At 73.4% G+C, this 56175-nt stretch carries 53 protein-coding genes and 1 pseudogene (2 of these 54 running past the window's edge); 26 read left to right on the top strand and 28 right to left on the bottom strand.

What is annotated here, in order from left to right:
• The 4 genes from C2142_RS18515 to C2142_RS18530 all read right to left on the bottom strand — a co-directional run.
• Positions 1-13, bottom strand: the beginning of a protein-coding gene (locus tag C2142_RS18515) for a DNA-binding protein (protein ID WP_148643680.1). 389 nt of this gene lie to the left of the window's left edge; the window shows 13 of its 402 coding nt (coding positions 1-13); the start codon lies at positions 11-13; the stop codon falls past the left edge of the window.
• Entirely contained in the window at positions 10-258 is a 249-nt protein-coding gene (locus C2142_RS18520) for a hypothetical protein (protein ID WP_148643681.1), read from the bottom strand. The genes C2142_RS18515 and C2142_RS18520 overlap by 4 nt, the downstream gene beginning before the upstream one ends.
• Positions 259-479: 221 nt before the next feature.
• Positions 480-872, bottom strand: coding sequence for a DUF4267 domain-containing protein (locus C2142_RS18525; RefSeq protein WP_148643682.1), 393 nt, complete (start codon positions 870-872; stop codon positions 480-482).
• Positions 873-936: 64 nt separating this feature from the next.
• Positions 937-1602, bottom strand: coding sequence for a hemerythrin domain-containing protein (locus C2142_RS18530; RefSeq protein ID WP_206670988.1), 666 nt, complete (start codon positions 1600-1602; stop codon positions 937-939).
• Between the two features lie 81 nt (positions 1603-1683).
• Between C2142_RS18530 and C2142_RS18535 the strand changes: the two genes are divergently transcribed.
• On the top strand, positions 1684-5022 hold the full coding sequence (locus tag C2142_RS18535) for a BTAD domain-containing putative transcriptional regulator (protein WP_148644869.1): 3339 nt from the start codon (positions 1684-1686) through the stop codon (positions 5020-5022).
• Between the two features lie 104 nt (positions 5023-5126).
• On the opposite strand, the gene C2142_RS18540 is transcribed toward C2142_RS18535, so the two are convergent.
• The 5 genes from C2142_RS18540 to C2142_RS18560 all read right to left on the bottom strand — a co-directional run bounded on the left by C2142_RS18540 (position 5127) and on the right by C2142_RS18560 (position 8330).
• Positions 5127-5519: a PIN domain-containing protein gene (locus C2142_RS18540; RefSeq protein ID WP_148643683.1), complete on the bottom strand. Its 393-nt coding sequence runs from the start codon at positions 5517-5519 to the stop codon at positions 5127-5129.
• The gene (locus tag C2142_RS18545) at positions 5516-5797 is read right to left on the bottom strand and encodes a hypothetical protein (RefSeq protein ID WP_241002650.1); all 282 of its coding nucleotides are present in this window, start codon (positions 5795-5797) and stop codon (positions 5516-5518) included. Before C2142_RS18545 ends, C2142_RS18540 begins: the two co-directional genes overlap by 4 nt.
• 370 nt (positions 5798-6167) lie before the next feature.
• Positions 6168-6833 carry a hypothetical protein gene (locus tag C2142_RS18550; RefSeq protein WP_148643684.1) on the bottom strand — a complete coding sequence of 222 codons (666 nt, stop codon included), beginning with the start codon at positions 6831-6833 and terminating at the stop codon, positions 6168-6170.
• Positions 6834-6927: 94 nt separating this feature from the next.
• Positions 6928-7788: a hypothetical protein gene (locus C2142_RS18555; RefSeq protein WP_148643685.1), complete on the bottom strand. Its 861-nt coding sequence runs from the start codon at positions 7786-7788 to the stop codon at positions 6928-6930.
• Positions 7785-8330 (bottom strand): RNA polymerase sigma factor, encoded by a 546-nt coding sequence (locus tag C2142_RS18560; RefSeq protein WP_241002651.1) that lies wholly within the window; start codon positions 8328-8330, stop codon positions 7785-7787. The genes C2142_RS18555 and C2142_RS18560 overlap by 4 nt, the downstream gene beginning before the upstream one ends.
• Before the next feature lie 87 nt (positions 8331-8417).
• Between C2142_RS18560 and C2142_RS18565 the strand changes: the two genes are divergently transcribed.
• The gene (locus C2142_RS18565; protein WP_148643687.1) at positions 8418-9341 is read left to right on the top strand and encodes a serine/threonine-protein kinase; all 924 of its coding nucleotides are present in this window, start codon (positions 8418-8420) and stop codon (positions 9339-9341) included.
• A gap of 268 nt (positions 9342-9609) precedes the next feature.
• On the opposite strand, the gene C2142_RS18570 is transcribed toward C2142_RS18565, so the two are convergent.
• Complete coding sequence (locus tag C2142_RS18570; protein WP_148643688.1) at positions 9610-10458, bottom strand: class I SAM-dependent methyltransferase; 849 nt, start codon at positions 10456-10458, stop codon at positions 9610-9612.
• 118 nt (positions 10459-10576) lie between these two features.
• On the opposite strand from C2142_RS18570, the gene C2142_RS18575 reads away from it, so the two are divergent.
• Together C2142_RS18575 and C2142_RS18580 are read left to right on the top strand one after the other, a co-directional pair.
• Entirely contained in the window at positions 10577-11179 is a 603-nt protein-coding gene (locus C2142_RS18575; protein WP_148643689.1) for a TetR/AcrR family transcriptional regulator, read from the top strand.
• 185 nt (positions 11180-11364) lie between these two features.
• Positions 11365-11565 (top strand): annotated as a pseudogene (locus tag C2142_RS18580) (LLM class flavin-dependent oxidoreductase); the annotation flags it as partial.
• Between the two features lie 441 nt (positions 11566-12006).
• Here C2142_RS18580 and C2142_RS18585 read toward each other — a convergent pair.
• Positions 12007-13260: a hypothetical protein gene (locus C2142_RS18585; RefSeq protein WP_148643691.1), complete on the bottom strand. Its 1254-nt coding sequence runs from the start codon at positions 13258-13260 to the stop codon at positions 12007-12009.
• A 47-nt stretch (positions 13261-13307) separates the two neighbouring features.
• A complete protein-coding gene (locus tag C2142_RS18590; protein ID WP_241002652.1) occupies positions 13308-13586 on the bottom strand; it encodes a calcium-binding protein in 279 nt (92 codons plus the stop codon).
• Between the two features lie 118 nt (positions 13587-13704).
• Here C2142_RS18590 and C2142_RS18595 point away from each other — a divergent pair, with 118 nt between their 5' ends.
• From C2142_RS18595 to C2142_RS18685, 19 genes are all read left to right on the top strand, one after another.
• The gene (locus C2142_RS18595) at positions 13705-14592 is read left to right on the top strand and encodes an LLM class flavin-dependent oxidoreductase (RefSeq protein ID WP_148643693.1); all 888 of its coding nucleotides are present in this window, start codon (positions 13705-13707) and stop codon (positions 14590-14592) included.
• Positions 14593-14875: 283 nt separating this feature from the next.
• Positions 14876-15844 (top strand): ABC transporter ATP-binding protein, encoded by a 969-nt coding sequence (locus tag C2142_RS18600; RefSeq protein ID WP_148643694.1) that lies wholly within the window; start codon positions 14876-14878, stop codon positions 15842-15844.
• Positions 15844-16638: an ABC transporter permease gene (locus tag C2142_RS18605; RefSeq protein WP_148643695.1), complete on the top strand. Its 795-nt coding sequence runs from the start codon at positions 15844-15846 to the stop codon at positions 16636-16638. Before C2142_RS18600 ends, C2142_RS18605 begins: the two co-directional genes overlap by 1 nt.
• 151 nt (positions 16639-16789) lie before the next feature.
• Entirely contained in the window at positions 16790-17737 is a 948-nt protein-coding gene (locus C2142_RS18610) for an ACP S-malonyltransferase (RefSeq protein ID WP_148643696.1), read from the top strand.
• The gene (locus C2142_RS18615) at positions 17724-19274 is read left to right on the top strand and encodes a class I adenylate-forming enzyme family protein (RefSeq protein WP_148643697.1); all 1551 of its coding nucleotides are present in this window, start codon (positions 17724-17726) and stop codon (positions 19272-19274) included. Before C2142_RS18610 ends, C2142_RS18615 begins: the two co-directional genes overlap by 14 nt.
• Positions 19255-19503, top strand: a complete 249-nt coding sequence (locus C2142_RS18620; RefSeq protein ID WP_148643698.1) for an acyl carrier protein — start codon at positions 19255-19257, stop codon at positions 19501-19503. The genes C2142_RS18615 and C2142_RS18620 overlap by 20 nt, the downstream gene beginning before the upstream one ends.
• Positions 19504-19523: 20 nt before the next feature.
• Positions 19524-20714 (top strand): PLP-dependent aminotransferase family protein, encoded by a 1191-nt coding sequence (locus C2142_RS18625; RefSeq protein WP_148643699.1) that lies wholly within the window; start codon positions 19524-19526, stop codon positions 20712-20714.
• Entirely contained in the window at positions 20711-23083 is a 2373-nt protein-coding gene (locus C2142_RS18630) for a lantibiotic dehydratase (RefSeq protein WP_148643700.1), read from the top strand. The genes C2142_RS18625 and C2142_RS18630 overlap by 4 nt, the downstream gene beginning before the upstream one ends.
• Positions 23080-24135: a 2,3-diaminopropionate biosynthesis protein SbnA gene (gene sbnA / locus C2142_RS18635; RefSeq protein WP_148643701.1), complete on the top strand. Its 1056-nt coding sequence runs from the start codon at positions 23080-23082 to the stop codon at positions 24133-24135. Before C2142_RS18630 ends, sbnA begins: the two co-directional genes overlap by 4 nt.
• The gene (gene sbnB, locus C2142_RS18640; RefSeq protein ID WP_148643702.1) at positions 24132-25163 is read left to right on the top strand and encodes a 2,3-diaminopropionate biosynthesis protein SbnB; all 1032 of its coding nucleotides are present in this window, start codon (positions 24132-24134) and stop codon (positions 25161-25163) included. Before sbnA ends, sbnB begins: the two co-directional genes overlap by 4 nt.
• On the top strand, positions 25160-25921 hold the full coding sequence (gene fabG / locus C2142_RS18645; protein ID WP_148643703.1) for a 3-oxoacyl-ACP reductase FabG: 762 nt from the start codon (positions 25160-25162) through the stop codon (positions 25919-25921). Before sbnB ends, fabG begins: the two co-directional genes overlap by 4 nt.
• Positions 25922-25981: 60 nt before the next feature.
• The gene (locus C2142_RS18650; RefSeq protein ID WP_148643704.1) at positions 25982-26272 is read left to right on the top strand and encodes an acyl carrier protein; all 291 of its coding nucleotides are present in this window, start codon (positions 25982-25984) and stop codon (positions 26270-26272) included.
• A 2-nt stretch (positions 26273-26274) separates the two neighbouring features.
• Complete coding sequence (gene fabZ, locus C2142_RS18655) at positions 26275-26811, top strand: 3-hydroxyacyl-ACP dehydratase FabZ (protein WP_241002653.1); 537 nt, start codon at positions 26275-26277, stop codon at positions 26809-26811.
• 44 nt (positions 26812-26855) lie between these two features.
• Positions 26856-28913: a GNAT family N-acetyltransferase gene (locus C2142_RS18660; protein ID WP_148643705.1), complete on the top strand. Its 2058-nt coding sequence runs from the start codon at positions 26856-26858 to the stop codon at positions 28911-28913.
• Positions 28914-28982: 69 nt separating this feature from the next.
• Entirely contained in the window at positions 28983-30023 is a 1041-nt protein-coding gene (locus C2142_RS18665) for an aminomethyl transferase family protein (RefSeq protein WP_148643706.1), read from the top strand.
• A complete protein-coding gene (locus C2142_RS18670; protein WP_148643707.1) occupies positions 30023-32338 on the top strand; it encodes a beta-ketoacyl-[acyl-carrier-protein] synthase family protein in 2316 nt (771 codons plus the stop codon). The genes C2142_RS18665 and C2142_RS18670 overlap by 1 nt, the downstream gene beginning before the upstream one ends.
• 14 nt (positions 32339-32352) lie before the next feature.
• On the top strand, positions 32353-32991 hold the full coding sequence (locus tag C2142_RS18675) for a hypothetical protein (RefSeq protein WP_194235789.1): 639 nt from the start codon (positions 32353-32355) through the stop codon (positions 32989-32991).
• A complete protein-coding gene (locus C2142_RS18680) occupies positions 32988-34169 on the top strand; it encodes a hypothetical protein (protein WP_148643708.1) in 1182 nt (393 codons plus the stop codon). Before C2142_RS18675 ends, C2142_RS18680 begins: the two co-directional genes overlap by 4 nt.
• A gap of 41 nt (positions 34170-34210) precedes the next feature.
• On the top strand, positions 34211-36013 hold the full coding sequence (locus C2142_RS18685) for a DHA2 family efflux MFS transporter permease subunit (RefSeq protein ID WP_148643709.1): 1803 nt from the start codon (positions 34211-34213) through the stop codon (positions 36011-36013).
• A 37-nt stretch (positions 36014-36050) separates the two neighbouring features.
• Here C2142_RS18685 and C2142_RS18690 read toward each other — a convergent pair whose 3' ends face one another.
• The 5 genes from C2142_RS18690 to C2142_RS18710 form a co-directional block, all read right to left on the bottom strand.
• Entirely contained in the window at positions 36051-37046 is a 996-nt protein-coding gene (locus C2142_RS18690; RefSeq protein WP_148643710.1) for a LuxR C-terminal-related transcriptional regulator, read from the bottom strand.
• Positions 37047-37264: 218 nt separating this feature from the next.
• Positions 37265-39172, bottom strand: a complete 1908-nt coding sequence (locus tag C2142_RS18695) for a BTAD domain-containing putative transcriptional regulator (protein WP_241002654.1) — start codon at positions 39170-39172, stop codon at positions 37265-37267.
• Between the two features lie 99 nt (positions 39173-39271).
• Complete coding sequence (locus C2142_RS18700) at positions 39272-39439, bottom strand: hypothetical protein (RefSeq protein WP_153882794.1); 168 nt, start codon at positions 39437-39439, stop codon at positions 39272-39274.
• A gap of 272 nt (positions 39440-39711) precedes the next feature.
• Entirely contained in the window at positions 39712-40014 is a 303-nt protein-coding gene (locus tag C2142_RS18705) for a hypothetical protein (RefSeq protein ID WP_148643711.1), read from the bottom strand.
• 361 nt (positions 40015-40375) lie between these two features.
• A complete protein-coding gene (locus tag C2142_RS18710; protein ID WP_148643712.1) occupies positions 40376-40564 on the bottom strand; it encodes a hypothetical protein in 189 nt (62 codons plus the stop codon).
• 148 nt (positions 40565-40712) lie between these two features.
• Between C2142_RS18710 and C2142_RS18715 the strand changes: the two genes are divergently transcribed.
• The 3 genes from C2142_RS18715 to C2142_RS18725 all read left to right on the top strand — a co-directional run bounded on the left by C2142_RS18715 (position 40713) and on the right by C2142_RS18725 (position 43114).
• Entirely contained in the window at positions 40713-41159 is a 447-nt protein-coding gene (locus tag C2142_RS18715; protein WP_148643713.1) for a hypothetical protein, read from the top strand.
• 82 nt (positions 41160-41241) lie between these two features.
• The gene (locus C2142_RS18720) at positions 41242-42198 is read left to right on the top strand and encodes a hypothetical protein (protein WP_148643714.1); all 957 of its coding nucleotides are present in this window, start codon (positions 41242-41244) and stop codon (positions 42196-42198) included.
• A 91-nt stretch (positions 42199-42289) separates the two neighbouring features.
• Entirely contained in the window at positions 42290-43114 is an 825-nt protein-coding gene (locus tag C2142_RS18725) for an HAD family hydrolase (protein WP_148643715.1), read from the top strand.
• Positions 43115-43120: 6 nt separating this feature from the next.
• Here the strand turns inward: C2142_RS18725 and C2142_RS18730 are convergent, their stop codons facing one another.
• The 11 genes from C2142_RS18730 to C2142_RS18780 form a co-directional block, all read right to left on the bottom strand.
• Positions 43121-44023: a phosphate ABC transporter ATP-binding protein gene (locus tag C2142_RS18730; RefSeq protein WP_241002655.1), complete on the bottom strand. Its 903-nt coding sequence runs from the start codon at positions 44021-44023 to the stop codon at positions 43121-43123.
• A gap of 38 nt (positions 44024-44061) precedes the next feature.
• Positions 44062-44994: a class E sortase gene (locus tag C2142_RS18735; RefSeq protein ID WP_148643716.1), complete on the bottom strand. Its 933-nt coding sequence runs from the start codon at positions 44992-44994 to the stop codon at positions 44062-44064.
• Complete coding sequence (locus tag C2142_RS41610; protein WP_148643717.1) at positions 44991-46865, bottom strand: substrate-binding domain-containing protein; 1875 nt, start codon at positions 46863-46865, stop codon at positions 44991-44993. The genes C2142_RS18735 and C2142_RS41610 overlap by 4 nt, the downstream gene beginning before the upstream one ends.
• 38 nt (positions 46866-46903) lie before the next feature.
• Entirely contained in the window at positions 46904-48142 is a 1239-nt protein-coding gene (gene pstA / locus C2142_RS18745; protein WP_148643718.1) for a phosphate ABC transporter permease PstA, read from the bottom strand.
• Between the two features lie 121 nt (positions 48143-48263).
• Positions 48264-49280 carry a phosphate ABC transporter permease subunit PstC gene (gene pstC / locus C2142_RS18750; protein WP_148643719.1) on the bottom strand — a complete coding sequence of 339 codons (1017 nt, stop codon included), beginning with the start codon at positions 49278-49280 and terminating at the stop codon, positions 48264-48266.
• Between the two features lie 195 nt (positions 49281-49475).
• Positions 49476-52184, bottom strand: coding sequence for a hypothetical protein (locus C2142_RS18755; RefSeq protein WP_153882795.1), 2709 nt, complete (start codon positions 52182-52184; stop codon positions 49476-49478).
• A gap of 240 nt (positions 52185-52424) precedes the next feature.
• The gene (locus C2142_RS18760; RefSeq protein ID WP_148643721.1) at positions 52425-53018 is read right to left on the bottom strand and encodes a hypothetical protein; all 594 of its coding nucleotides are present in this window, start codon (positions 53016-53018) and stop codon (positions 52425-52427) included.
• A gap of 116 nt (positions 53019-53134) precedes the next feature.
• Positions 53135-54190 (bottom strand): substrate-binding domain-containing protein, encoded by a 1056-nt coding sequence (locus C2142_RS18765; RefSeq protein WP_148643722.1) that lies wholly within the window; start codon positions 54188-54190, stop codon positions 53135-53137.
• 321 nt (positions 54191-54511) lie between these two features.
• Positions 54512-54919 carry a hypothetical protein gene (locus C2142_RS18770; protein WP_148643723.1) on the bottom strand — a complete coding sequence of 136 codons (408 nt, stop codon included), beginning with the start codon at positions 54917-54919 and terminating at the stop codon, positions 54512-54514.
• Complete coding sequence (locus tag C2142_RS18775) at positions 54906-55259, bottom strand: hypothetical protein (RefSeq protein ID WP_148643724.1); 354 nt, start codon at positions 55257-55259, stop codon at positions 54906-54908. Before C2142_RS18775 ends, C2142_RS18770 begins: the two co-directional genes overlap by 14 nt.
• Before the next feature lie 369 nt (positions 55260-55628).
• Positions 55629-56175 carry the 3' portion of a GAF domain-containing protein gene (locus C2142_RS18780; RefSeq protein ID WP_241003218.1) on the bottom strand. It continues 1118 nt past the right edge of the window, so only the last 547 of its 1665 coding nucleotides appear in the window; its start codon lies off the right edge, out of view; its stop codon occupies positions 55629-55631.

Consider the following 56175-nt stretch of genomic DNA (forward strand, 5'->3'; position numbering starts at 1 on the left):
CACGCTCGCTCACGCGGCGGTCGCCGCGTTCTCGGACCCGGCCGAGCCGAAGATCTTCGCATGCGCGGCGGCGAGCTCGTCGTCCGTGAACGCGCCGTGTTCCTCCTCGTAGCGGCGCAGCTCCTCACCGAGCAACTGGTGCCTGATCTGCCGGGCGACCGCTTCGGCGACATAGCCGGAGACGTTGTCCGTCAGTTTCTTCAGCTCCGCCACCTGCTCGGTGGGCAGGGTGACCGTGATCCGCGTCGTAGCCGCCATGACGCGAGCATACTGCGGTATGCCTCGGCTTCGCCGGCCTTTGCCGGCACAGGGTCGACCGCATGCGCTTGAGTACGGTGATCCTCGTCCACCGGCGGGCCGAGGGACAGAAGATCTGCCGGCGGCCCGGAAAGGCCGCCGGCCGGTGCTCGGGGCGTGAGCGGCCCCCAGCTGGTCACGGTCCTTCCCGGGCGCGTCCGCGGTGGCGTGCACGGCCCTGCTCAGGCGGCGGGCGCGGTGGAGCGTTCGCGCAGGAGGAGTGCGGCGTTCAGAGCGACCACCGCGGCGGCGAGGCCGTGGACGCCGAACGCGGTGGCGGCCGACCCGTGGTTGCCCAGGACCGTCAGCATGTCCGTGACGGGCGCGAAGGTGAACCCCAGCAGCGCCCAGCCGAGGGCCTTGCGGTGGCCGGTCAGCAGGAGCGCGAAGACGCCCAGGCACATCGAGATGTCGCGCCCGCCCTTGACGGTGAGGAAGCCCGTGCCCTCGTGCTCGGGCCAGCTCGGCAGGCCGAAGCCGGCCGCGGACGCCTGCGGGTCCAGCAGGTAGAGGAGACCGATGTACAGGAGGAACAGACCGCTCAGGGCGGAGAGGACGGTGGTGAAGCGCTTCATGGCTTTCCTGTCTTTCGGGGAGTTCGGGGAGTAGGGGCGGTCCGGGCGGAGGCGGTCGGGGCGTTCAGCCCCGGACACGGCGGGTGGCGCGGGCGTACTGCGCGCGGCCGACGGCGTACCAGAGCAGTCGGGCGGGGAGCGGCAGGCCGCCGAGGATCGCCGAGCGTTCGGCCGCGTCGGCCTCCTCAAGGACCATGCCGAGGAAGAACAGCAGCTTGGGTTTGGGCGTGTTGGCCAGGAAGTGCTCGCCCATCGCGTTCCATTCGTGCAGCCACAAGTGCTGTGCCGCGAGCGGGAGCAGTGAGGTCTCCTCCTCGTCGAGGTGCTCGACGAGGACCACGCGGTGCTCGGCGAGGGCGGCGGTGAGCGCGTCGCGTTCCGCCTCTCCGGCCCCCGACTCCCAAGCGGCAAGGGCTGCTCCGGCCGCCGCGAGGGTGGCGGCGACGCGTTCGTGCTGGGCCTCCATCCGCAGGACGAGGTCGGCTTCGAGGTCGACCCGGGCCAGCAGCGGAGGCCACAGGAACGCGTCCTCGCCGTGGTGGTGGTTGCTCAATCCGAGCCGGTAGTCACGGAAATGGTCCGCCAGAACACGGGCGCGGGCGGTGTCCCCGGGAGCCGCGGCGGCGATCAGCTCGATGAGCAGTCGTGACTCGCGGCGCATTCCGCGGTGGATGACCACCATCTCCCGGGTGTTCGGGCGGGTCTGCACGGGTGCGTTCGTGGTGTCCATGCGAGAAGCCTCGCCGGGGGCTCCTGGAGGGCGCTTGGAAGCGACTTGGAGGAGAGCGGGCCCTCTACGATGTGCCTGGTGATGGTCTCCATACACGTGCTCGGCTCCTTCACGGCCGAGTGGAACGGCGGTCCCGTCCCGCTCGGCGGCCGACGGCAGCGCGCGGTCCTGGCCCGGCTGGCGGTGGCGCGCGGCGCGGTCGTCTCGGTCGACCGAATGGTCGAGGAGATCTGGCAAGGGGCCCCGCCCGCACGGGCGGTGACGTCATTGCAGGCTTACGTGTCGAACCTGCGACGGCTGCTGGAGCCCGGCAGGGCACCACGCACTCCGGCCACCCTGCTGGTCAGCGCACCACCCGGGTACGCGCTGCGCCTGCCCGACGGCGCCGTCGACGCCTGGCGGTTCGAGCGGCTGCTGGGGGAGGCGCGCGAGGTCGCGCAGCGGCAGCCGGAGACCGCGCGGCGTCTGCTCGGCGAGGCGCTGTCGCTGTGGCAGGGCGCGGCGTACGCCGAGTTCGTCGACGAGTCCTGGGCCCGTGCCGAGGTCGCCCGTCTGGACGAGCTGCGACTGGTCGCGCGCGAGCTGAACGTGGTCGCCGGACTGAGGTCGGAACAGGCCGCCGTGACCGTTCCCGAGGCCGAACTGCTCACGCTCGACGAGCCGTTGCGGGAGGAAGGCTGGCGGCTGCACGCGCTGGCGCTGTGGGCCGCGGGCCGGCAGGCCGACGCGCTGGCGACGCTGCGCCGGGCCCGCGCGGTCCTGGCGGCCGAGGTGGGTCTCGACCCGGGGCCCGCGCTGAACGAGCTCGAAGCGGCCATCCTGGGCGGTCGCACCGCGGTGCTGCGGACCGCGACGGCGGCTCCGCAGCACCGGCCGCCGACCCCGCCCGAAGGCCGGAACATCCCGGCACCGTCTGGCCGACCCGCCACCGGCACGCGCCTGTTCGTCGGCCGCGAGGCCGAATTCGCCCGGCTGGTGGAGGCCGCCGGCCGGGCGGCCACCGCGGGGCCCGGGGTCGCGCTGGTCACCGGCGAGGCGGGCCTCGGAAAGTCGGAGCTGCTGGAGCGGCTCGGCGAGCGGCTCCGTGGTGACGGCTGGCTGGTCGCGGTCGGCCAGGCCACCGACGACGAGGGCGCGCCACCGGCGTGGCCCTGGGTGGCGGCGCTGCGGACGATCGCCGCCGCCGCGCCACCCCCGGCCGAGTCCACCGAGGTCCTGGCCCCGCTGCTGTCCGACCGCGCATCCGGCCAGGGCCCCGAGGAGGACGTGGCCGCCGGCCGGTTCCGCCTGAACCGCGCGGTGTCGCAGTGGCTCGCGGCGGTGTCCCGCGAGCGGCCGTTGGCCGTGCTGCTGGACGACCTGCACTGGGCCGACGCCGAGACGCTCGCCCTGCTGACCGGCCTGACCGACCTGCCCCCGGGGACACCGGTCCTGGTCGTGGCCGCCTACCGTCCGAACGAGATCGAGGGCCCGCTCACGGACCAGCTCGCCGTGCTCGCGGGGCGGTCGCCGCTGCGGCTGCCGCTGCCGGGGCTGCCCGCGTCGGCCGTCGCCGAGGTGATCAAGGCGGTGGGTACCGGGCCGGTGGACACCGGGACGGTCGCCGCGCTCGCCGAACGCACCGGCGGAAACCCCTTCTACGTGTGGGAGAGCGCCCGACTGCTCAGCAGCGAAGGTGCGTTGGTGGCCCTGTCCGAGGTGCCGGAGGGAGTCCGGGACGTGGTGCGCCGCAGGCTCGGGCGTCTCCCCGAGGCGGGGGTGGCGGTGCTGCGGCTGGCCGCGGTCGTCGGGCGTGAGGCGGACGTCGAGCTGCTGGTCGGCGCTGCGGACACCGACGAGGACGGAGTCCTGGGCGCGCTGGACGCCGGGCTGGTCGCCGGGCTGCTGACCGAGCCCGCCCCGGGCCGCGTCCGGTTCACGCACGCGCTGGTACGCGACACACTGCTCGCCGATCTGAGCGGCCTGCGGGCCAGGCGCATGCACGGGCGGATCGCGGCCGGCCTGGAGCGGCTCGGTTCGAGTGATGTGTCCGCGCTGGCCCACCACTTCGCGCGGGCGGCGGCATCGGCCACGGCCGCCAAGGGCGTTCACTACGGCCTGCGCGCGGCCGACCTGGCGGCCGCCCGCTACGCCCACGACGCGGCGGCCGATCTGCTCGCCGCGGCGCTGGACTGCTTCGACCGGACCCCGGTCGGCCCGTCGGGGGACCGGGCGGCAGAACGCGTCGACCTGTTGGGGAGGCTGCTGCGCGCCCAGGTGCGGGCCGGGGCGGTCATGGCCGCCCGCGCGACCCGGCAGCGGGCGATCGAGTGCGCGGTCGGCACCGGACGGAGCGAGCTGGTGGTCCGCGCGCTCACCGCGTGGTCCGAACCCACGCCGTGGCAGACCCGGCCGTACGACACGGTCGACGAGCCCGTCGTCGCGCTGCTCGGCCGGTCGCTGGACCTGCCGGATCTGGAACCCGCCGCCCGGTGCGGGCTGCTGCTCGCCTACTGCGCCGAGCTGTCCGACGAGCGGAACCCGCGGGTGCGGGCCGCGGCCGAGGAAGCCGTGGAGATCGCAACGGCCCTGGGGGATCCAGGCCTTCGCGCGAGGGCGCTCGCGGCGCTGCTCCGCGAGCTCGACATCGAGCACGAGGGACGCGAGCCGGCGGTGCGGAGCGAGGAGCTCGTCCGGCTCGCCACCGAGCACGACCTCCCTGCCTTCCGCTGGTTCGGTCTGTTCAGCCTGTCGACCGCCGCCGCCGCCGAAGGCGATGTCGCCGGTGCTTACGGCCACATCGACACGTGCGTGGAACTGGCCCGGGCCTACCGGATGCCGGGGCCCGTCGTGGTCGGTCAGACCGCGCTGGCGACGCGAGCGCTGATCGAAGGGCGCACCGAGGACGCCGAGGAGCTGTACGCCGAAGCCACCGCCGGGATGGCCAGGCAGGGCTCTCCGCACGCCGACGGCTTCCTGCAGATCGCGACGGCGACGGTCCGGGCCGCCCAGGGAAGGCTCGGCGAGTTCGTCCCGCAGGCCCGGCAGCTGACCGAGGAGTACGGCCCGCCGATGGCGGACCTGCTCGCGGCGGCCCTGTGCGCCGCCGGGCAGCAGGACGAGGCCCGCACCATCCTCGCCCGGGTCGGGCCGCTGCGCACGGACTACCTCCTCAAGGTCTTCGCGACCTTCCGTGCGATGGCCACGGTGGCGCTCGGTGAGAAGGAGCTGGCCTCCGAGCTGTACCTCACCCTGCTCCCCCACCGTGACGCGCCTCCGCCCTCCTCGGGCTTCACCCTGGCGATCCGCCCGGTCGCGTACACGCTCGGCGAACTCGCCCGTCTGCTCGGCCGCGACGCCGAGGCAGCCGGGCACTTCGCGCACGCCGCCGGCATCGCCGAACGGTGGAGCACCGCTCTGGGGCATGGCAGCAGCGGCTGACCGGGGTCGTGGAAGGCGGTTGTGGGCGCTGGTCACCTCGGTCAAGCATCGTTCACCCATCGCACGCTGAACTGCGAGAACTCAGGCGAGCAGGGGGAGACGAGTCAGATCTCCTCGACCGCGACGCGCGGATGGCACAGCCGGCGCAGGTCGTCGGCGTCACTGGTCACGACGGTCACGTCGCCGTGTTCCAGATGAGCGGTGGCCGCGAGCATCGCGTCGATGGCGTACTTGTGCCCGTGCACCCCTTCGGCCACCAGCAACTTGCTTGCGGCACGGGCGATCTCCTCCGTGATGGGCCGCACCTTGGTCAGGGAGACGGCGTGATCGAACGCCGCCTGGGGGACCTTGGGATCGCGCGCCTCCACCAGGGTGGCCGCACTCGTCACCACCAGGAGATCGAGTGTGCGGGCAACGTCCAGCCATACGGCCATGTCCCGGTGCCGGCGGGAGAGCTTGGAGAGCGCCTCGCTGTCGAGAACGAGGGTGCCGCTCACGCGGCGTCCGCCGGAGCACCGTCTCCGCGGTGAGCGGCGTGGTGCGCACGGATGCGCTCGGCCTTGGCCGCCACCTCTGCCGGGTCAACCGGCCCGTGCTCGGCCTCGGCGCCCGCAATGTACTCGTCGATGGCCTCGCGCTGGAGCTGCCTCTGCACGGCTTCCTCGATGTACGAGGAGACGCCCTGCTTCCCGGCGCGTGCGCGGATCGCTTCCAGGGTCTCCGCGCGCAGAGAGATGCTGGTGACTCGGGTCTTGCCGGGGCGGGAGGAGTCCATGGCGAAAGTGTATGACATCATGTGTGATCGCCGCGGGCTGTTCTCGCCCCGGCATTCACAAAGCGGCCGACGAGGCTCCCGTAGGGTCGAGTTCATGCGACTGAGCACGGTGATCCCCCCGGCACGTCCGCCGGGCCGCGCGGGTCGCCGTGGGTGACCCAGCCCTGCCCGTACTCGGCCGCCGGCTTCAGCCCGCGCGGGCCGGTGGCGGCTTCAGCCCGCGCGGGCCGGTGGCGGCGACGTGGAAGGAGACCCGCGGGGTCTGCACGCAGCCGGGGATGTTCCTGGCCTCGACCGCGCTGCAGTAGGTGCCGTGTCGGGTGGTTCGGGGCCCGCTCCGCCCGGCGGTGCGGGCGGAGCGGGCCGCCGTTCAGGAGGAGAGGCGGTTCAGTGCTGCGGTGGCGGTGCCTTCGACGGAGCCGGCCTGGCCGGTGACCTCGACGATGGCGACCTTGGTGCCGCTGCGCAGGACCGCGACCCCGCCGGCGACGCCGCCGTCGCCGTTGTAGGCCGGGTACCAGCGGGCGGTGCCGCCGGTGACGGTCAGGGTGTGGGCCGCGCCGTAGTGCCAGTGGCCGGCGGGCTCGTCCTGGCAGTCCTGGACGAGCGCGACGAGCTGCTTCTCCCAGGCGTCGGCCGCGGTCCCGGTGGGGGCGCTCGCGGCCGACTCCCGCAGCATGCCGTGGTTGTCGAAGGTCCAGTTCACGGACGCGTACGCGGTGGCCTGGCCCTTGGTCAGGTCGCGCATCGTCTCCTCGCCGGAGCACGCGGACAGCGCGTCGCGTCCGGTCAGCTCAATGGTCGCGCCGACCGGGGTCATGCCCTTCTGGAAGTCCTCGCTCTGGACGAGGTGGGCGGAGCCGAGTCCGGGCGCCGCGACCGCAGCCGGGCGGGCACCGTTGTGCGCGGCCCCGGCGGCGGTGGCCGACTGGGTGCCGACGACGCCGGCCATGATCAGCGCGGCGGCGAAGCAGGCCGCGGCGGCGACCCGGTTGCGGCGAACGGACTTCTGCTGGACGGTCTGGTTCTCGGTCATCTGGTCCCCCTGCTGGTCGGGACGCCTGCTGCGTCCTCGTACAACCGGGGAGATGCCGCCGGAGGAGGGAAAGTTGGAGCCCTGACCGGCTGTTTCACAGCTGTGACAGAGTGGTCCTGACGACGCGGTCCATCGCGGCCGTGCCCAGGCAGGCATGGACCTCCAGCACCCCGTAGTGGTTGCCGCTGCGCAGCACGGCGATGCCGCCGCAGGGCTCCTTGCCCTCGGGCGCTCTGCCGGTGGTGTTGAACGATCCCTGGTAGTAGCCCATCCAGCTCGCGGTGACGTCGGGGGCGAGCTGCAGCGTCGTGGTCCTTCCGTAGACCCAGTGCCCTGGCGGTTCCTCCTGGCAGGGCACCTCCTCCAGCAGCAGGCGTTCGGTGAAGTTCTGCGCCCGGGAAGGACTCGGGGCCTCGGCGGCGACCTCGCGGGCGACCTGGCCGTCGCGGTCGGCGGCCACCGTGGGGTCGTCCGGGTCGGTTCGGGGGCTGGTCATCAGCCCGCGGAAGTGGGCACCGCGCCCGCCCAGGGTCTGAGTGAGGGTCTTCTCGCCGGTGCAGGCCGCGTTGGCGTAAGCCCCGTCGCCGTACCGGTCGGTGACGTGGATCCGCCCGATGCCGAACTCCGGGCTGAACGCCGCGGGTTCCAGAAGGTTCGCGGTCGTCACCGGCCCGGTCGCACCGGTCGGCGAGGCGAAGCCGGAGCCGGAGGCCGAGGCCGAGGTCGCGGGCGTCGGGACGGGCCCGCCGGGCGTCGCGAGAGCGGACGCGCCCTGGGATGCCCCGCCGACCACGGCACCCGACCGCGCTGCCGGGTGCGCGGTAGCGCCGGGGGGCGGTGGCAGGACGAACCGGCCGGTCGCCAGCCCGAGCGCGGCGGCTGCCACCAGGGCGGCGACGGCGGACCGGGGCCGGACGACGGCGTGGCCGCCGCCCGCCGCGGGACCGCCGTTCACAGACCGGTGACCAGGCGCTCGCGCATGAAGCGGCGGGCCTGGTGGATACGGTCCTTGACCGTGCCCAACGGGGCGTCCAGCTCCTCGGCCACCTGGACGTAGGTCAGGTCGCCCAGGTCGCGCAGCACGAAGGACTCCACCAGGGTGGGGTGCTGCTGCTCCAGCGCGGCCAGCGCCTCCATCAGGTCGAGCCGGGTCCCGGCGATGACGCTGGTGGTTCGCGGGTCGACGGACTCGGGGAGGTCGGCGTGGCTGTCCTCGGCGCGCCGGCGCATCGAGCGGTAGGTCGACCGGGCGGCGTTCGAGGCGATCACCGTCACCCAGCCCAGGAAGGAGCCGTGGCCGCCGTACTCGCCCAGGTGTGTGCTGATGGACAGGAGCGCGTCCTGTGCGGCCTCCTCCGCATCGGCGTGGTGGGGCAGGAATCGCGAGCAGCGACGCAGCACCACCGGCCGCAGCTTGGCCAGCAGGTATTCCCTCGACCCCTGGTCCCCCGCCTGAGCAGCCGCCACGAGCCGTTCCAGCTCACCTTCCTCGAACACCCGGATCCCCCGTTTCGTCCCGCCTGGCATCCCACCCCGCCGAACGGGAGTTCCGCACTCCCCCCGACTCCGGCAGAATGCTGCCACATGCACAAGCTCGGCCGTTATCTTCTCCTGGAGCGGCTCGGCGCCGGCTCCTTCGCGACGGTCTGGAAGGCCTACGATCCGGAGCTCGACACCGAGGTCGCGGTGAAGGTGCTGGCCGAGAACTGGGCTGCCAACGCCGATGTGCGCGAGCGGTTCCTGGCGGAGGCGAGGCTGCTGCGCCGCATCGCCAGCCCGCGGGTGGTCCGGGTGCACGACGTCGGGGTGCAGGAGGACCGGCCCTACTTCGTCATGGACCACGTACGCGGCGGCACCCTGGCGGACCAGGTCGGGCAGTGCGACCCGCAGGAGGCACTGCGGCTGGCCGCGGAGGCGGGCTACGCGGTCCAGGTCCTGCACGAGGCGGGCGTGGTGCACCGCGACGTCAAGCCGTCCAACCTTCTGCTCGCCACCGGCCCTGCGCCCGCCGCGGTGCTGGTGGCGGATCTGGGCAGCGCGAAACAGCTGGCCGACGCATCCGGGCTGACGGTGACCACGGGCACGCCCGCGTACATGGCACCGGAACAGGCCTTCCAGACCGGCGGGATCGACGGGAGAGCCGACGTGTACGCGTTGGCCGTCGTGGCCTACGAGCTGCTGACCGGGCAGAAGCCGTTCGGCCCGGGCGGACGCGCCACAGCCCTGATGACCGACCAGCCGACCGCCTGGACGCTGCCGGCGCTCCCAGCCGGAGCGGAGCTCCCACCGAACGTCGCCCTGCTGCTACGGACCGCGATGTCCGTCGAGCCGACGGACCGACCTCCGACCGCCCGGGCCTTCGCAGACGCGCTGCTGGCTCCGGTCCCGCAGTCCCGGCCCCCGGGGCCCGTCCGGGAAGGCCCCGGGTGGCTGACCCCGCGCGCGGTCTGTCTGGCGTCGGGCGCGGTGTTCACGGCGACGACCCTGCTGAGCTGGCTGCAGCGTTGAATCCGGCAGGGAGCCGGTCCGCACCGGCGGTCGTGTCCTGGAGAGGAATCCGGCCGCGAACGCGTGAAGGATCCCGGTTCTCTTCGTCACCGGACGGGCGGACCGAAGCGCTTCACAGAACGTGCTCGATCCTCATGCGTTCCAGGGGGTCGGGCCGGTCGGCGGCGCACCGTAGTCCGAGCTGCGGCGGCACCGGCCTCGCGAGGTCCGCCGAAAGCACGGGTGGTCATGGGGCCGGCGGAGAACCGGTTCCGCCGAGGGGCGGGGTTCAGCCGCGGACGGCTGTCACCAGCCAGGCCGCAGTGCGCAGGTGGACGCCGGAGTCGCGCTCGTGGGCCCGGAACCGCCGGGTGAGGGTTGCGCGCGCCTGCTCGGCCGCGTCCTCGTCGAGCTGGTCGAAGAGGTGCTGCGCGGGGCCCGTGCTCAGGGCGAACGCGGCCGCGTCCGAGGCATCGCGACCCCAGAACCCGTCCGCGTCGACGGCCTCGACATTGACGGCGTCGAATCCGGCGGAGGCGAGGACCGTCCGGACCCGGTCGGGGTCGGCGAAGGAGAACATGCCGGGCTCGGCGTCGCGAGCGGGCGCAGGTGCAGGCGCCGGAGCGAGATCGGCCAGTACGGTGAACAGTTGGACCCAGTCGGAGCGGGCCGGCTCGGCCATGCACACGAAGGCGAGGCGGCCGCCGGGGCGCAGGGCGCCCGCGATGTTGGCGAACGCCGCGATCGGGTCCGCGAAGAACATGACGCCGAAACGGCTGAGGGCCACGTCGAAGGTGCCGGACGGCAGGGGATGCACCTGCGCGTCCCCTTGCTGGAATTCCAGGTTCGCGAGGTTCTCCTCTGCGGCCAGGGCCCGCGCCCGGGCCAGCATGGGCCCGGAGAGGTCGAGGCCCAGCACGGAGCCGCGCCGGGCCGCACGGGCGGCGAGCCTGCTGCTCTGCCCGGCGCCGCAGCCGATGTCGAGCACCCTGGCCTCCGGCCGGATGGCCGCCGCGGTCAGCAGTGGATCGTTGAAGCCCTGGTTCACCGCGTTCCAGCGGTCGGTGTGCTCGCTCCAGTGACGGCCCTCGTCGCCGTTCCAGGCCTGGGACTGCTCGGTGTTGACGATCGCTTCCATCAGCTCGACTCCCGGTGCGTGCGTCGTTGGCGTGGCGTGCCGCGGTCTAGTATGGGCGCCCGCCCATAAAAGTATGGGCACTTGCCCATACTGGCAAGTGCCTTTCAGGAGGCAACCGTTGTCACCCCGAGGTGTGGCCGTACCGAACGTCCGGGAGCGGCTCTTCGAGGCCGCCGAACGCGTGCTGGAGCGCGACGGCCCGGCCGCGCTGACGAACCGGGCCATCACCGAGGAGGCAGGCTGCGCCAAGGGCCTGCTGTACAACCACTTCACCGACCTGGACGACTTCGTCGCACAGCTCGTGCTGAACCGGTTCCAGCGGGTGGTGGACGGGCTGGCCCCCCTGCCCGCCCGAGCGGGCACGGGCGACGTGCTCGACAACCTGGTCCAGGCGGCCCGGACGCTCCTCGGATCAAACGGCCCGGCACTCGCCGCGGCAGCCATGTCCCGATCACGGGCGACCATCCACGTCAGGCAGGAGTGGGCCGGCGGAGCGGCCGGACCGGCCTCGGCGGAGGAACTGCTCACCGGCTACCTGGAAGCGGAGCAAAAGCTCGGCCGGGTCTCCGGAACGGCCGACTGCGCCATGCTCGGGCTGGCGATCGCGGGCACCGTCCACCACCTGGTGATGACCGGCGCCGCAGTCGGCGAGGAGGGAGGCCGGCTTGTCGCACGGCTGGTCACCGCCGTCGCCGCCGGTGCGGTGGCTCCTCCTCCGTGATCCCGGTCCGCCCGGCCCCGGACTGCACGGAGCAGGTCGCCGGGAGAGAGGAGGTGACGACCGCAGGTGCCGCGCGCGTCAGGGCCACCCTGCACTCCGCCACGGCGGGCGGGCGGCCTGCGCCAACCGCTGCCCGAGTGGCGCGCATCGGCGCACAGCCGGCGCGTCCGGCCAGGGTCGGTGGCATGCGTCTGAGCACGGTGATCCTCCCCATCCACCGATGGGCCGAAGGACAGAAGATCTGACGGCGGGCCGAGGACCTCGGCTTCCACGCCGCGTACACCTACGACCACCTGTCCTGGCAGTCCTTCCGGGACGAGCCGTGGTTCGGCTCCGTCCCGACCCTGACGGCGGCCGCGACGGCCACCGAGCGGATCCGCCTCGGCCCCTCGTGACCTCGGTCAATCCTTTTCACCCATCGCAGCCTGACCTGCGATGTTTCGCCGGTTCAGCCCCTGATGCCACTATCCCTGCGAGTCGGCGGGCCAGAACTTGGGCGGGGCGCTGGCAGGATCCACGATCCGCAGCGGCTTTGCTGGGACGGGTCGACCGCATTCAGCGAGATCAGACGCTGGCCGTCCGCCTGCTACATGCTCGACGACGTGGTGCTTCAGGAGCAGCCGCACGATCCGTGCCATGGGAAGCGGCACATTCTCGTCGAGCAGCAGCTTCAAGACGCTGCCTGCCGGATTTCCGCGTCCTCGTAACTGTCGACATAGTCGGCGGCAGCCAGTTTGGGCTCGTACGACATGCGGCACCTCCTTGGCTCCGGACGACGATCCGACGCTACTTCATCGTCCCGTACCGGCATCAGGCTCGCCAGCATTTCACGCGGATGAGGTCGCCGAGACGCGCCCCGCTCTCGTGAGCTTCCGCCGTCGGCCGCCGGCGGCGAGCTCGCTGAGGCGCTCGCCGATCACGGAAACTCCGGGGCGGGGCTCCTGGGCGTAGTACCAGGGCTTGCGTCGCCGCAGCAGTTCCTCGCCGTGCTCGATCCAGGTGAATTCGGGTTTCCTCAGCAGCTTCCGGAACACCGCATCGGCGGCTTCCGGGTAGGCGGCGACCAGTCGGCGGATCGGGAGCGGCGCGATCGACTCTTCGCGCAGGTACGTGCGCAGGCGGTCCTGGTACTGCCTGCGGCCCGCGAGGGCCGGGTCGGCGAAGAGGTCCTGCAGGAGCCCGTAGTCCGCGTAGAAGTTGAGTCCGTCGACCTCGTCGTAGATGACACCGACGGTGTCCGAGTCCGCGAGGTCCTGCGGCAGTTCGAAGGCCGGGAAGTCGAGGCCCGGAAGCTGCCTGCCTCGCGCACGGTCAGGGTGCTCGGCGATGGCGATCTCCTGCCGGTGCCGGTAGTAGGCGTTGAGGTGCTTCTCGGCTTCGGCTGGGGGAAGGACCAGTTCGTCGGCGCCGGAGAACTCGACGAACGCGGCCCGGTCCTCCCGCATCCGCTCCCATCCCTGCTCGATCTTCTCGGGGTTGCGGAAGACCAGTTCGGGTTGGCTGGTGGCCAGTTGGAGCGCGGCCCGGGCGATCTCGGTGGCGCTGGACTTCGGGTAGGACGACATTATCCCGGAGATCAGCCACACACCGTCGGCCGAGTGGACGGGCACCAGGCAGGTGAGGAGGAAGCCTCCCTTGGAGACTCCACGGAAGGCCCTCGACCCGACGTTCGAGTACACGCGGTACTCCAAGTCATCGACCAGGTTCAGCAGGATGACCGCATCCCCGTCCTTGCGCCGGATCTCGAAGATGCCCTCGACCGGGTCACGCCAGCCGAGCAGCATTTCCCGATCGACCTCACTCAAGTCCCGCCGTGACGCGACGAATCGGTCCACCACGGTCGCACCGTCCGGCAGGCGGTACCGCAGGATGAAGTGGTCGATGATCTGGACCGCTTCACCCTCGTCCAGCAGCCGCTCCGGGCCCGCGGCCTCAAGCAGGAGCGGAGTCAGCCACCGGTCGAAGCGCGCGCTCTGCCCGAAGCTGACCAGATCCCCCTTCAACTCGGCGCTGCGCTCGATGAGATCGCTGAGCGAGCGCTCATCGATGCCGTGATTTGCGTCCCGTACGGCGATCGCCACGTTGTGCCTTCCCCTGCAAGCCGGTTCCGAAGAGATGTGCGAGCCGCTCAGCCGGCCCAGTACCGGTAGGCCTCGATCCACTCGGCGCCGCCCGGGGCAGGGGTCGGCATCGGCAGGTCCAGGATCCCGATGCTCTGTCGATCGGGCCCGCGAGAGCACAGTGCGACGATCCGGCCGTCCTGGCCGAGGTCGACTCTGCGCACGGTCATCTCGACCCCGAGAACCGTCGCGTTGAACGGCACCGCGAGGTTCTCCTCGATCATGGTGAACAGGCCGGTCAGCTGCTCGTCCTCGGTGTAGGCGTCGACGGTAGCCTCATCGACCATGGCCTCAAGCTCGGCTTCACCCAGAACATCCATGGCGCCACGTTAGCGGCCACGCAGGTGACGTCACCGCGGGTTGCCCGAACCTCACCCGCCGGAGCGAACGCGTAGGGTCACCGGTATGCGTCTGAGCACAGTGATCCTCCCCATCCACCGGTGGAACGAGGGCCAGAAGATCTGGCGGCGGGCCGAGGACCTCGGGTTCCACGCCGCGTACACCTACGACCACCTGTCCTGGCGGTCCTTCCGGGACGAGCCGTGGTTCGGCTCCGTCCCGACCCTGACGGCGGCCGCGACGGCCACCGAGCGGATCCGCCTCGGCACCCTCGTGACCTCGCCGAACTTCCGCCACCCCGTGACCCTGGCGAAGGAGCTGATCACGCTGGACGACGTGTCCGGCGGGCGGGTGACGCTGGGGATCGGGGCCGGCGGGACGGGGTTCGACGCGACGGCGACGGGCCAGGAGGCGTGGTCGCCGAAGGAGCGGGCGGACCGGTTCGGGGAGTTCCTGCCGCTGCTGGACGAGCTGCTGCGCACCGACGCCACGACCCGCGAGGGCACGTACTACTCGGCGGTCGAGGCGCGGAACATCCCCGGCTGCGTGCAGACGCCGCGGGTGCCGTTCTACGTGGCGGCGACCGGCCCGCGCGGGCTGAGGCTCGCGGCCGAGTACGGCCAGGGCTGGGTGACGTACGGCGACCCGCGCGGGCCGGCGGACGTGCCGGTGGAGCAGGCGCCCGAGGTGATCGCGAAGCAGATCGAGAAGCTGACGGTGGCCTGCGAGGCGACCGGGCGGGACGTGGCGACGCTGGAGAAGGTGCTGCTCCAGGGCTCGACGGCGGAGAAGCCGCTGCAGTCGGTGGGCGCGTTCGTGGACTGGGCCGGCCGCTACCGGGAGCTGGGCATCACCGAGTTGGTGATCCACTGGCCGGTCCCCGACTCGATCTTCGAGAACGACCTCGCCGTCTTCGAGGAGATCGCCACCGAGGGCCTGGCCCAGCTGGGCTGACCGGCCCGGGCCGACCGACCGGACGGAGCGCTCACCCCCCCCGGGGTGGGCGCTCCGTCCGCGTTTCCGGTCCGGGAGGACGCCTCCGCGCGGCGCCCCGGACCGCGCCCCGGCCCGCCGACAGGGGTCCGACAGGGGTCCGACGGGGTGGACCCGATGGGGTGGGTGCGATGGATAGGGCGTGGATAGGCGGGTGGTAGCGGCGCCGGTTCGGGCGGATAGCAGGGGCCGGGAGAGTGGTGCTCACCAAGGCGACCTCCGCCGAATCGTGAGGACACTCAAGATGATCGAATACCAGACCCGCCCGGCGTCGAGGGGGGCGACGTCCCCTGATGCCGCCGTCGATGCCGCCGTGCTCAGCACGGTCGTCAAGCGCTTCACCAGCGCCAAGGGCGAGGAGTTCACCGCCGTGAACGGGCTGGATCTGCGGATCCGGCGCGGCGAGGTGGTGGCGTTCCTCGGGCCGAACGGCGCCGGCAAGACGACCACCATCGACATGCTGCTGGGGCTGACCCGCCCGGACTCGGGGCAGGTGCAGCTCTTCGGGCAGGCGCCGCAGCAGGCGGTGCGGGCCGGGAAGGTGGCGGCCGTCCTGCAGTCGGGCGGACTGCTGCCCGACCTCACCATCGGGGCCACGGTGCACATGCTGGCCTCGCTCCACCCGGGTGCCGACCCGGAGCGCTGCATGGCCCGGGCCGGCATCGGAGAGCTGCGCAACCGCCGGGCGTCGGCGTGTTCGGGCGGTGAGCAGCAGCGGCTGCGGTTCGCGGTCGCCCTGCTGTCGAACCCCGAGTTCCTGGTGCTGGACGAGCCGACGGCCGGGATGGACGTCGCGGCCCGCCGGGACTTCTGGGCCGCCGTCCGCGAGGACGCGGCGCGCGGGATGACCGTCATGTTCGCCACGCACTACATGGAGGAGGCGGACCAGTTCGCCGACCGGGTGGTGATGATCAACAAGGGGTCGGTGGTGGCCGACGGTTCGGCCTCGTCGATCCGGGCCGCGATCAGCGGACGCACGGTTTCCGCCCTGATCAGCCCGTACGAGGCGGAGCTGGTGGCGAGGTCCGCCGGTGTCCGGTCCGCCACCACGCGCGGTGACCGGTCCTTCTTCAACTGCACCGACTCGGACGCCCTGTTGCGGGTGCTGGTCAACGAGACGTCGGCGACCGAGATCGAGGTCGCCCCGCGCAGTCTCGAAGAGGCCTTCATGGCCATCACCAACAACGGCCGCTCCGTCCAGAAGGGGATCTGATGGCCGCCCTCTCGGCGCCGGGCACCCGCCCGAGCTCCTCGCCGTTCGCCGGCGTGAACCCGACCTTCGTCCGCTACGAGCTGCGGCGGCGGTTCAACCGCCAGACCACGATCTTCACGGTGCTGCTGCCGGCCGTCCTCTACCTCGCCCTCTTCCGGACGAGCCCGAACAACGCGACGCTGCCGCACGGCAACTTCGCCGCCTGGATGATGATCGGCCTGGCCGTGTACGGCGCCGCGACGGCGGCCGTCAGCTCGGCGGCCACCATCTCGGTGGAGAAGTCGGTGGGCTGGATGCGCACGATCGCGCTGAGCCCGCTCACGCCGCCCGGGTACCTGCTGGTCAAGGTGGCCTGCTCGGTCCTGATGGCGGGCGTGCCGGTGGCCATCGTCGGGGTGCTGGGGGTCGCCACCGGCGCGCACGCCGACGCCGGCGTCTGGGTGACGTCGCTGCTGGTCGCCTGGTTCGGTGCGGCGGTGTTCGCCGCACTGGGCATCGGGATGGGGCTGGCCCTGAAGCCCGACGTGGTGATGCACATGCCCGGCCTGACCATGACCGCGCTCGCCTTCCTCGGCAACCTGTTCATCCCGCTCAGCGGGACCATGCTGGAGGTCTCGCGGTTCACCCCGATGTACGGGGTGGCGACCCTGGCCCGCTACCCGCTCACCGACGGGTACTCGTTCAGCGGGGAGCACTCCAGCGTGGCGGGTGCCGTCTTCAACCTCGTCGCCTGGTTCGCCGGCTTCTCGTTCATGGCGATCCGCCGCTTCAGCAGGAGCACCGGCCGGCAGTAGCCGCCGCCCCACGGTCACCGCACCACCCGCTCCGACAGCGCGCCACCACCACCCGCTTCGGCGGCGCACCACCACCCGCACCACCACCGACACCGCACCGGACGCAGAGCGCCGTGCGAAGGGCACCAAACACGAAAGGGGGATAGAACAAATGTTCGCATTCATTGCGCCGGGCCAGGGCTCCCAGACCCCTGGGATGCTGGCCGGCTGGCTGCGGGACCCGGTCCACGCGGAACGCGTACGGGCCTGGTCCGAGGCCGCCGACTGCGACCTGGTCCACCTGGGCACCAAGGCCTCGGCCGCCGAGATCGCCCGGACCGAGAACACCCAGCCCTTGCTGGTCGCCCAGGGCCTGCTGGCGCACGCGGCGCTGGACCGGGCGACGCCCGAGGGCAGTGCGGTGGCGGCCGGCCACTCGGTCGGCGAACTCACCGCGGCCGTGTTCGCCGGGGTGCTGACCGCCGCCGACGCCGTCCGGCTGGCCGCCGTCCGCGGCCGGGCCATGGCGGCGGCCTGCGCCGAAGCACCCACCTCGATGGCCGCGGTGGTCGGCGGGGAGCAGCCGGACGTACTCGCCCGGCTCGACGAACTCGGCCTCACCGCCGCCACGTTCAACGGCCCCGGCCAGATCGTGGCCGCGGGGCCGACCGAGCGTCTGGAGCAGCTGGCCGCCGCACCGCCGTCCTCGGCGACGGTCAAGCCGCTGCCGGTCGCGGGGGCCTTCCACACCCCGTACATGGAGTCGGCGCGGCAGGCCTTCGCGGCCGCGGCCGGGGCGGTGCACTTCGCCCGGCCGTCCCAGCTCCTGCTCTCGAACGCCGACGGCACCGTGGTCACCTCGCCCGAGGACGTCCGCCGGCGGCTCGTCGACCAGGTGGTGCGGCCGGTCCGCTGGGACCTGTGCCTGCGGACCCTCGCCGAGCTGGCGCCCGAGCTGACGGTCTCGCTGCCGCCGGCCCGCACGCTCGCCAACATCCTCAAGCGTCAGCACCCGGACTTCGAGGTCCTGTCCGTCAACGCGCCCCGGGACCTCACCCGGGCCTACGAGCGGCTCGCCGCCGCCGCCGGAAAGGAGGAGCCCGCTCATGCTGGTGCCTGATCTCCTCGACCACCCACTCGCCGAGCGCGGCGACCACCCCGCGGTGACCGACACCGAGGGCACCCTCGACTACCGCGGGCTCGGCAGCGCCGTGGACCGCGCGGCCGGCTGGCTGCGGGGCCAGGGCGTCACCACCGGCGAGCGGGTCGTCTACGCCGGCGGCAACGACCGTGCCTTCCTCGCCCTCTTCTACGCCACCCTCCGGATCGGCGCGGTCTTCGTGCCGGTGCACCCCGAGCTGACGGACGGCCAGATCGGCCACATCGTCGACGACTGCTCCGCCGCCCTGGCGCTCTGCCCGCCCGCCGCGGGCCGCCTCGCCGGCCGCACCGTGGAGGTGGACCGCGCCTGGGAGGAGATCCTGCGCGGCCCGGAGGACGACTTCCGCGCCGAGCTCCCGGACGACGCCGTCGCGATGCTGATCTACACCTCGGGCACCACCGGCCGGCCGAAGGGCGTGGTCTGCCCGCACCGCCAGATGATCACGGCGGTCGAGGCGGTCAACGCCTGCCTGGGCTACACCGCCGACGACGTCGTCCTGTGCCGGCTGCCGCTCTCCTTCGACTACGGGCTCTACCAGGCCCTGCTCTGCGCGCTGACCGGCGGCACCCTCGTGCTGGCCAAGCGCAGCCACGACGTCGCCCTGCTGCGGACCATCGAGCGGGAGGGCGTGACGGTCGTCCCGCTGGTCCCCTCGCTGGCGCAGATGCTGACCCTGCTCCAGGGCAAGCTCCGCCGTCCGACCAGGGTGCGCCTGTTCACCAACACCGGCGCCCGCCCGGGCCGGGCGGTGATGGCCGAACTGCTGGACGTCTTCCCCGGATCGTCGTTCGCCTCGATGTACGGCATGACCGAGTGCAAGCGCATCTCGATCCTGGACCCGGCCGAGTACACGACCCACCCCGACTCGGTCGGGCGGCCGATCCCCGGCGACCACGTGCGGATCGTGGACGCCGACGGACGGACGGCCGGCCCGCGGACGGTCGGTGAGATCGTCGTCTGGGGCCCGACGGTGATGGCCGGCTACTGGCGCATCCCGATGGACGAGCAGAACCGCTTCGTCCCCCGCGCCGACGGCTCCCTGGAGCTGCACACCGGCGACCGCGGCTACCTCGACGAGGACGGCCGGCTCTACTTCGTCGGCCGCGACGACGACGTGATCAAGCGGCGCGGCATCCGGGTGGCCCTCACCGAGATCGAGGACGCCGCCGAGCGCATCCCCGGGGTGACCGCCGCCGTCGCGCTGCGGCCCGACGCCGAGGGAGCGCCGCTGGCCCTCGCCGTGCAGAGCACCCTGTCGCCGGACGAGATCCGCGCGCTGCTCAAGGGCCGGCTCGACCACGCCCGGATGCCCGACCTCATCGTCCCGATCACCGCGGTGCCGCTGACCGCGAACGGCAAGCCGGACCGCGCGGCCGCCAAGCGCCTGGTCGGCGAGCCGGCCGACGAGCACGGAGCAACGGCCCCCGCGGCCACGACAGTCACACAGCCTCCCTTCGCACAGACGAGGACCATCCATGAACCAGTCGCAGTTTGACCAGCTCGTCGAGCGGATCTGCTCGGTCAAGGTCACCGACCCGCAGACCCCGCTCGTGGACCTGGGCGTGGACTCGCTCCACACCATCGCCCTGGTGATGGCCGTCGAGGAGGAGTTCGGGATCGAGGTCGACCCCGACGCCCTCGCGGACCCCGCACTCGCCTCCCCCGCCGGCCTCCTGCAGTACGTGCAGACGCGGGCCGCCGCCCCGGCCCCGGCCGGGATCTAGGAACCGGGAAACCGATACCCATGTGGACCGACACCAGACCCGCGGCCGAGATGCCCCGGCTCTTCGAGCGGGGCGGGGACCTCATCTCCTTCGCGGGCGGCCTGCCCGACCTGGACGTCCTCCCGCTGGAGGCGATCTCCGGTCAACTCTCCCGCCTCGTCCGGCTCGGCGGGAAGCTCGCCTTCCAGTACACCACCCCGCACGTCGCCAAGGCCCTCGTCCCGGCGATCAAGGACCTGATGGCCCGTGAGGGCGCCCACGCGGAGGCCGCGAACCTCGTCCCCACCAGCGGCTCCCAGATGGGGCTGATGGCGGTGGCCCTCGGGCTCGGCGCCCCGGGCGAGACCGTCCTGGTCCAGACGCCCGCCTACCCGGGCGCCACCGCGGCCTTCCGGACCGCCGGCCTCGACCTGCACTCCGTGGCCGACGACCGGGACGGGATGGACCCCGCCGAGCTGCGGCGGACGGTCCTGCGCCTGCGCGCCGACGGCCGCACCGCGCGGCTGCTCTACTGCAACCCGACCAACCAGAACCCGACCGGCCGCACCCTCTCCGTCGAGCGCCGCAAGGAACTGCTGGCGGTCTGCCGGGAGCTGGACCTCCTGCTGATCGAGGACAACCCGTACGGACTGCTCTCCTTCGACGGCGGGACGACCACCGCGTTCCAGGCGCTCGACCCGGACCGGGTGGTGTACCTGGGCACCTTCTCCAAGATCTTCGCCCCCGGCCTGCGGTCCGGCTGGATCGCCGCCCCGGACCACGTGCTGCCGGCCCTCAGCCGCACCGCCGAGGTGATCGCCCTCTCCCCGTCCGCCCTCGCCCAGGCCGCACTGGCCGCCTTCCACACCCGGGCCGGCTGGACCGACCTGATCGACGGCTACCGCGCGAGCTACCGGGAGCGCTGCGGCCTGATGGCCGACGCCCTGGAGCAGGAGCTCGGCACCTCCGGCCCCTGGACGTGGGAGCGCCCGAACGGCGGCTTCTACATCTGGCTGCGCCACCGCGACGGCGTGGACACCGCCCGGTACGCCGCGGCGGCGGCCGAGCACGGGGTCTCCTTCGTGCCCGGCGGCCACTTCAGCGTCGACGGTGAGCACGCCGACGGCCTGCGGCTCTGCTTCAGCCACGTACCGAGGAAGAAGATCGCCGAGGGCGTCGCCCGGCTGGCCGCCGCGCTCGCCGGGCCGGCCCCGGAAGGCGGGGACCGATGACCGGCACCCTCCAGGCGGCCGGCCCCCTCGAAGCGGCCGCCACCGGCGGGACGCCCCGCGCCCTCGACTGGTCCGCCCTCGCCCCGTCCCACCGGCTGGGCACCACCGACTGGCAGGTCTGGGGGGTCGGACTGCTCCGCAACGCGGGCTTCCCGGTCTCCGGGCTGCAGCTCCTCGGCGGCGGGCACGCCCCCCGCGCGGCGGCACGGCTGGAGAACGGCGAGGACGGCCACGAGGCCTTCCTGGCCGCCTACCAGGCCGACTGCGATGCCGAGACGGCGCAGCTGGCCGGGCTCGCCCGGGACGAGAAGGTCCGCCTGGCCATCGCCTGGCAGAACCGCACCGTCTACCAGATCCTCGACTCCCTCGCCTCCGGCAGGGGCAAGGAGACCAAGCGCCGCCAGCGCGAGCGCACCCTGGCCATGTACTGGCTGCGGTACTGCGCCAAGGCCGAGACGATCGGCTTCTTCGGCCCGGGCGCGTGGATCTCCGTCGGGCGGACCGAGCGGGCCGTCGAGTTCGAGCACGGCCCGTCGCTCACCTCGGCGAGCCGCACGTCCTTCGAACGCTGGACGGTGGCCGCGCTGGCCGACTGGATGGCCGGGCAGCCCGGCGCCCGCTGGTGGTTCCCGCCGGTGCTGCGGCCCGACGTCCACCTCGACGGCGACCGGCTGGTCCTGTCGAACCGCAAGGTGCTGCGGCTGCGCGAGGACGACGTCCTGGTGCTGCGCCTGGCCGACGGCGACCGCAACGGCGAGGCCGTCGCCGACGCGCTGGTCGCCGGGCACGGGTGGGACGCGGCGACGGCGCGGGAGCGGGTGGACAAGGTCCTGAACCGGCTGCTCCGGCAGCGGGTGCTGGCCTGGGACGCCAACATCCCGGTCGACGTGCGGGCCGAGGAGGTCCTGCGCAGGCGGGTGTCGGCCGTCGGCGACCCGGAACTGTTCGTCCGGTTCGACGCGGTGCTGACCGAACTGGGCCGGCTGCGCGACGGCATCGACCGCGCGGCCACCGCCGAGGAGCTGGTGGGGGCGCTCGACGAGCTCGACGCGTTCTTCACGGCCACCACCGGGCAGGCCGCCTCCCGTGAGGAGGGCAAGGCGTACGCCGGCCGCACGCTCTGCTACCAGGACGCCCTCCGGGACTGCCGGATGGACCTGGGGCGGGACTTCCTGGACGGCATCGCCCGCCCGCTGGCCCTGGTCGCCGACGCGGCGGACTGGTTCGGCAACCGGCTGGCCGAGCTGGTCGAGGCGGAGGTCGCGGCCCTCGTCCGGGCCGCCGCACAGCGCCACGGCACGGTGAACCTGGCCGACGTCTGGCCGCAGGTGCTGGCCCTGTTCTGGGGCGAGCACAACACCCCGGTGCAGGCCGCGACCCGCGAGCTGGCGCAGAAGTGGCGCGAGGTCATCGCGCTGGACCCGCAGGCCTCCCCGGCCGAGCCGGTCCGGCTCTCGGTCTCCGGGATCGAGGACCGCGCCCGCGCCGTCTTCGCCACCGGCCCGGTCCGCTCGCCGCACCTGGCGGTGCACAGCCCGGACCTCCAGGTGGTCGCCCCGTCCGTGGAGGCGGTGAACGCCGGCGAGCACACCGTGGTCCTCGGCGAGCTGCACGCCTGCCTGGCCACCCTCGACCTGCCGTTCCTCGACTGGACCACCGACCGGGGGTCGCTGCGGGACAAGGTCAACGAGGCGATCGGCGCGCCGCGGCTGGTGCCGCTGCTGCCGGTCGGCTGGAAGCGCAACAGCGGCCGGATGGTGCCGGCGCCGATCGGCGCGGGGGACCGGCTGATCGGCTTCACCCGGGCGCCGTTCGACGAGCGCGACCGGATCGAGCCGGCGGTCTCCATCACCCTGGCCGAGGAGGGCGGCACCGTCACCGCCACCACCGCGGACGGGCGCACCTGGACCGTTCCGGAGCTGCTCGCGGTGCTGATCTCGATCATCGCCTGCGACGCCTTCAAGATCGGCCTGGACCGCAGCCACGCCCCGCGGATCACCCTCGACAACCTGGTGCTCTTCCGCGAGACCTGGCGGCTGCCGGCCGAGGGCGTCGCCCTCGCCCCGAAGGCCGACCGGCACCGCGACTACCTGGCGGTGCGCCGCTGGGTCACCGGGAACTCCCTGCCCGACCGGGCCTTCGTCAAGTTCCCCGAGGAGACCAAGCCCTCCCTGGTCGACTTCACCAGCCCGACGCTGGTGCTCTCCTTCGCCAACCTCGTCCGCCGGGCCCGGCAGCTCGACCCCGACGCCGTGGTGACCGTCAGCGAGCCGCTGCCGGCCCCCGAAGAGTCCTGGCTGCCGGACGCCGACGGCGAGCGCTACGTCAGCGAGCTTCGGCTCCAGATCAGCAGGAAGGTGCCGGAATGACCGTCCTCGTCCCCGACAACGCGGCACCGCGGGTCCGCCCGCGCCCCCCGACGAAGCCCGACATCGTGGCCACGATCGGCGGGACCCCGCTGGTCGCCCTCGACCGGCTGTTCCCGCCCACGCGCTTCCAGGTGTACGCCAAGTGCGAGCGGTTCAACCCCGGCGGGTCCATCAAGGACCGCGCCGCCAAGTCGATGATCGAGCAGGCCATCCAGACCGGCCGGCTCGTCCCCGGGGTCTCCACCGTCGTGGAGTCCTCCTCGGGCAACCTCGGCATCGCCCTCGCCCAGCTCTGCAACTTCTACCGGCTCAACCTGATCTGCGTGGTCGATCCCCGGACCACCGCGCAGAACCTCGCGATCATGCGGGCGTACGGTGCGCGGGTCGAGGTCGTCGAGCACCGCGACCCGGAGACCGGCGAGTACCTGCCGGCCCGGATCGGCCGGGTCCGGGCGCTGCTGGAGAGCGTCCCCGACGCGTGGTGGCCCAACCAGTACGCCAACGAGTACAACGCCCGGGCGCACCGCACCACGATGCGCGAGATCTGCGAGGCGATCCCGGGCGGCCCCGACTACCTCTTCCTGGCGGCCGGCACCTGCGGCACGCTGCGCGGCTGCGCCGAGTACATCCGGGACAACGGCCTGGAGACCAAGGTCGTCGCGGTGGACGCGGTCGGCAGCGTCATCTTCGGCCCGCCGGAGCCGTGGGAGAGCTCGCACAAGCGCACCATCCCCGGGCACGGGGCGGCGGTCGTCCCGCCGCTGCTGCTGCCGGGGCTCGCGGACCGGGTGGTCAAGGTGACCGACTCCGAGTGCATCCGCGGCTGCCACCAGCTGCTGGCGAAGGAGTCGATCCTGGCCGGCGGGTCCTCGGGCGCCGTCATCGCCGCCCTCCGGCAGGCCCCGGCCTGGATCGAGCCGGGCGCCACCTGCGTCGCGGTGCTGCCCGACGGCGGCGACCGCTACCTCGACACCATCTACTCCGACCAGTGGGTGGAGTCCTACCTCCGGCAGTACCTGCCGGACCACGACCACGAAAGGAGTGAGTCATGAGGATCCTCGGCCGCGACGACGTCCGTGCGGCGCTGCAGGGCCTGGACTCCACCGTCCTCGACTCGGTGCGGACCGCCTACGTCCTGCACGGCCAGGGCCAGTCGGACCTCCCGTTCTCCACCTTCCTGCGCCCGCTGGGGCGCCCGGACTCCCGGATCATCGCGCTGCCCGCCTACCTGGGCGGACCGGCCCCGGTGATGGGCCTCAAGTGGATCTCGTCCTTCCCGGAGAACCTGAACCGGGGCATGCAGCGGGCCTCCTCGCTCTGCATCCTCAACGACCTGGAGTCCGGCTACCCGGTGGCCCTGATGGAGGGCAGCCAGATCTCCTCGGTGCGGACCGCGGCCAGTGCCGCGCTCGCCAGCGCTCTGCTGAGCGGCGGCCGCCCGGTGCGCACGGTCGGGCTGATCGGCTGCGGCACCATCAACCACCGCGTCGTCTCCTACCTGACGCAGGTCCACCCGGACATCGAGACGGTGTTCCTCCAGGACGCCTTCCCGGAGCGGGCCAAGGTGTTCGCCGGGGAGCTGGCCGCGGAGTACCCGGGGATCGACTTCCAGGCCGTCGACGTGGCCCGGGCGCTGAGCGCCGAGACCGTCTCCATCGCCACCACCGACTCCAGCTACTGGCTCGACCTGGCCGACCACCCGGACCGGCCGCACGGCCAGGTGATCCTGCACCTGTCGCTGCGCGACCTGAGCGCCTCCTCGGTGCTCGCCGCCTACAACGTGGTCGACGACGCCCAGCACGCCGTCCGCGAGCAGACCTCCCTGCACCGCGCCGAACAGCAGGTCGGGCACCGGGAGTTCGTCCACGCCGAGATCGGCGCCGTGCTCGACGGGCGGACCGCCTTGAGCGACCTGGCCCGCACGGTCGTCTTCTCGCCCTTCGGCCTGGGCGTCCTGGACCTCGCGGTCGCGGAGGCCGTCCTCACCGCCGCCACCAAGGCCGGCCTGGGCACCGAGGTCGAGGGCTTCGACCCGGGCAGCCACAAGGTCACCTCGACCCTCGTGGGAGGTACGGCATGAGCGCCCCCGGACGGCTCTTCGCCGAGGGCACCAAGGCCCTGGTCACCGGCGCCTCGCGCGGCATCGGCGCGGCGATCGCGATCGCGCTGGCCGAGCACGGCTGCGACGTCGCCCTCAACTACCGCTCCAGCGCCGGGAAGGCGGAGGAGGTCGCCGAGCGGATCCGGGCCCTGGGCCGGGGCGCCCTGCTGGTCGGGGCGGACGTCTCCGACGAGGCCCAGGTGGCCGCGATGTACAAGGAGATCCGCTCCGCCTGGGGCTCGCTCGACGTCGCCGTCCTCAACTCCGGGGTGACCGCCGACGGCCACATGGCCGCGATGAGCTCCGCGAAGTGGCAGGAGGTCATCGGCACCAACCTGACCGGCGCCTTCCTCACCGCCCGCGAGGCGACCAAGCAGATGTACGCGAGCGGCGGTTCGATCGTCCTGATCGCCTCCACCAGCGGCATCGCCGGCCGGGTCGGCCAGGCCAACTACGCCGCCAGCAAGGGCGGTGTGATCTCGATGGCCAAGACCCTGGCGTACGAGACCGCCGGCCGCGGCATCCGGGTCAACGTGGTGGCCCCCGGGTTCATCGACACCGACATGGTGAAGAAGGTGCCCCCGAAGCAGCTCAAGGAGGCTGCCCAGGCGATCCCGCTCGGACGCATGGGGACGCCGGAGGAGGTGGCCCAGGCCGCCGTCTTCCTGGCCAGCCCGGCCGCGTCCTACATCACCGCCAAGGTCCTCACGGTCGACGGCGGAATGCTCTACAGCTGACCAATTGCACCACCGTGCAAGTGAACTGACCAATCGTCAATCCCGAGAAAGGGAACCCCCATGTCCGTCGCCACCTTCGAGGACGTCCGCGCCCAGGCCGAGCAGCGCCTGGAGAAGAACATGAAGATCAAGTCGATGATCATCGACCGCCTCGGCCTGGACGCCGAGCCGGAGGTCGTCTCCGACAACCAGCCGCTGTTCGGCCGCGGCCTGGAGATGGACTCGCTGGACACCCTGGAGATCGTCGTCATGATCAACAACGAGTACGACGTGCTGATCAGCGACGACGACTTCGAGGCCTTCGGCTCGATCAACGCCCTGGTCGACTTCATCGAAGCCCGCGAGGTCTGATCATGACGATCGCGCCGGAGACCGCGCCCGCGCGCCGGGCCATGGCGGTCAAGGAGCCCAAGGCTCCCAAGGAGACCTTCAGTTACTCCTCGGACGACATCAAGCGGATGCTGCCGCACCGCTGGCCGATGCTGATGATCGACCGTGCGTACGACGTCGTGCCCGGGGTGTCCGGGCGCGGGATCAAGAGCGTCTCGGTGAACGAGCCGTTCTTCGCCGGCCACTACCCGGACCACTCGATCATGCCCGGCGTGATGATCGTCGAGGCGATGGCCCAGCTGGTCGCCGTGGTCTACGTGGCCGAGCTGCTGGAGGCGGAGAACGCCGGGACCGGCGACCCGTCGGCCAGCGTCGGCTACCTCGGCTCGATCAGCTCCATGAAGTTCTCCCGGCTGGTCGTCCCCGGCGACCAGCTCCAGCTGGAGGCCAAGCTCGGCCAGAAGCTGGGCGGGCTCCGCTCGGTCTCCGTCCGGGCCACCGTCGGCACCGAACTGGCCGCCGCCGGCTCGCTGATCGTCACCACGGAACGCAAGGGCTAGACCCCGCCCCCACCCAGCGGAACCAGAAGACAAGGAGGTGTGGAATGTCCATCACGATCCGCCCGTACCAGGAGGGCGACGCGCACGACATCGCCGAGCTCTACGGCCGTCACCGCGACAACCCCAACCCGGTGGCCGGCGGGATCAGCGGCGACGAACTGGAGCGCGAGCTGGCCGAGCGGGACACCGCGACGTTCCTGGTGGCCGTCGACGACGGGCGTGTGGTGGGCACATTCGGGCTGTTCCACAGCACCGGCCGGCGGTCCGCCCGCGCCGGTGAGCTCATCGCCGACATGTTCTTCGTCGCCCCGGCCTACCGCAACGGTGTGATCACCGGGCGGCTGTTCACCGAGGCGGTCGAGTGGATGATGAAGTGCGGCTGCCTCGTACTGCGACTGACCGTCAATCCGGCCAACACCGTGGCGTTCAAGCTGTACCGCCGGGTCGGCTGCGTCTCCGTCGGCGAGACCGTGCCCGGCGAGGACGGCAACGTCGAGCTGCACAACTACATCCCGCTGATCCTGCGGAGCGTCTTCGCCGACCTCGACCCCGAGGCCGTCGCCGCCCTGGGCGGGCTGAGCAGCTTCGGCAGCGTCGCCGGCGGCCGCGACGACGAACTCCGTTCCGACGTCCGCCTGCTGGACGGCGTCCGCACGGTGGCCTACGCTCTGGCCCTCGGCGAGTACCGGATCGACGCGGTCATCGACGTGGACCGCGGCCTGATGCTCGGCGCGGAGCTCACCGCCCCCGACGGGACCACCCGGCCGCTGCGGATCGCCGAACCGCCCTACCGGGTCCGCACTGCGCGGCAGGCCGAGCCGCACCGCTTCGAGTCCGACGGCCTGGTCTGCGAGGTCGACGGCGGCGACGGGACGGTGAGCGTCCTGACGCCCGGCCACCACGGGCCGCTGTTCGTCTCCACCTGGCCCAGCTGCGAGGCGGACCGGTCGGCGGGCTGGCGCGAGGGCCAGCCGCGCGACCTCGACGTCGTCCCGGTCGAGAACGGGGTCCGGGTCGCCGAGCGGTCCGGGGAGGACGAGGTCGTCGGCACCATCACCCTCACCGACGGGGTGCTGAGCCAGGACTTCACCTTCACCACCCGGCCCGGCCGGATCTTCCAGACCATCGGGCTGCGGCAGGGCGCCTTCGCCCTGTCCGACCCGGCGGACGGCACCACCGGGCGGCACCTGCTCGGCACCGGGATCGGCGTCCGCGACGCCTCCGAGGTGGTGGCGGCCTCCCAGGTCGCCCCGGCCGGCAGCGAACTGGCCTGGAACGACGGCACGACCCGGATCGAGGTGCCGGCCGGCCGGCCGATCCGGCTGATCCACAGCGGCCTGATCGAGCGCCACCTGGAGCAGGACGCGGACGGCGTGGCCCGGCTGCGCACCGTGTTCCGCACCGACGCCGGCACCGACGCCGGCACCGGGGCCGCCGCCCGCGGCACCGCGACGGCCCGACCGGCCGCCGAGACCCGCAGGCTCCAGGTGCGGGCCGCCGCCGCGGGGGTCACCTCCTGGACCGAGGGCACCGTCAAGGTCCTGCGCAGCCCGCACCCGCGCACCCGCGCCTTCGGCTGCAACCCGCGCTGGACGGCCGGGATGTGGGTCACCCGCGAGCACAGCCGGTTCAGCCTCGCCACCGGCCTCGGCTGGGGCGTGCCGGCCGGCACGGAATGGGAGGAGAAGCACCCGCTCGGCCTGGCCGCCCCGCAGGAGCGGATCGACTGGGAGGTCACCGCGCCGGAGTCCACCGCCGAACCCGTCCGGGTCGACGTCCGGGCCCCCGGCGCCGAGGAGGAGATCGTCCTCTGGATCACCCCGAACACCCCGTCCCGCACCGGCGTGGTGCTCGACTCGGCCGGCACCCGGTGGGAGCTCGACTCCTCGGAGTTCCGGCAGGTCTGGGCCACCGCCGCCGCCGTCCGGCTCGCCGACGGCAGCTGGCTCGACGTCCGGCCGGCCCACCCGGGCGCCGGCGAGCCGGAGATCGTCCTGCGCACCACCGCCTCCGGCCTGCTCATCGGCTGCGTCTCGGCCGCCGGCCCGCACGGAGCCGAAGCCGCCTGGCAGTTGGCCGTGCACCGCGAACCCGTCATCTGATCCACCGCTCCACCCCACGCACCACCGCGCACCACCACACACCGAACCCGTGAGAGGAAACCGCCCATCATGACCACGACCGTTGCCGTGCCCCGCACCGCACAGGACGACTACACCACCGTTCGCACCGCCATCGGCGTCTACCGGATCAGCTCCCCGCTGGTGCGCGTCTCGGGCGGCGACCGCTACACCCTGCTCGACCAGTTCCTCGCCAAGTCGAGCGAGTACGTCGAGCCGGACTCCGTCCGCGAGGCCCTCGCGCTGAACGCCGACGGCACCCCGTTCGCGATCGTGCTGCACTTCGAGATCGGCGACGACTCCTGGCTGCTGCCGCGCACCCCGATCACCACCGAGGCGCTGCGCAGCTACCTCGACGAGCTGGACACCACCGGGGACGTCACCGTCGAGATCGACCCCGAGGGCTGGGGCGCCACCGCGTTCGAGGGCCCGCGGGCCTGGGCGGCGGCCGCGAAGTTCGTCGAGTTCGACGTCTCCGGCCTGACCCTGCACGGCGTCACCGAGTCCTCGGTGCCGTCCGACCCGACCGCCCTGGCCCACCTGGCCCGCGTCGGCACCACCGGCGAGTACGGCTACCTGCTCATCTCCAACGCCCCGGAGGCCGCCCACGAGGCCGCGGTCGCCGCGGTCCTGGCCGAGGGCGGCGCCGAGGTCGGCCCGGAGGGCCTGGCCCGCGTCCAGGCCGAGGCCGGCATGGCCGTCTACGCGGCCGGCTTCGCCGGTCTGCCGGTCCACGAGGCCGACCTCGCCTGGATGATCGACTGGAACCGGATCGGCGAGTTCACCGGCTCGGACGACCTGGTCAAGCCGACCACCGAGCTGGCCAGGCTGACCGCCCTGGCCGCCCCGGCCGGCACCGCGTTCGCCGCCGGCACCGAGGTGACCGCCGGCGGCCAGGGCGTCGGCACCGTCCTCTGGCAGGCCCCGTCCGCCAACCCGGACGAGGAGCTGGTCTTCGCCCTCCTGAACGCCCCGTTCTGGGTCCCCGGCCTGGAGCTGGCCGCGCAGAACGAGGACGGCGCCGAGAGCCCGCTGCGCACCGTCACCCTGCCCCGCGTCATCGCCCGCTCGCTCACCACGAGGATCTCCTGATGACCACCGAGCGCATCGCCCTCACCGGCCTGGGGCTGATCACCGGGGCCGGGGACGACGTCGAGAAGAGCTGGTCGTCCATCTCCCAGGGGATCTCGGGCATCAAGACCAACACCCTCTTCGACACCGCCGAACTGCTGACCGACTGGGCCGGCATGGTCACCAGCGAGCAGCCGGCCGACCTCGACCGCTGCTACGCGCTGGCCGCCACCGCGATCCGGGAGGCCCTGCGCACCAGCGGCCTCGACCTGGACACGGTCGACCGGGACCGGGTCGCCGTGGTGGTCGGCTCCAGCCTCGGCGCGATGCCGACGCTGGAAAGCGTCCACCGGGGCCTGGTGCTGGGCGGCGAGCTGGACGCCCCGCAGGCCGCCGCCTCCCAACTGCCCTGCGTGGGCGACTACATCGCGGCCGAGTTCGACCTCCGCGGCCCGCGCGTGGTGCTCTCCAACGCCTGCGCCGCCAGCGCGGTGGCGCTGGGCTACGCGGCGGAGCTGCTCTGGAAGGGCGACGTCGACCACGTGATCTGTGGTGGCGTCGACCCGCTGGCCGAGCTCTCGGCCTACGGGTTCAGCGCCCTGGGCGCCCTCGACCCGGAGCCCTGCGCCCCGATGTCGGCCTCCACCGGCCTGACCCTCGGCGAAGGGGCCGGCTTCATGGTCCTGGAGTCCGCGGACCGGGCCGCCGAACGCGGGGCCCGCGCCCTGGCCGAGCTCGGCGGGTACGGCCTCTCCTGCGACGGCTACCACCAGACCGCGCCGGACCCGAGCGGCAAGGGCGCCGCCGCCGCCATGGCGCAGGCCCTGGAGACGGCCGGCCTCGGCCCCGAGGACGTCGACTACGTCAACCTGCACGGCACCGGGACGCCCGCCAACGACGTCTCCGAGCCCAAGGCGGTCAAGCTGCTGTTCGGCTCCGAACTGCCGCCGGCCAGCTCCACCAAGTCGATGCTCGGCCACACCCTCGGCGCCGCCGGGGCGGTCGAGGCGATCGTCAGCACGATGGCGATCGACCGCGGCGTCGTCCCGCCGACCGTCAACACCCGGGGCGTGCCCTCCCCGTTCGGGCTGGACATCGTCCCCGACACCGGCCGCCCGGCGGCGCTGGAGGTCGTCGCCTCCAACTCCTTCGCCTTCGGCGGCAACAACGCCACCGTGGTCCTGAACAAGCCCGGCCGCCAGACCAGGTCGCCGCGCCGGACCGCCCCGGTGCACGGGGTCGTGGTGACCGGGGTCGCCGGCCTGGCCGGTACGGCCGGCTCCACCGCCGAGCTCACCGCCGCCCTGGCGGAGGGCCGGGCGAGCTTCGCCGGCCTCCAGCACGTCGAGGGCGTCGGCGAGCGGCCGATCGGCCGGGTGGACGTCAAGGCCGTCTCGCGCAAGCTCAACCCGAGCAAGGCCCGCCGGATGGACCCGCTGGGCCTGCTCGCCGCCGGCGCCGTCGCCGACCTGTACGAGCGGCACGGCAAGCCCTCGCGGGCCGAGGCCGAGGGCACCGGCATCGTCTTCGCCACCGGCTACGGCCCGGTGACCTCGGTGCTCCAGTTCCACCGGGGCGTGCTGGAGCAGGGCATCACCGGGGCCAACCCGGCGATGTTCGCCAACACCGTGGTGAACGCGGCGGCCGGCCACGTCGCGATGCTGCACCGCTACCGCGGCTACACCGCCACCATCGCCAACGGCGGCACCAGCTCGGTCCTGGCCCTCCAGCTCGCGGCCCGGGTCATCGCCCGCGGCGCCGCGGACCGGATCATGGTCGTGGTCGCCGACGAGTTCCCCGAGCAGGCCCTGGCCACCCAGGCCCGGCTGCCCGGGTACGCGCGGACCGCCGAGATCGTCCCCGGCGGCCGCACCGGGACGGTGCTCAGCGAGGGCGCCGCCGCGATCCTGCTGGAGAGCGAGGCCTCGGCCGCCGGCCGCGGCGCGGACGTCCTCGCCTCGGTGAAGGGCTTCGGCGCCTCCGGCGAGTCGGTGGGCATCGGCCGGCTCGGCCGGGACGGCGAGGCCTGGGCCCGCGCCCTGCGCGCCGCGATGGCCGAGGCCGGGTCCTCGCCCGAGGAGATCGACACCGTGGTGTCGGCCGCCTCCGGCTACAGCCTGGTCGACCTCGCGCAGTCCCGGGCCCTGGGCCTGGCCGGGCTGGCCGACCGCCCCACCGTGGCGCCGAAGGCGCTGCTCGGGGAGACCTACGGCAGCGCCGGTGCGCTCGGCCTGGTGGCCGCGCTCGGCGGCGGGGAGCCGCAGGGACGGCTGCTGCTGTCCAGCTTCGCCTACGGCGGCAGCTACGCCGCGGCAGTGTTCGACGCGAGGTCCTGATGGACACGGCGCCGATGGACGCAGCGTCGGGGGAGGGCCGGGCGGACGGGGCGGTGATCGACTGCCTCGTCACCCGCCACCCCCACCTGCCGCGGGACCGGATGGGCCACCGCCTGAACGACGCCGGCCGCTGGCTGATCACCGGGGCGGTCGCCCGCCTGTACGGGCTCGCCGTCACCGGGCGGGACCTCGCACGGGACGAGCACCGGCGCTGGAGCCTTCCGGCGTACGGCCTGACCGCCTCGGTGGCGCACTGCGCCGAGTACAGCACCGTCGCCCTCTCCACCGGCCCGCAGGTGGGGGTGGACCTCCAGGACCACCGGGACCGCCCGTACGCCATGCAGTGGCTCGGCGACCTGCTCGGCAGACCGGCCGGGGAACCGGCCACGATGCGGGACTTCGCCGAGTGCGAGGCGCTGATCAAGGCCTCGCACATCCGCAAGGAGACCTTCGCCGGGGTCCGGCTGCCGGCCTGGCAGCCGGGCTGGCGCCCGACCAACACCGGGTACCTCGTCCGGTCGGCCGGCCTCGGCCGGGGCCTGCACCTGGCCCTCGCCACCGATGCGGCCGCCCCGGTGCGGTGGTGGTGGCAGGACCGCCCCGCCGCGCCCGCCACCCGCACCGACGCCCTGACCTTGGAGCCAGCAGCATGACCGCCACAGCGACGACGACCGCGACGGCCGCCCGCCCGGCCGCCCGCCCGTACACCCGCCGGATCTCGCAGATCGAGCGCGGCTACCTGAACGCCGCGGCGACCGGGACGCCCCAGCTGATCCAGATGGTGATCGAGGGCGAGGGACGGATCGACCCGCAGGAGCTCCGGGAGGCGGTCCGGGCGGCCACCCTCGCCGGCCCCGGCCTCGCGGTCCGGCGGCGGGGGGCGTCCTGGCGCGCCGACGACACCGCCCCGCCGGTCGTCGAACTGCCCGCCCCGACCGGGTTCGACCACCCGTTCTTCCACCGCGACCTGGACGTCGTGGCCGGTCCGGTCTGCGAGGTCGGCCTCGCCGACGGGCCGGTGACCCGGCTGGTCGTGCGGGCCAGTCACATCGTCACGGACGGCCGGGGGCTGCGGCACTGGATCGAGGACGTGTTCCGGGTGCTGCGCGGCGAGGAGCCGCTCGGTGCCGCCGCCACCGTCGACGACACCCACTTCCGGACCGCGGCCGGCACCGTGCGCCCCGCACCGGCCCCCGCCCGGGTCGAGGGCTTCCCCGCGATCCTCGGCAACGGCCCGGCCGACGGCACCCCGCTCTGGCTCCGGCGGAGCGTGCGGGCCTGCCCGTCCGCCGTCACCGCCCGGGTGGCCGCCGCCGTCTCCCGCCGGCTGGCCACCGACACCGGCCGGCTGATCGTCCCGGTGGACCTCCGCCGGCACGACCGCTCGGTGCGCTCCACCGCCAACCTGACCTCCCAGCTGGTCCTCGACCTCCACCGGGACGACAGCTGGAACCGGGTGCACAGCCAGCTCCTCGCCGCGATGCTGCGCAAGCGCGAAGTGGCCGTGCTGGACCGGGACTTCCTGCGCAGCAACCCGTTCGCCAACTCGCTGCGCGAGGCCCAGGAGCTGGACGGCAACACGTTCCCCTGCACGGCGATCCTGACCGACCACGGCCGGATCGACACCGGGCTCTACCGCACCGACCGGTTCCGGCCCACCGAGTACTTCACGCTGCCGATGCTCGTGCCCTACGCCGAGATGTTCCTCAGCACCTGCCAGATCGACGACCGGACCGAAGTGACCCTCTCCTGCCGGAACCGCCCCGGCGCGCGCGAGGCGGCCGAGGCGGTCCTCGACGAGGTCCAGCGCGGCCTCGCCGACGCGGACTGACGTGGCTCAACCACCCTGCTGACGATGAAGGACGTTCGAAGATGCCGACGACCAAGCTGAGCACCAAGGAAGCCCCGAGCCCTCCCGGACCGGTGGAACTCCCGGCGGACCCCGCCCCGGTGAAGGAGCCGGCCGCCCAGGCCGAGGCCGTCTCCGAGCCCGCCGCGCGGAAGGCCCCCGCCCAGCGGACCACCGCCCGCAAGGCCGCCGCCAAGAGGAGCCGGAAGCCCGCCACCGCGAAGACCGGCGCCGAGAAGGCCGCCACCGGGAAGCCCACGCCCGCGAAGGCCGCCGCCGAGGAGCCCGCCACCGGGAAGACCTCCGCAACGGCCCCCGAAGCAGCCACCGAAACCACCCCTGACGCCACGTCGGAGACCGCGCCGGAGACCGGGCCCGGACCCGAACCCAAGGCCGAACCCAAGACCGAGGTCGCCCCCGACTCCTCCGGGCCCTCCGCCTCCGCCCTCCTGACCATGGCCGCGGCCATCACCGGCGGCTTCCTCGCCCTGCTCGACACCACCATCGTGAACGTGTCCATCGAGGACACCACCGCCCGGTTCGGCGGCATCAACCAGGTGCAGTGGGTGGTCACCGCCTACCTGATCGCCCTCGCCGCCGTCATGCCGGCCACCGGCTGGCTGGCCACCCGCTTCGGCGCCAAGCGCGTGTTCGCCACCGCGACCGCCCTCTTCGCCCTGGGATCGGCCGGCTGTGCGGCCAGCCAGACGCTCCCCGAGCTGATCGCCGCCCGCGGCCTCTCCGGCGCGGCCGCCGGCGTGCTCACGCCCGTGTCGACCATCCTGCTCACCCGCGGCGTCCCGCGCGAACACCTGGGCCGCGTCCAGGCGTTGAACGGCAGCGTGATGCTGATCAGTCCGCTGCTGGGGCCGACCATCGGCGGCCTGCTGGTCGCGGCCGGCGGCTGGTCCGCCGTCTACCTGATCAACATCCCGCTCTGCATCGCCCTGTTCGCGGTCACCCTGCGCTGGGTGCGCAAGGACGCCCCGGACGGCCCGGGCGCCCGGCCGCTGGACGTGGTGGGCCTGCTCTCCTCGGCGACCTGCACGGTCTGCACGGTGCTGGCCATCCACGAGTTCGCCGACAAGGGCGTGACCGCCTCCCCCGTCCTGCTGGCCCCGCTGGCCCTGGCCGTGGTGAGCGGCACGGTGTTCGTCGTCCGCCAGCTGCGCGCCCGGTTCCCGCTGCTCGATCTGCGCCTGTTCCGCAACCGCGTCTACGCGACCGCCGTGATCAACGTGTTCTGCCTGGGCTTCGTGCTCTACTCGCCGATGATGCTCATCCCGCTGTACTTCGAGAGTGCGCGCGGCGAGAGCTCCGTGACGACCGGCCTGCTGATGTCCACCGGCGGACTCGGCGTGGTGACCGCCGCCTGGCTGTCCCGCGTCCTGCTCAGGAAGCTGGGCGGCGGCGCCACCGTCGTCATCGGCATCACGCTCACGATGCTCGCCACCGCCCCGCTGACCACGCTCACCTCGGACACGTCCTACCTGCTGATCTGCGCCAGCCTGGTGGTCCGCGGCCTCGGCACCGGGCTGACCATCGTGCCGACGATGACCCGGGCGTTCCAGTCGATCCGTCAGGAGTCCATTCCGGACGCCTCCTCTCAGCTCAACCTGACCCAGCGGATCGGCGGCGCGCTGGCCATCGCGGTGGTCACGGTGGTCCTCACCCAGGCCGCCGAGGAGCGGCACGGACTGGTGCCGGCCGCCTTCGCGCACTCCTTCGGCTGGCTGTTGGGCGTCTACGCGCTCACGCTGGTCCCCGCCCTGGCGCTGCTCGCGGCGGACCGCCGGGAGGCGCGCCTGAGCGGGGCGAACGCCTGACGCCTGCTGCCCGAAGACGTCATCGGGACGTCCGGAGTCAGCGAGTGGCGGGGAGCCAGCCGTCCTGTACGGCGTGCACCCCGGCCTCGAACCGGCTCCGGGCGTCCAGGCGTTCCATCAGGTTGGCGGCGAACCGCCGGGCGGTCCGTGGCGAGACGCCCATCCGCTTGGCGATCGCCTCGTCGGTGTAGCCCTGGGCGAGCATCTTGAGGACGGCGTGCTCCTGCGGCGGCATCCCGTTGGCGTCGCACTTGGGGGTGTCCCCCACCGGGATGGCCATGGTCCACACGCTCTCGAACAGCGCGCACAGGGCGGCGACCGTCCCGGCGCCGCGCAGCACCACCGCACCGGCCCGGGTGTTGTCGGTGTCGATCGGCAGCACCGCCTGGCGCTGGTCGAAGATGATCATCCTGATCGGCAGGTCAGGCACGGTACGCACCTGCCCGCCGTGGGAGTTGAGCCAGGTCACGTGGTCGAGCGTGGGCCGGTGGTTGCGGACGCTGTCCAGGTAGACCGTCCGCATCTGCACCCCGCGTTCGAGTAAGGCGGAGTTGGGCTGCCGGCTGGCCCGGAGGTCCTCCTCCGTGTGCGCGCCGCCCGGCGCGAAGGTGGCGACCTCCTGCCGGGCCGATCCGGCCAGCTCCGCCAGCCGTTCGCGGATCGCCTCCGGCCCGACCAACTGCTCGGACGCCTCGTCGGTGGCGGCCGGGCGCAGCGCCGAACACTCGGCGATCAACTGGGCCGCGGCGGCACGGGACGCCTCGACCCGCATCTGCTGGGCCGCCAACTCCGCCTGCTGCCTGGCCAGCAGGACCTCCATCGCGGTTTCCGGGCCGACCGCCCGGAAACCTATCCCCTCCCGGGCCGAGGGCTGGATCAGCGCGAGTTCACTGAGCCGGTCCAGGCCGGTGCGAACCCGCTCCTCGGTCATCCCCAGTCCGACTGCGAGCGCCGCGACACCACCCCGGGGATTGCTGAGCATTCCCCGGTAAATGGCCTCCGCCTCGGCGTCCAGTCCCAAGACATCCAGCATTGATGCGAACCCCCTCGATCAGCGCCAGCGATTCATCTGGGGGGGAGCTTACTGACCTTGAGTAGCCGTGTGCTGACTCCGGCGTTCCCGGAAGATGTCGGCCTCGTGGGCCGGACGGACGGCGGGCCGAACACGGAGGTGGAGGGCGGTGCACGCGCGACGGGTACGGACGGCCGGCACCCCGGCCGGCTCCGCCGACGGCCGGCAATCCCCCCCTGCTAGACCGCGTCCAGCAGGGCCGGCCGCCCCACCGGGAGTACTTCCGGGGCGAATTCGGCGACCGCCCCCTCGACGAGCAACTCGCGGGTGCAGTCCCGGACCAGACGGTGGAACGAGAAGAGGGCCGGCGCCTCCTGCCGGATGAGGTTGTTCTCCAGGAGCACGTCGACGTGACACTCGACCTCGTCGGCCGTCAGACCGGTGATGGCCGCCGCCCGGTCGAGGTCGAAGGAGGCGGCCGGGTGCAGACTGACCAACCGGCTGAAGCGCTGCTGGGCGCCGTCGAGGTGCTGGTAGGACGCCCGCAGCAGGGACATCACGTCGCGGTCGGCGGTCTGCAGGCAGCGGGCGCGGCGCGCCGAGCTCGCCAGCCGGTCCACCAGGTCGGCGACGGCCCAGGCCGGACGGTCGCGCAGGCGGGTCGCGGCGATCCGGACGGCCAGCGGCAGGTGGCCGCAGAGCTCGACCGCCTCCGCCACCCGGGCCGGTTCGCGGGCCACCCGGTGCTCGCCGGCGATCCGGCCGAACAGCGTCACCGCGTCCTCGGGCGGCAGGACGTCGAGGGGGAGGGTCAGCGCGCCGTCGAGCGCGGTGAGCTTGCGCCGGCTGGTCACCAGCACCAGCGAGCCGCCGGTGCCCGGGAGCAGCGGCCTGACCTGGGCGGTGTCGGCCGCGTCGTCGAGGACGACCAGGCAGCGGCGGCCGGCCAGCCGGGAGCGCCAGAGGTCGCTGCGCTCCTCCAGGCCGTTCGGGATCTCGTCCGGGCCGAGGCCGTCGGCGCGGAGCAGCGTGGCGAGCGCCTGCTCGGGCGGCAGCGGCCGCCGGGTCGCGCTGAAGCCGTGCAGCCCGACGAAGTACTGCCCGTCCGGGTACTGCGGGGTGACCCGGTGCGCGACGTGCACCGCCAGGGTCGTCTTGCCGACCCCGCCCATGCCGTCGATCGCGAGCATCAGGGGTGTTCCGGCGGGGCCGAGGCCGACCGCGCCCAGCAGGGTGTCCTGTTCGGCGGCGCGGCCGGTGAAGTCCGTGAGGTCGTGCGGGAGGCAGTTCCGGTGGTTGCGCGGCGCCGGCGGCGCGGCCTCGGCGGGAGCCGGGCGGCCGTCGGGTCCGGGCGAGGGGGCCGCCGCGGCGCGGTCGATCGTGCTTCCGGGGCCTGCCGGTCCGTGGACGCCGGGGGCGTCGGCGAGGATCTCCGAGTGGAGCGCGCGTAGTTGGGGGCTCGGTTCGAGGCCGAGTTCCTCCGCCAGGAACCGCCGGCCCTCGTCGTAGACGGCGAGCGCGTCGGCCTGCCGGCCGCTGCGGTAGAGCGCGATCATCAGGCTGCCGCGCAGCGAGTCCCGGAGCGGGTACTCCGCCAGGAGCGCGTGCAACTCGCCGACCAGGGAGCTGGATTCACCGACGTGCAGGCGCAGCGCCATGAGGTCCTCGACGGCGGTCAGCCGCTGCTCGTTGAGCTTCACCGCGGCGCCGGTGACGGCGGGGCAGTGGATGCCGGCGAAGGCGTCGCCCCGCCAGAGGTCGACGGCGGACTGGAGCAGTCGGATCGTCTCGGCCGGCCGGCCCTCGCGCTCCGCCGCCCTGGCCTCGCGGACCCGGCTGGTGAAGCGGTGCGCGTCGACGGCGTCCTCGGGGACGACGAGCCGGTATCCGACGTCCACGGTGACCAGCCGGCACTCGCTGGAGGAGGACAGGACGCGGCGCAGGTCGCGGATCGCGTTGTGCACCTGCGGCCGGGCCGACAGCGGCGGGTCCTCCCAGAGCTCGTCGACCAGCACGTCCATCGGAACGACCCGGTTGGCGTTGAGGAGGAGCAGTGCCAGAAGCCGCTGCTGCCGCATGCCCCGGACGTCCACCAGTTCGCCCGCCTGGCGCGTCTCCAGCGCACCCAGGACCAGGAATTCCATCATCTTCGCCCCCGTTTTGCTTCGCCCGAATGCAGCGCCCTCTCCCGGGAGCTGTCGGTCATCTTCGTGACATCCGGCCGGTGTTCGTCATTGCCGGGACCTTCAGCCCCAGGTGACGTCGTCGTCGCGGTCGTTGTTCGTGGTGATCTGGACGGCGGCGATCTCGTGCGAGGCGTTCTTGGAGAAGTCCGCGGAAGCCGCCTGCGCGGTGACCGCGCCGAAAGCGACGAGCGCGAGGGCGACGAACTTGGAGACACGGGTGGCCAGCATGGATTTCTCCTCAATTGGTTTTCCGCATTCTTCCCGGGTGGGATTTCCCGGGGCCTTCGCCGGCGCTCGCTCCCTGCCGACATCTCTACTGTGCTGGACGGCCGGGCCGGTGGGAACAGGCGTCGCCTGGACGGAACATGCACTGTCCTAAGCCGTCCACCCCGGCCCTTCGGCGGCCGGCGCCGGGCTTCCGGGAGCAGTACGGAAACACCTGCTCTGACCTGCGGTGACGCACCCGGGAGCGGCCGTCGGTGACGGCCGGCCCGAACCGGTCAGCAGGCGTCCCACCACGGGCCCGGGACGAGGGCCGCGCCGACGGACAGGACGGCGAAACCGGCCAGGCCGGGGTGGTCGGCCACGGCGCGGGCCGACAGCCGTGCCGCGCCGGCCTCGGCCTCGGCCAGGGCGGGCGCAAGGCTGAAGATCCCCAGTGTCACGCCGCCGGACCCGTCCGGATGGACCGCGACGTGCTCCAGGCCGTCGCGCTCCTCCGCATAGGAGCTGATGATTCCCGCCAGGCCGGGCGGGGCGGTCGCGCCGCCCGAGGCCCGCAGGCGCACATGGATGAGGTACATATCTCCATCTTCAGCGCCGGAATTCGGTACTCGGGCCGGTCGGGGTAGACGCTTTATGCCATGGCATAAAGCGTCTACCCCCAGCACTAGTACGACAAATTGGACCGTCGCCCGCCGCGATCATTCGAACACGGGTGATGTCTGCGCAGGTCAGACCGGGATGGACGAAAGGGGACAAGCCGGCGGCGCCGAGCTGCCCGGGAGGTGAAACGCCGGAGCCCCCCGGCCGGAACCGTCCGCGCGGGCACGACGGCACCCCGCGGAACGCACCGGAAGGACTACGACGACGGCGCGCCACCTGTGGACGCGCGACGTAGCCGCCACCGCCGGGGCGCCCCGGCCGGGGCACTGCGGGTGGGTGCTACGGGTGGGGGCGGGTGCGCTGGGCGGGGAAGGGCGGCGGCTCGGTGACGCGGCGCCGGGCGATCTCGGCGAGGGTGTCGAAGATGATGTCGCCGAGCAGGACGGGATCGCGCAGGGTGTCCGGCGTCCGGTGCGTGACCGGGCCGGCGGTCGGTGGGCGCTCGTCTTCGAGGTGGCGAGGTGGCATGGCTCTTCCTGCCGACGGGGTGGCCTTGGGCGGTCATGCCCGCCCGCCCCCGGAGCGACACCCCCGGAGCGGCCGAAACGGCCGGAAACCTCGCCCGGGGGCCGAAACCTACGCGGACGGGATACAGGGTGGGGGTATTGTCGGCCGGGTGACGGCGGTGGGCGGACGACGGAGTTCCGGGCAGAACGGCGGGCGGGCGGCCGCCCGGCTGCTGCTGCTCTGCGCGCTGCTCGCCGGGCTCTTCCTGATGCACGGCTCGCCGACCTCGGCGGGCGGCTGCCACCGCCCGGAGCCGGCCGCGGCGCCCGTGATGGCCGCGGCGCACGCGGTGGCGCAGCACCACGGCGGCCCGGACACCGCTGCGGGCCTCACCGCACCGCGGACGCACGGCGACGGCCGGCCGGCCGTCTCCTGCGTATCGGCCCGGGACCGCGACGGCGCCGCGCTGCCCGCCCCGGGGCCGTACGCCCTCGCCGCGACCGCCCTGCTGCCCGCCGCCCTCGCCGGACCGCGCCGTCGGCCGGCCGACGGCCCGCGGGCGCCACCCGCCGCCGGGCGGGGACTGCTGCTCCGCAAGTGCGTCGCACGGACGTGACCGGGCCCGCGCCGGACCTCCCCCGGAAGGAGGCCCGGGCGCGCCGCGTCCTGCCCGTACACACCGGAAGAGAACCCACCGCATGTCCCTCCGTACCCGTACCCGCCGTACCCCGGCCCGCGCCCTGGCGCTCACCGCCGGGACCGCCGCCCTCTCCCTCGCCCTGGCCGCCTGTGGCTCCGACGCGATGAGCGGGATGGACCACGGCGCGAGCCCGGCGGCCACCTCGGCCGCCGCCACGGCGGGCGGTGGCCACCAGGGCCACCAGATGCCCGGCGCAGACGCCGCCTCCCCGGCCACGGCCGACGCCGCCGACGCCCCCGGCCTCGCCGCCGAGCGGAACGGCTACCGCCTCACCTCCACCGCCGGGACGCTCACCGCCGGCGCCCCCGCCGAGTACCGGTTCACCGTCACCGGGCCCGACGGCAGGCCGGTCACCGCGTTCCGGACCGACCAGACCAAGCGGATGCACTTCTACGCCGTCCGCTCCGACCTGACCGGCTTCCAGCACCTGCACCCCGAGATGGCCGGCGACGGCACCTGGACCGCCCCGCTGGCCGCGCTCACCGCCGGCACCTGGCGCGTCTACGCCTCGTTCATCCCGGACAGCGGCGCCGGCCGGGGCACCGGCCTGGTGCTCAGCCGGACGGTGACCGTCCCCGGCGAGGGCGCGGCGGCCGCCGCCGAGCTGCCCGCCGCGACCGGCACCGCGACCGTGGACGGGTACACCGTCACGGTCGAGGGCACCCCGGTCGCCGGGAAGGCGGGCGAGCTGAAGGTCACCGTGAGCAGGGACGGCAAGCCGGTCACCGACCTCCAGCCGTACCTGGAGACCTTCGCCCACCTGACCGCCTTCCACGCCGGCGACCAGGCCTTCGCCCACCTCCACCCGGAGACGAAGGCCGAGGCCGGCGGCACCGGCGGCCCGTCCCTGCCGTTCCACGCCGAGCTGCCGGCGGCCGGGGACTGGCGGCTGTTCCTGCAGTTCCAGACCGGCGGGCAGCTGCACACCGCCGGGCTGACCCTCAAGGTCGGTTAGGGTCCGCCGAGGACCGGCCCCGGGCAACCCGCCGCCGGGAGGCCGCCGCCACGGCGGTGACCTCCCGGCGGCGGTAGGCGAAGATGGACCGGTGACCACACCCCGCACCGCCCCCCGCCTGATCGCCACCGACCTGGACGGCACCCTGCTCTGCTCCGGCGGGACCGTCAGCGCGCGCACCGCCGCGACCCTCGCCGCGGCCGAGGCGGCCGGCGTCCAGGTGGTGTTCGTCACCGGCCGGCCGCCGCGCTGGATGCAGCAGGTCAGCGCGCACATCGGCGGCCACGGGGTGGCGATCTGCTCGAACGGCGGCGCGGTGGTGGACGTGCGGCGCGGCGAGCTGCTGGAGTCGTTCCCGCTCGACGCCGGCACCGCGCTCGACGTGGTGGCGGCGCTGCGGGCCAAGCTGCCCGGCACCGCGTTCGCCTTCGAGTACCCGGCCGGGTTCGCCCGCGAGCCCGGGTACGCGGTGCCGATGTGGGGCCAGGACGAGGACCATCCGGTCGGCCCGGCGGAGGAGCTGCTCGGCACCGGCGGCCCGGTCCACGGCCTGTTCAAGCTGCTGGCCAAGCACCCGGACCTCGACCCGGACAAGCTGCTCTCCGAGGCGCGCGAGGCGGCCGGCCACCTGGCCGAGATCACCCGCTCCGCGCCGATACCGCTGCTGGAGATCAGCGCGCCCGGCGTCACCAAGGCCAGCACGCTGGCCCGCTGGTGCGCCGGGCGCGGGATCGACCGGAGCGAGGTGGTGGCCTTCGGCGACATGCCGAACGACCTGGAGATGCTGGCCTGGGCCGGCACCGCCTACGCCGTCGCCAACGCGCACCCGCAGGTACTGGCGGCGGTGCCGCTGCACACCGTGAGCAACGAGCAGGACGGCGTGGCGGCGGTGCTGGAACGGCTGCTCGCCCCGTGAACGCCGTTACCCGAAGCGGCCGTTGACGTAGTCCGAGGTCCGCTGGTCGCGCGGGTTGCCGAACAGCTGCCCGGTCGGGCCGGCCTCGACGATCCGGCCCGGGGTGTCGTGGGTGGCCAGGAAGAACGCGCAGGACTGCGAAACCCGCTGCGCCTGCTGCATGTTGTGGGTGACGATCACGATGGTGAGCCGCCCGCGCAGCTCGGCGATGGTCTCCTCGACCCGCCGGGTGGAGGTCGGGTCGAGCGCCGAACACGGCTCGTCCATCAGCAGGATGTCCGGCGAGACCGCCAACGACCGTGCGATGCACAGGCGTTGCTGCTGGCCTCCGGAGAGGGAGCCGCCCGGGGTGTGCAGCCGGGTGGCGACCTCGTCCCAGAGCCCGGCCCGGCGCAGGCTGGTCTCCACCAGGTGCTCGCGCTCCTCCTTGGAGACCTTGATGCCGGCCAGCTTCAGCCCGCTGGCGACGTTGTCCTTGATGGACATCGCCGGGAACGGGTTGGGCCGCTGGAACACCATCCCGATCCGGCGCCGCACCTCGGCGGGCCGCCGCCCGGGCCGGTACACGTCGTCGCCGTCGAGCAGCACCTCACCGGCGAGCGCGGCGCCGCGCACCATCTCGTGCATCCGGTTGAGGATCCGCAGGTAGGTGGACTTGCCGCAGCCGGACGGGCCGATCAGGGCGGTCACCTCCCCCGCGGGCATGGCGAGCGAGACCCGCTCCAGCACCTTGTGCGAGCCGAACCAGGCGGAGACGTCGCGGGTCTCCAGGCCGGCCAGCGGCCCGCCGTCCGCGGCGGCCGAGGCGGCCGCCGGGACGGGCGGCAGCGTGAGGGTGGTCTCGGCCGCCGGGCCGGCCTGGTCGTACGCGTCGAACTGCGGGGCGTCGGTCATCGGTACGTCGGTCATCGGTGCATCCGTCATCGGTACGGTCCTCCGGGCGCGCTTCAGTAGAGGTTGGGCAGCAGGGCGGCGGCGTTCTCGTACACCGCCCAGAGCAGCGCGCCGACCACCGGCGCGAGGCTCAGGTAGGCGGCCGAGCGGTGCCAGACCCGGGCCAGCACGGTGGCGGACACCACCGCGGCCAGCAGCCCGAGCATCCACAGCTGCAGCGTGGCCAGCGCGCCCTTGTCGGCGGCCAGCGCCTTGTCGTACGGGACGGTCGCGGGCCGCCCGCCCGGGTTGGTCTCCGGGTCCCCGTCCAGCCGGGCGCCGACCAGCACCGTGGAGCCGGGGATCCAGTCGGAGTCCCCGGTGACCAGCACCAGCCGGTTGCGGACCGGGTCACTGATCGGGTGGTCTCCGTCCCCGTACACGTTGACGGTGTAGGTGAACCTCCCCTGGCCGGTGGTCGCCTCGATCTTGTCGCCGACCCGGAGCCTGGACAGCTCGGCGAACGGCGCCCCGAAGCTCGCCCCGCGGCCGAACACCACCGCCACGCCGGCCTGCCCGGGCAGCGCGGTGTCCCGGCGGTGGCCGGGCCCGCGCATGAGGTCCCGGCCGGTGGTGCCCTCCACCACGACGGCCTGGTGCAGGCCGATCGCCGGGATGTCGAGCAGCGCGACCGGGTCGCCGTCGGCCGCGGCCCCGGTCGGGGCGACCGCCCGGGCCAGCTGGTCCCGGAAGGTCTTGTGGGCGGTGGACTGGTAGTGCCGCTCCTGGACGTGCGAGAGCGTGAAGAGGTAGCCGACGAAGCCCGTGATCAGCACCGCCAGCAGGCTCACCGCCCACGCCCCCTGGAGGAAGCGCCGCCGCGCGGGCGAGGCCGAGGACGCCCTGCCGGCCGGCTCCGGCGACGCCGGGGCGGTGGTCCGGGCGGGGGCGGGGTCCGCCGACGGCTGCGCGGGAAGGGGCGGCTTCTCCAGCGCCGGGGCCGTCACGACCGGCCCCGGACGGAGTTGCGGCGCCGCAGCAGCCGTCGGCCGAGCAGCGGCGGGACGAGCACGACCGCCAGCAGTTCCAGCGCGGTGAGGGAGGAGAGCATCCAGTCCTCGGGCCGCCCGTCGACGGCGACCACGTTGGCCGCGACCTCCCCGCCGCCGCCCCGGCCGCGCGCGACGACCTGGCCGGTCTGCGGGTCGATGACGTCGTCCCCGGCCGCGGCCTCGCCCCCGCCGGCCGTCCCGGCGGCCGGGTCACCCGCGGCGCCGCCGGCGCCGGCATCCCCACCGGCACCACCGGCACCACCGGTGCCGCCCGCGCCGCCCGAGCCACCGCCCGAGCCGCCCGCGCCCCCGGACCCGCCGGTGCCGCCCGCGCCGCCGGCCGTGCCGGCCGCGCCGGGCGTCTTCCCGGTGCCCGCCTTGCCGCCGGTGCCGCCCGAACCCGCGGCGCCGCCCGCGGCGGAGCCCCCGGAGGTCCCGGAGGTCCCGGAGCCCGAACCGCTCTTCACCGCCTTGCCCTCCTGCACCGTGCAGTCCAGCGGCGCGCCCTTGGCATCGCACGGGCTGGGCTGCGGGGCGTCCTTGAGGACGGTCAGCTCGCCGGCCCCGTTGAAGGTCGGGTTGGCGCAGTTGGAGAGGGAGTTGGGGTCGACCGGGCTGGCGTTGCCGGGGATGTGCTGGGTCTGCAGCAGACCGCCGCGCACCAGGTTGCGCGGGATCGGCGAGTAGCCGAGGCCGTCCGCCTCGCCCTGGCCCTCGCAGAGCACGTAGGCCAGGAAGCGGCTGAGCGCGGAGCCCTTCTCGTTGGTGAACTTCGGCAGCGGCTTGAGGCTGTTGGCCCGCGGCACGATCAGGTAGCTGTAGCTGGAGATCGGGTACGACCGCGGGTCGTTCATCGAGTAGACGCCGTCGAGGTTCTGCTGGAGGTAGTTCGGGTCGTCCGGCGAGGTGGAGTCGTCGACCCCGCGGATCCTGGCGGCGGTGAGCGCCACGGCGACGTTCGACGCGGTCGGCAGGGAGTAGTAGCCCGCCGGGTTGAGCACCTTCACGACCGGCCAGTTGCTGCGCTTGGCGAAGGCGTACTCGTCGTAGCCGATGGTGCCGACGCCGGCCGGGGCCTTGATGTAGCCGGCGACGACGTCGGAGCCGTTCTGGGCGACCATCCGGCCGGACTTCGGGAAGAACTCGGTGTAGTCGCCGCACGCGACGCCGTTGACGCTCTTGCAGTAGTCGTCCCACTGACCCTGGTGGGTGTGCTCCATCCACCGGGTGAACTGGGCGGTCGCACCCGAGCCGTCGGAGCGGACGACGGGGGTGATCGGCGTGCTGGGCAGCGCCTTCCCGTAGTCCGCGGTGATCTTCGGGTCGCTCCAGTTGGTGATCTTGTTGGTGAAGATGTCCACGACGGTCTGCGGCGAGAGGCGCAGGTCCCGGACCTGCTTGCCGCCCACGACCAGGTTGTACATGAAGGTGGTGCCGCCCGCCGTGACCGGCACGTAGGAGTAGCCGTAGACCGGGTTCTCCGGGTTGCCGGAGCCGCTGCTGTGACCGCCGGACCCCAGCCCGTCGTCCGGCTTGGTGCGGAACGGCACGTCCGAGGCGGTGAAGTCGTCCTGGCCGATGCTCCACTGGGTCCGGCCGGCGGCCGACCCGACCGGGTTGAAGTTGATCTGGATGCCCTGCGGCGCGACGTCCTGGCGCCACTGGTCGATGGCCGGTCCGGCCCAGCTGGAGCCGTCCGCGTTGAGGGCGACCGCCGCGTACGCGGGGGTGCTCTGCCCCAGCAGCAGGGAGGCCGCGGCGAGCAGCAGGGACAGCAGCACCGCGAGGGTGCGGGCCACGGGGCGGCTTGCGGCCTCCCACGACATGGGAACTCCTCTGGTACGGAGGGTGGTTGGGCGTGACATCAGTACTCCCCGACGGGTCGGGCGGCGACGGTGCGGCCCGGGGCGGGCGCGGGGGCCCCGGCCCGGGCGGCGGCCTCGGCACGGCGGGCGTCGCGGTCGATGCGCCGCTTCTGACGCCGCGACAACTGCCCGGGCCGGCGGCCGCCGAGCACCCGCGCGGTGACGAAGAGGATCAGCACCACGGCCATCAGGGTGAGCGCGGCGGCGAACGCCCGGGCCACCATCTCGGGGTAGGGCTGCTTGACGTAGTTCCAGATGTAGAGCGGCAGCGACACCTGGTGCTCGCTGAACGGGTCGCCGTTGAACTGCGAGGTGAAGCCGGAGGTCAGCAGCACCGGCGAGGTCTCGCCGACCCCGCGCGCCATGCCGAGCACCACCGCGGTGACCAGGCCCGGACGGGCCGTGGGCAGCACCACGTTCCACACCGTGCGCCACTGGCTGCCGCCGAGCGCGTAGGAGGCCTCCCGCAGCGTGCCCGGCACCAGCCGGATCACCACCTCGGCGGCCCGGGTGACGATCGGCATCATCATCACGGTGAGCGCCAGCGAGGCCGCGAACCCGCTCTTCTCGAAGCCGAAGGTGATGATCACGATGCCGAGGATGAAGAGCCCGGCGACGATCGACGGCAGCGCCGTCATCGCCTCCACCAGCGTGCGCACCGGCCGGGCCATCCGGCCGCCGACCTCGGACATGAAGACGGCCGCCGCGATGCCCAGCGGCACGGCGAACAGCGTGGCCAGGCCCAGTTGTTCGAGCGAGCCGACCACGGCGTTGAGCGCCCCGCCCGAGGTGATCGGGGAGAGCGCGGCGGTGTGGTCCATCGACTCGGTGAAGAAGTTCAGGTGCCTGGCGGCCTCCAGGCCGCGCGACAGGACGTAGCCGATCTGGTCGACGATCAGGGCCACCACCAGCAGCCCCGAACTCCAGGCGACCGCCGCGACCAGCCGCTCGCGGACCAGCAACGGCCCCCACTGGAGCCTGCCGAGCGCGAAGTAGCCGGCCAGGAAGAGCAGGTACCAGCAGACCAGGAAGCCGAGCACGCCGCTGAACGGCAGGATGCGCTCGTACAGCATCCAGTCCAGGGCGAGCGAGCCGGCCAGCGCGCCGACCGGGGTCAGCACGTCCTCCCGGGTGAAGCCGCCGAGCCGCACCTTCTTCTCGGGGCGGTCGGGCGCGGGCGCCTCCGGCGGCGCGCCCGGGGCGGGTGGCGCGACGGGCGGAAGATCGAGGGTGGTCATCGGGTGGTCCCTTCACGGCCGATCGCCGGCGGTTGGTACGGGTCCGGGCGGTGCGGGGCCGGACGGTGCGGGGCCGGACGGTGCGGGGCCGGACGGTGCGGCCCCGGGCAGTGCGCGGCCATCAGTCGGCCGTCGAGGCCCCGGAGCGGGACCGGTTGATGACGAAGCCGGCCGCCAGGTTGACCAGCAGCGTCAGCGAGAAGAGCACCAGGCCGGCCGCCATCAGCGCGGAGAGCGAGAGGTCGTCGGACTCGCCGAAGCGCAGCGCGATCAGCGCCGAGATCGAGTTGGCGCCGTTCTCCAGGATGTGCGTGATGGCCTCGAAGTTCGGCGAGATGATCAGCGCGACGGCGATGGTCTCGCCCATCGCCCGCCCGAAGCCGAGCATCACCGCGCCGATCACGCCGCCGCGGCCGAACGGCAGCACCACCGTGCGGATCATCCCCCAGCGCGTGGAGCCGAGCGCGAAGGCGCCCTCCCGCTCGCCCTGGGGCGCCTGCGAGAACACCTCCCGGCTGAGCGAGGTGACGATCGGGATGATCATCAGCGAGACGACCACCCCGGCGATGAAGGTGGAGGAGGTGTACGAGGTGCCGATGTCACCGGTGCGCACCTTGAGGAACGGGATCGCATCGCCGAGGTGGTTGGCCAGCCAGCGGACGAATCCGATGATCCGTGGCTGGAGGAAGAAGAGCCCCCACAGCCCGTAGACGATGCTCGGGATCGCCGCCATCAGGTCGACCAGCGAGACCAGCGTCGCCCGGAGCCGCTGCGGTGCGTACTCGGAGATGAAGACGGCGGTGCCGAGCGCCACCGGCACCGCGATGACCAGGGCGATCACGGCGATCAGCAGGCCGTTCGGGAGCACCGCGGCGATGCCGAAGTTGTGTGCCTGGGTCTGCCACTTCTGCTCGGTGAGGAAGGACCTGCCCACCTCGCGCAGCGCGGCCGCGCCGCGCAGCAGCAGGAAGAACGCGATCAGCCCCATGACGGCGAAGACCGAGAGGCCCGCGGCCCGGAGCAGACCACGGAACACCCGGTCGCCCGGCGGCGCGGGGGCGGTGATGGTGCGGGGTACGTCGGGATCAGGCTGTGGAGCCCCGGCATGGGGTGCCGCGGGCTCGGCGGCGGCTGTCATGGTCTGCTCTCCGGGACGCTCGATGCGGACGTGCTCGGTACGGGAGTGCTCGGTCGGTACGGGGCCCGGACTCCGGACAGGGCCCGGACTCCGGACGGGGCCCGGACTCCGGACGGGGGCCGGAGTCCGGGGCGGGCTCGGCGGGGCCGGGACGGCGGCCCCGCCGAGCCGGTGCGGCCGGCTGCTGCCGGCCGGTCAGGGCCTGCGGCGCAGCCGCGTCCAGCCTCCGCGCAGCGCGGCCGTCGCCCTCGCCCCGGCGGGCGTGCCGCCGAGGAGGAGGGCCGCCGGGCCGCCGATCAGCAGGACGAGGCCGGTGACCAGGGCGATGGGCAGCAGCAGGCGCGCGCCGCCGGCCCGGTCGGGGGCCGGGGTGCCGGCCGCCACGGGGGCGGCGGCGAGCGGACCGCCGGACGGGCCGGCACTGGGCTTGGCACCGGCCGCCGGGCCGCCCGCCGCGGGGGCGGCGCCGCCGGCCGCACCGGAGGTTCCGGCCGCGGCACCGAGGTCGCCGGAGGTACCGGACCCGCCGGTCCCGGAACCGGAGCCCGTGCCGGAACCGAAGCCGGAGCCGGAGCCGGAGCCGGAGCCGGAGCCGGAACCGGAGCCCGATCCGCCGGTGGCGGCTCCGGACGTACCGCCGCCGTCGACGGGAGTCGTCCCGCCGGCCGCGCCGCCGGAGTCGACGGGCGTGGCCGCGCCCCCCGAGGTGCCGCCGCCGGTGGTCCCGCCCTCACCGCCGGCCGGGGGTGCGGGCGGCGGCACCTGGTTCCCGGGCAGCCTGCCGTCCTGGGCCTCGGCGTGCGTCGCGGCGTCCTGGGCCTGCTGGCGCTGGGCGCTGGTCAGGCTGAGGAAGCCCGGTGCGAGCCTGCCGGGGGAGGTGCCGTAGACCTGGCCGCCGTCGGTGACCGTCCGCAGGAAGCGCGCGATCGCGGCGGCCTTCCCGGTGGCGACGCCCGAGGTGGGCACCATCGCGTACTGGACGGTGGTGAGGGGGTAGGCCTGCCGGTCGCGGGAGAACTCGGTGCCGGAGGCGCCGTACGGGAGCTCCTGGGTCCCGGTGACGGCGTCGACCGGCATGTCGGCCAGCGCCGACTGGAAGCCGGCGGCGGTCGGCGGCACGTACTCGCCGGCCGGGTTCAGCAGTGCCGCCTCGGGCAGCGAGTACGCCTTGGCCTGGCCGGAGTCCATGATCGCGAACAGCGTGCGGACGCCGCGCTCCATCGGCGGGCAGGCGTCGTGGCCGCCGACCCCGTTGATGTCGGTGTTGACGCAGGTCGGCTGGTTCTGGAGGGTCTTGCGGGAGACCCCGACCAGGCCGTCGGCGCCGATCGGGTTCCACTCGAACTGCTTCCAGTGCTGGAGCACCTCGCCGGCCTTCGGGTCGGTCACCCCGGAGTCGTCCTGGCGCTGGAGCGAGTCGACCGGGTAGCCGCCGAACTTCGGCCGCTGGTAGACGGTGTTGACGTGCATGCCCCACGGGTCCGCCTCGCCGTCCAGGAACCGTGCGGCGTCCGGGTCGGCGGCGATCCAGGAGGTCAGCTGGTAGGTGAGGTCGGTGGTGCTGCCGACGACGACCGGCAGGAACCGGGAGCAGGTCTCCGGCCAGTGGATGCCGTTCTCCGGCGTCTCCGGGTTCAGCTTCAGGAACTCCGGGTCCCGGAGGAAGCAGGTCGGGTTGCCCTCCACCGTGGGGATCGCCAGACCGGGGGACGCGTAGGACTGGGTCAGCAGTTTGGCGACCAGCCGGGCGTTGAGCCTGAGGTCCCGGATCTGCCGGCCGGTCTTCTGGTCGTCTACGACGTAGACGACGGAGATGCCCGAGGTGGCCAGCGGGGAGTAGACGTACCGCCGGGCCGGGGGCGACCGGTCCGGCCTCGCCGTGAGTGCGACGTCGGGCCCGCTGCCGGAGAGGAAGGAGGCCCGGGCCTGCGGCTCGCCGCCGCCCAGGGTGTACTGCACGGTCATCGGGTCCTCGCCCAGGCAGAGGCCCGAACGCCACTGCTGCATGGCCCGGTTGGCCATCTCCAGGCCGGCCAGCTTGAACGCCGCGGCCTGGGCCTTGCAGTCGCCCGGGGTGGGCGCGAAGGAGAGCGGGACGACGACGTGGTTGCCCCAGGCGCACTGCTCGCCCACGAGGTGCTTGAAGGAGGGGCCCGGGTTGTCGTTGGTCTGGAAGGTGACGGTGTAGTCCGTCGCCGTGTTGGTGAAGTAGTCGACGTCGGTGGTGTGGTCGCTGCAGTCGGCCGCGCCGTTGCGGATGCTGTACACGTCCGCCGGGTCGCCGCCGTAGTTCGGCTCGATGACCAGCGAGCAGGCGTGGGTCGCGTCGCAGCCGAGCGACGGGCTCTGCTGGGCCGTCCAGACCTCGATGTTGGCGACGCCGGAGCCGTCCGGGCCGGTCGGCGCGAGGGCCATGTTCGACTGGAAGTCCGGCTGGGTGGTTCCGGCCGGCGGGGCCGTCTGCTCGAAGCCGGCGGCCGGATCGGCGTTGTAGAGCGTGGTGCCGTAGCAGTCGGTGATCTTCGGCTGGGTGCCCCGGCACTGGTAGACCCGCACCGCGTAGGCGATGGACGCGCTCCCCTTCGGGACCACAGTGGCGGGGGTGCCGGTGACGAAGTTGACCGTCGGGGTGAAGCCGCTCCACGAGACCTGGAGCACCTGGTTGACGAGGTCGGCCGTCTGGGAGACCGTGACGCTGCCCTCGGGGCCGTACGTCCCCGTGCCGGGCTGCCAGACCTTGGGGCCCGGGACCGTCGTGGGGGCCGCCGCCTTCGCCTCGGGCAGCGCGCCGATCGCGACCGGAACGGTGCCGACTGCCGTCACCACGGCCCAGACGATGGCCAGCGCCGGTAGTCGACGGCGCCACCACCCCGGTGTTCGGGGTTCGGGCGGGCGGATTCTCATCGGGCACCTCCGTACGTCCCGCGCCGGGCACTGCGCGGCGCGGAGGATGGATCAGGCTGCGAGCGGCCGGCGATTCCGGTGCGCATCCATTCGGCCAGCCGGAGGTGGCCGGATCCGGTCGGCCTGATGTACGAGGGCCCAACGCGACAACTCTGTACCGGAGTTGGGAACTCCGAAACGAACGACGTGGGCCCGCGCTGTGGCGCGGGCCCACGGAAACACCCCGGAACCGTCAGGAGGTCAGCTACCGGCGGTGAAGGTCAGCGAGAACGAGCCGACCGACTGGCCGGCCTTGAAGAAGGAGGTGTTCAGCTTGGCGTCCACGTACTGCGCGCCCTCGGCGTCCACCTGGAGGTCGGCGGCGGACAGGGTCTGGGTGGTCCCCGCCCTGTTCACCGTGGTGGCGCCGGCCGGGTCCAGCAGCGCCACCGGGGCGGTGCCGTCCACCGGCACGCCGGTGAGCTGCCAGGTGTCGGCACTGAAGGCGAGCTGCTTGAAGACGGCGCTCTTGCCGGTGAAGACGTTGATGAAGAGCAGGCCGCCGCCGAGCTGCACGTTCCCGTAGTACGCCGGGAGGTTGACCGAGCCGCCGGCCACCGGGAAGGTCGCCGAGAAGCCGGCGGTTCCGTCGTAGGACGGGGTCGCCGACGGGAGCGGGATGACCACCAGGCCGTTCACGGCGGAGTCCTTCAGGAAGGTGGTGTTCTCGTGCACCACCGCGCTGCCGGTCGGGGCCGCCGGAGCGGTGTCGGCGACGGCGACACCGCTCGCACCGGTCACGGCGAGGGCCACGGCGGCACCTGCGGCGGCGAGGCGGGCGCGGTTACGGGACATGCTGAACTCCTTGGGAGAGGTGAGGGGTTGTGCGTGGTGGAACACCGGCCTGCGGGCCGGACCGGGCCCGGCGGCCGGGGGTTCGGCGCCCCCGGCCGCCGGTCGCCGACGGGAGGTCAGCTGTTGTTCTGGATGGTGCTGCCGCAGGCGGCACCCGGGAGGGGCAGGAAGCCGTAGCTCTTGATGTCGTTGGTGCCGTTCTTGCAGATCCAGCCGTTGGTGCTGGCCGGGCCGAAGATGTTGCGGAGCGCGGCGCCGTGGGCGTCGGTCGCGGTCCACTCGGCCTGGCGGACCACGTTGTAGACCACGCGGCCGTACGCGGTGGCCGCGAAGGCCGGCGAGAGGGTGTTGGTGGCGGTGAGCGGCGAGACGCCGTCCACGCTGCGGATGGTCAGGGTGCCGGCCGCGTCACTGCCGCTGCTGTGGCCGTTGAAGACCTGGCCGATGTAGTGCGCGACCGAGTACGGGAAGACGGAGGCCGCGTTGGTGAACACCGGGTCGGTGCCCTCGTTCTCCTGCGGGCCAGTCACGACGCAGCCGCCGAGGGCCGGGTTGCCGATCGCGGACAGGAAGAAGGACCGGGTGCCGGAGTTGGCCTGCGGCAGGTACGGCTTGATGGTGGTGCCGGCCGGGACGGCCGGGACCAGCGTGTGCCAGTCGGTGGTGGTGCACTCGTAGATGGCCTTGAGCTGCGCGGTGGTGAGGTTCGCCGGGGCGTAGCCGCCGGACGGGGCGGACCAGGAGACGGCGTCCTTGGCGAAGGCCACGAAGACGTCGGTGGTCGGGTCGCCGCCCGGGTTCGGCTTCGGGCCGCGCGAGGAGCGGGCCACGTCGACCTGGCTGCCGATCGCGTTCAGCGTGCTGATGCCGGCGCCGGAGCCGTTCGGACGGGGGATGGAGGTGGCGCCGGACTTCGGGGTGATGGTGGCGGAGCCGGTCGCGTCCCAGCTGTAGTAGCGCGGCGAGGTGGTGTCGCCGATGCTGGTCAGGTACGCGTTGTAGTCGGTCGAGAACTGGTTCGACACGGCCTGGGTCGTGTCGGAGCCGACGCTCACGATGTCCTGGGCGGCCGGGGTGACGGTCGGGTCGGCGAGCGCGGTACCGCTCGCGACGGTCGCGACCGAGGTGGCGATGGCGGCAACGGCGAGCAGCTTGGCAGCGGTCTTGCGCATGTTCCTGTTCCTCCGGTGGGAGAGACGTACATCGCTGTACCCGGGCCCTGGTCGGGGCTCCGGGGCCGGTGACCGCGTCCGCGGCGGCCGCTCCGGCAGAGCTGATCCTGTCGGGCGCGGCGGCTGTGCCGGAAGGGCCGTCGGTGGCGGCCGGCGATTGTCGACTCATCGGTTCGGACAGGTTTAGCAACTGGTCAGCACGGCCGTGGCGGGCTGGAAAGCCGCAGGTCGGAGGCCGGTGACGTTCTTCTCCAGGTGGCGGCCCGGGGGGTTGCCGGAAACCTGCGCTTCACCGGGGAGGGGGGTTTCGGGGTGCGCGGGTCACCAGGGCCGGCGGTCGCCCTGGCCGCCGCGGCGCAGCTCCCGGCCGATCCACTGCAGCCCGGCGAGGAAGCCCTCCACGCCGGCCTGGCACTGGTCGCGCCGGAGGTAGCCGCGGGCGCTGCGGGCGACCGGGCCGTCCTCGCCGGCGCCCGGCCGGGTGCTGAGCAGCGGCAGGTGCGCGGTCCAGACCCAGAGCCGGGCCTCGGACTGGCCGACGGTGCACCGCAGGGCGGCCCGCTCGATGATCAGTTCGCGGACGGCGTCGACGAGTTCGTCCTCGTCGCGGTAGGTCCGGACGCCGACGCCGAGCCGGCGGCCGTTGGCCGCGCGCAGGGCCCAGCCGACGCGTCGGTCGGGGGCGGGGACGATCAGCAGGCGCGGGCCGCGGCGCTCAGCGGGCGGCATCGGGCGCTCTCGACGGCCCGGGGGCTCTGGACGCACCGGAGGCCCTGGAGATCTCAGATACTCGCAACGGGACTGCGGGATCGGGGAGTTCGAGTGCGGGATGCTTGGCCAGCAGCACCACGAACCTCCGGAAGGCGTTCTGGCAGGTCGCGTACCGCTCGTACGCGCGGCTGGAGCGCACCTCGGGGAGGCCGCGCGAACCGGGCACGACCCAGATCCAGCCGATGCCGTCCCGGACGTGGGTGATCCGGGCGACCAGGCCGTCGGCGCCGGCGCGTAAGCCGTCGAAGCCGCGCTCGGCCTCGCCGGCCGTCCGGTACGCGGCCGGTGTGATCGCCACGACCCGGCCGTTGGGCGCCTTGAGTTGCCAGCGGTACCGGCCGTCCGGCGCCCGTTCGGCCCGGAAGCCCCCTCGACTTGCCCCTGCTGCGGTGTGACCGCGGCCTGACGCGTCCACTGTTCCCCCAGTCCGGTACCCCTCCGAGACGGGAGTAAAGCTATGTGTGCACACGAGCGGGCCGGAAGGGCAGGAAATGCACAACTTGCTCCGTTGGCCGGGAAGTTCTCCCTCGTTAAACTTTCACCGACTGCACACCAACCGCCCGTCTCGCCTCCCTCTCGCGCACAGCCCGTTCGAAGGCGAGCCACCCCCGGGACGCCCCCACGGCAGGCCCCCACGGCCCGCCCCACGGCCCGCGGGCGACGGTCCCTAGAGCCGGGCCGTCCAGCGGACCATCGTCCCCCTCCCGTACGGTCCGGGCTCGTGCCAGGCGTCCCCGCCGAGCACCTCGGCCCGCCGGGTGAGGTTGCGCAGGCCGCTGCGCCGGCCCCCGGCCGGGATGCCGACGCCGTCGTCGGTGACGGTGAGCAGCACCCCGGGCCGCCCGCCGCGGTCCAGCGACTCCGGATCGCCGCTCACCGGGTGCCCCTCGTCGTCCAGGTGCACGGTCGCGTCGACCTCCACGCCGACCCGCGAGGCGCGGGCGTGCCGGGCCGTGTTGGAGAGCATCTCCCGCAGGGCGGCCAGCAGTTGACGGCCGGTCTTCTCGCCGACCAGGCTCTCCACCGGGCCGGTGAAGGTCACCGACGGCTTGAACCCGAGCGCCGCCGCGGCCTGGCTGCCCTCGCGCAGCACCCTGGTCCGCAGGGTGTCCGGCGCGTCGCCGTGGTTGTCGTGCTGGAGCGCGTAGATGGTGGTGCGGACCTCCTGGATGGTGGCGTCCAGTTCGTCCACCGCTTTGCCGATGCCGGTCCTG

This window comes from Streptomyces sp. CB01881 (assembly GCF_002953255.1).
Lineage (GTDB): Bacteria > Actinomycetota > Actinomycetes > Streptomycetales > Streptomycetaceae > Kitasatospora.

What these genes read in the sequence shown, in the direction of transcription:
- pstA (WP_148643718.1), bottom strand. Translation starts at nt 48,142, where the DNA reads ATGACCACCCTCGATCTTCCGCCCGTCGCGCCACCCGCCCCGGGCGCG.
- C2142_RS18695 (WP_241002654.1), bottom strand. Translation starts at nt 39,172, where the DNA reads ATGATGGAATTCCTGGTCCTGGGTGCGCTGGAGACGCGCCAGGCGGGC.
- C2142_RS18615 (WP_148643697.1), top strand. Translation starts at nt 17,724, where the DNA reads ATGCTGGTGCCTGATCTCCTCGACCACCCACTCGCCGAGCGCGGCGAC.
- C2142_RS18620 (WP_148643698.1), top strand. Translation starts at nt 19,255, where the DNA reads ATGAACCAGTCGCAGTTTGACCAGCTCGTCGAGCGGATCTGCTCGGTC.
- C2142_RS18660 (WP_148643705.1), top strand. Translation starts at nt 26,856, where the DNA reads ATGTCCATCACGATCCGCCCGTACCAGGAGGGCGACGCGCACGACATC.
- C2142_RS18550 (WP_148643684.1), bottom strand. Translation starts at nt 6,833, where the DNA reads ATGACCGAGAACCAGACCGTCCAGCAGAAGTCCGTTCGCCGCAACCGG.
- C2142_RS18700 (WP_153882794.1), bottom strand. Translation starts at nt 39,439, where the DNA reads ATGCTGGCCACCCGTGTCTCCAAGTTCGTCGCCCTCGCGCTCGTCGCT.
- C2142_RS18595 (WP_148643693.1), top strand. Translation starts at nt 13,705, where the DNA reads ATGCGTCTGAGCACAGTGATCCTCCCCATCCACCGGTGGAACGAGGGC.
- C2142_RS18630 (WP_148643700.1), top strand. Translation starts at nt 20,711, where the DNA reads ATGACCGGCACCCTCCAGGCGGCCGGCCCCCTCGAAGCGGCCGCCACC.
- C2142_RS18670 (WP_148643707.1), top strand. Translation starts at nt 30,023, where the DNA reads ATGACCACCGAGCGCATCGCCCTCACCGGCCTGGGGCTGATCACCGGG.
- C2142_RS18690 (WP_148643710.1), bottom strand. Translation starts at nt 37,046, where the DNA reads ATGCTGGATGTCTTGGGACTGGACGCCGAGGCGGAGGCCATTTACCGG.
- C2142_RS18665 (WP_148643706.1), top strand. Translation starts at nt 28,983, where the DNA reads ATGACCACGACCGTTGCCGTGCCCCGCACCGCACAGGACGACTACACC.
- C2142_RS18520 (WP_148643681.1), bottom strand. Translation starts at nt 258, where the DNA reads ATGGCGGCTACGACGCGGATCACGGTCACCCTGCCCACCGAGCAGGTG.
- C2142_RS18770 (WP_148643723.1), bottom strand. Translation starts at nt 54,919, where the DNA reads ATGCCGCCCGCTGAGCGCCGCGGCCCGCGCCTGCTGATCGTCCCCGCC.
- C2142_RS18650 (WP_148643704.1), top strand. Translation starts at nt 25,982, where the DNA reads ATGTCCGTCGCCACCTTCGAGGACGTCCGCGCCCAGGCCGAGCAGCGC.
- fabZ (WP_241002653.1), top strand. Translation starts at nt 26,275, where the DNA reads ATGACGATCGCGCCGGAGACCGCGCCCGCGCGCCGGGCCATGGCGGTC.
- C2142_RS18680 (WP_148643708.1), top strand. Translation starts at nt 32,988, where the DNA reads ATGACCGCCACAGCGACGACGACCGCGACGGCCGCCCGCCCGGCCGCC.
- C2142_RS18535 (WP_148644869.1), top strand. Translation starts at nt 1,684, where the DNA reads ATGGTCTCCATACACGTGCTCGGCTCCTTCACGGCCGAGTGGAACGGC.
- fabG (WP_148643703.1), top strand. Translation starts at nt 25,160, where the DNA reads ATGAGCGCCCCCGGACGGCTCTTCGCCGAGGGCACCAAGGCCCTGGTC.
- C2142_RS18610 (WP_148643696.1), top strand. Translation starts at nt 16,790, where the DNA reads ATGTTCGCATTCATTGCGCCGGGCCAGGGCTCCCAGACCCCTGGGATG.
- C2142_RS18530 (WP_206670988.1), bottom strand. Translation starts at nt 1,602, where the DNA reads ATGGACACCACGAACGCACCCGTGCAGACCCGCCCGAACACCCGGGAG.
- C2142_RS18525 (WP_148643682.1), bottom strand. Translation starts at nt 872, where the DNA reads ATGAAGCGCTTCACCACCGTCCTCTCCGCCCTGAGCGGTCTGTTCCTC.
- C2142_RS18755 (WP_153882795.1), bottom strand. Translation starts at nt 52,184, where the DNA reads ATGAGAATCCGCCCGCCCGAACCCCGAACACCGGGGTGGTGGCGCCGT.
- C2142_RS18545 (WP_241002650.1), bottom strand. Translation starts at nt 5,797, where the DNA reads ATGGACTCCTCCCGCCCCGGCAAGACCCGAGTCACCAGCATCTCTCTG.
- sbnB (WP_148643702.1), top strand. Translation starts at nt 24,132, where the DNA reads ATGAGGATCCTCGGCCGCGACGACGTCCGTGCGGCGCTGCAGGGCCTG.
- C2142_RS41610 (WP_148643717.1), bottom strand. Translation starts at nt 46,865, where the DNA reads ATGTCGTGGGAGGCCGCAAGCCGCCCCGTGGCCCGCACCCTCGCGGTG.
- C2142_RS18675 (WP_194235789.1), top strand. Translation starts at nt 32,353, where the DNA reads ATGGACGCAGCGTCGGGGGAGGGCCGGGCGGACGGGGCGGTGATCGAC.
- C2142_RS18600 (WP_148643694.1), top strand. Translation starts at nt 14,876, where the DNA reads ATGATCGAATACCAGACCCGCCCGGCGTCGAGGGGGGCGACGTCCCCT.
- C2142_RS18720 (WP_148643714.1), top strand. Translation starts at nt 41,242, where the DNA reads ATGTCCCTCCGTACCCGTACCCGCCGTACCCCGGCCCGCGCCCTGGCG.
- C2142_RS18710 (WP_148643712.1), bottom strand. Translation starts at nt 40,564, where the DNA reads ATGCCACCTCGCCACCTCGAAGACGAGCGCCCACCGACCGCCGGCCCG.
- C2142_RS18765 (WP_148643722.1), bottom strand. Translation starts at nt 54,190, where the DNA reads ATGCGCAAGACCGCTGCCAAGCTGCTCGCCGTTGCCGCCATCGCCACC.
- C2142_RS18625 (WP_148643699.1), top strand. Translation starts at nt 19,524, where the DNA reads ATGTGGACCGACACCAGACCCGCGGCCGAGATGCCCCGGCTCTTCGAG.
- pstC (WP_148643719.1), bottom strand. Translation starts at nt 49,280, where the DNA reads ATGACAGCCGCCGCCGAGCCCGCGGCACCCCATGCCGGGGCTCCACAG.
- C2142_RS18605 (WP_148643695.1), top strand. Translation starts at nt 15,844, where the DNA reads ATGGCCGCCCTCTCGGCGCCGGGCACCCGCCCGAGCTCCTCGCCGTTC.
- C2142_RS18685 (WP_148643709.1), top strand. Translation starts at nt 34,211, where the DNA reads ATGCCGACGACCAAGCTGAGCACCAAGGAAGCCCCGAGCCCTCCCGGA.
- C2142_RS18565 (WP_148643687.1), top strand. Translation starts at nt 8,418, where the DNA reads ATGCACAAGCTCGGCCGTTATCTTCTCCTGGAGCGGCTCGGCGCCGGC.
- C2142_RS18570 (WP_148643688.1), bottom strand. Translation starts at nt 10,458, where the DNA reads ATGGAAGCGATCGTCAACACCGAGCAGTCCCAGGCCTGGAACGGCGAC.
- sbnA (WP_148643701.1), top strand. Translation starts at nt 23,080, where the DNA reads ATGACCGTCCTCGTCCCCGACAACGCGGCACCGCGGGTCCGCCCGCGC.
- C2142_RS18590 (WP_241002652.1), bottom strand. Translation starts at nt 13,586, where the DNA reads ATGGTCGATGAGGCTACCGTCGACGCCTACACCGAGGACGAGCAGCTG.
- C2142_RS18705 (WP_148643711.1), bottom strand. Translation starts at nt 40,014, where the DNA reads ATGTACCTCATCCATGTGCGCCTGCGGGCCTCGGGCGGCGCGACCGCC.
- C2142_RS18730 (WP_241002655.1), bottom strand. Translation starts at nt 44,023, where the DNA reads ATGACCGACGTACCGATGACCGACGCCCCGCAGTTCGACGCGTACGAC.
- C2142_RS18760 (WP_148643721.1), bottom strand. Translation starts at nt 53,018, where the DNA reads ATGTCCCGTAACCGCGCCCGCCTCGCCGCCGCAGGTGCCGCCGTGGCC.